Raw genomic sequence first — 41,123 nt, 5'->3', positions numbered from 1 at the left:
CGCGGACGCCGAGGCCGATGCGGTCGGGGACGCCGAAGGTGACGCGGTGGCGGACTCGGAGGCGGAATCGGAGGCGGCGGAAGGCTCCGAGGAGGGAGAGGCCGCGGTCGGCGCGGCGCCAGCCGGTGGGCGGCGGCGGGGCCGCGGGCTCGGCTGGGGCCGCCTCGGCGGGCGCGGTCTCCACGGCCGGGGCCGCCGCCGGGGCCGGGACGGCCGGTTTCGGGGCGGTGCGGTCCTCCACCGGGGCGCGCAGCATCTCGGGGATCTCGATGCCGCCGACGAAGCCGCCGATCTGGCCGTCCGGCCAGTACAGCCGCGGGGGCTTCGGCTGCTCCGTCCAGTCCTCGGCGTCCTCCTCCGGGACGCCGGCCCGTGCCGCGGGGGCCGGCTCCTGGGCCGGCTCGGGCTCCGGGGCGGGCGGCCGGTCCTTCGGCTTGCGGAAGGAGAAGCGCGTCGGTTTGTCCGGCCGCGGCGCGGCCGGTGCCGCCGGGGCGGGCTCGGGCGCCGGGACCGCGGGGGCGGCCGGTGCCGTGCCGCCCGCCGCGTTCGCGACGACGTCCTCCGGGCGGCCCAGCTGCCGCAGGATGCGCTTGATGTCGGACCGGCTCTCCTCGCCGTCGACCCGGGATCGCTGCTGACCGATCTCCGTGCGCAACCGCCCCACCAGCGCCGCCCGTTCGGCCGCCGACATGCTGGTGGTGTGGGCCAGGTCGCCCACCTTGCTCAGATAGTCGAGTACCAGCTGTTCGCCTTCGATCCCCACGGGCCCGATGGTAGCCGCAGCACCCATGGCTTCGCCGCTGTTCATCAAGGGTTCACCCGACACCCCGCAACCGGCTACCCACGCCTCGTTACATGTGAACCATGGCGACAGGTCTTGCGACACCCCTTACCCCCCACGGCGGGCGCCGTCCCACCGAGGGTGCCCCCGTCGTGTTCGAACTCGGCGGGGTGAACGTGTCGTACGGGACGCACCGCGCCGTACGGGATGTCTCCCTGGACATCCACGAACGCGAGATCACCGCGCTCATAGGCCCCTCGGGCTGCGGCAAGTCCACCGTGCTGCGCTGCCTGAACCGGATGAACGACCTGGTGCCCGGGGCGAGCGTCAGCGGCAAGGTCGCCTACCGGGGCACGGATCTCTACGGTGCGGACGTCGACTCCATCGAGGTGCGGCGGCGGATCGGGATGGTGTTCCAGAAGCCCAACCCGTTCCCCAAGTCCATCTACGACAACGTCGCGTACGGGCTGCGGTTCGGCCCCGACCGGCTCAGCCGCTCGGACCTGGACGACCGGGTCGAGGCCGCGCTCACCAGCGCCGCCCTGTGGGACGAGGTCAAGGACAAGCTGAACAGCAGCGGCCACGCGCTCTCCGGCGGCCAGCAGCAGCGCCTGTGCATCGCGCGGGCGGTCGCCGTGCGGCCGGATGTGGTGCTGATGGACGAGCCCTGCTCGGCGCTCGATCCCATCGCCACGGCGAAGATCGAGGACCTGATGCAGAAACTCGCGGACGAATTCACGCTGGTGATCGTCACGCACAATATGCAGCAGGCCGCCCGGGTTTCCGACCGCACCGCGTTCTTCACTGCCGACACCGACAGCGAGGGGGTACGCCATGGGCGCCTGGTTGAGTACGACGCGACCGAGACAATCTTCAACCGGCCCGCTGACCAGCGTACCGAGGATTACATCTCCGGACGCTTCGGATAATCCGCAGCCACAGGAAGCGGACCACTTTCCCGGAATAGCGGTCGGTGTCAATCCGCTGGTGCTGCTCGCGGACGCGGACGAACGCATCCGGCAGGGACTCACCGCCCAGCTGGCGAAATACCAGGTGTCCGTCGTGCAGTGCGGGGACGGCGCCACCGCCCTGCTGGAAGCCGGGCTGCGCCGGCCCGACGTCCTGCTGCTCTCCGCCGGGCTGCCGCTGCTGGACGGCGCCACCGTCACCCGCATGGTGCGCCGCCGGCTGTCCATCCCGGTGGTCCTCGGGGTCAGCCCCGAGGACGGCGACCAGGTGGGACCCGCCCTCGCGGCCGGGGCCAGCGCCTGCGTGGCGCGGCCCTACCGGCCGCGCGAGGTGGCCCGGTTGCTCAGCCTGTCCGACCGCGGGCAGCGCGGCGGCTGGGACCAGCCGCTGGTGTGCGGGCCGCTCACCCTGGACCCGGGCACGTACGAGGTGCGGATGCACGGGGTGGTCACCGCCCGGCTGCCGCTGCGCGAGTTCCAGTTGCTGCACCTGCTGATGCTGCACGCGGAAAAGGTCATCACCCGCGACCGTATCCGCGCCGAACTGTGGGGCGACGGCGCCAGCCGCTCGAATACCATCACCGTTCACATTCGGCGGCTGCGGGAACGGCTCGGCGACGACCCGCACCACCCGGAGATCATCCAGACGGTGCGCGGCGTCGGTTACCGGCTGGTGCCGCCGGCCCCGTACTCCTAGCCCGTCCGCTTTCGCAGGTGACGTCTTTCTTAACGATTTCAGCTCTCTTTGTGAAACTGCCGGTTCCGCCGAACCTATCTTTCTGTTCACCTTCCGGACCGTCCGCCTTCGCCACACGCTCCTACGTTCTCCCCGAGACATTCGAAGTCAAAGGAGCAAAGGCCATGCGCAACTGGCGCGCCAAGACCGCGGCGGTCGTCGCGGTGTCCGCCCTGGCCCTGACCGCGTGCGGCGGCGGCGACGGCAACGGTGACAACGGCGGTGACAGCACGACGAACGAAGGCGGTTCCTCGCTGTCCGGCACCGTGACCGGTGCCGGCGCCTCCTTCCCCGCCACCGTCTTCCAGGACTGGATAGCCGCCTACCAGGGCGACAAGTCCGGTGTCACCGTCAACTACCAGAGCGTCGGATCCGGCACCGGCGTCGAGCAGTTCATCGGGCAGTCCATCGACTTCGGCTCCTCCGAGGAGTACCTGAGCGACGAGGCGCTGGCCGAGGCCGAGGCCGCCCGCGGCTGCCCGGCCGTGCAGTTCCCGGTCGTCTTCGGCTCGGTCGCGATCGCGTTCAACGACGCCTCGCTGGACGGCCTCGTGCTGAGCCCCGAGGTCATCGCGGGCATCTACTCCCGCGACATCACCAACTACAACGACCCGGCGATCGCCGAGCTGAACCCGGACTTCGACCTGCCGGACCAGGACATCCTGCCGGTCCACCGGTCCGACTCCTCCGGCACCACCTTCGTCTTCTCCCACTACCTCAACACCGAGGTCCCCGCCTGGGCCGACGCCTACGGCGAGGGCAAGGAGATCGAGTGGTCCGGTGACACCATCGGCGGCGAGGGCAACGAGGGCGTCTCGCAGCAGATCTCGCAGAACCCCGGCGGCCTCGGCTACGTGAACCAGTCCTACGCGCTGGAACTCGGCCTGCCCACCGCCCAGGTCGTCAACGCCGACGGCAACCCCGTCGCGCCGACCCTGGAGGCCACCACGGCCGCCTCGGAGGAGGCGGAGATCCCCGACACCTTCCAGTTCACCATCAACGGTGTGGGCGGTGACGGCTACCCGATCGCCGGCACCAACTTCATCCTCGCCTACACCTGCGGCTACGACGACGCCACGGCCGACATCATCAAGGACTTCTGGTCCTGGACGCTGACCGAGGACGCCGACGCGCTGGCCCTGGAGCTGGGCTACGCCCCGCTGGGCGCGGACCTCAAGGAGCGGGTGCAGGCGCAGATCGACCTGATCAACAGCGAGGCCTGAGCGCTCTGAACCGCGCAGCACCGCAGTCCCCCCGCCGCCCGGGGCGGTAACCACCCCGCCCCGGGCGTTCCCCGTACCCGTTCCGCCCCACGTCCACGTCCCACGTTCCGTCCCCCCGTGGCAGCAGACAGGAGCAGCAGCAACGATGTCGGCCACACTGTCCCGTCAACGAAAGCGGATAGCCGACCCGGCGTTCCGCTGGTTCGTGACGCTCGCCGGCGCCAGCGTCTTCGTCATCCTCGCCGGGATGGTCATCAGAACGACCAACGACGCCTGGCCCATCTTCCAGTACCAGGGCTTCTTCAGCTTTCTGACCGGTGACCAGTGGCTGGCCGGCTCCAGCCGCACCGACAGCGACTTCACCGGGACGTACGGGGCCTGGCCGTTCATCTACGGCACCCTCGTCACCGCGCTGATCGCCATCGTGATCGCGCTGCCGCTCGCGCTGTGCGTCGCCTTCTACATCAACCAGCTCGCGCCGAAGCGGCTGCGCAACCCGCTGTCGTACTCCGTGGAGATGCTGGCCGCCGTGCCCAGCATCATCTTCGGCATGTGGGGCTTCTTCTGGCTGCTGCCGAATGTCCTGCGCCCCTTCCTGGAGTGGCTGGAGTCCTCGCTCGGCTGGATCAGCATCATCGGCTGGAAGCCCTTCGAGGGCCCGGTGTTCGGCTCCAGCTACCTGGCGGCCGGCATCGTGCTGGCCATCATGATCCTGCCGATCATCACCGCGATCGTCCGCGAGGTCATCGCGGTCAACCCCGTCGACCAGCAGCACGCCGCGTACGCGCTGGGCGCCACCCGCTTCGAGGTGATGCGCAAGGTGGTGCTGCCCTCCAGCTTCTCCGGGATCGTGGCCGCCAGCATGCTGGGCCTGGGCCGCGCGGTCGGCGAGACGGTGGCCGTGATGATGCTGATCGGGTCCACCAAGAGCTGGGACGGTTCACTGCTGTCCGCCGGTGACTCGATGGCCGCGCACATCGCGGCGCGGTTCGGCGAGGCGACACCGGAGACCACCAAGGCGCTCATGGCGATCGGCGTGGTGCTCTTCCTCTTCACCATGATCATCAACATCGGGGCCCGACTGCTGGTGTGGCGGATCGGCCGAGTCTCGGGGGACGCCGCCGTATGAGCACCACCGACACCACCGACACCACCGCGAAGACCACGGAGACCGGCCACCGCAGCCTGCTGGTGAAGCAGGGCAACGCCGGTGCGCGCGCGGTGAAGAACCGTATCGCCATCGGCGTGCTGACGGCCGCGATGGCGATCGCCGTCGTCCCGCTGCTCCTCATCATCTGGGAGGTCACCCGGCGCGGCATCGGCGCCGTCCACTGGGACTTCTTCACCACGGACGAGCCCAGCTACCGCCAGGAGGGCGGCTACCGGGCCGGGTTCGTGGGCACCGCGTACGTCATGGGCGGCGCGATCCTGCTGTCCGTGCCGCTGGGCCTGGCCACCGCCGTCTACGTGGTGGAGTACGGCCGCGAGACCCGCGCCGGGCGCCGGCTGTCCGACCTGATCCGGTTCTTCACCGATGTGATGACCGGCATCCCCTCGATCTTCGTGGGTCTGTTCGTGTACGGCTTCCTGGTCTCCTCCACCGGCGGCCTGGGGCAGGGCTTCAACGCCTTCGCGGGCTCGGTCGCCATCGCGATCATCATGCTGCCGATCGTGGCGCGCTCCAGCGAGGAGATGCTGAAGCTGGTGCCGGACGAGTGGCGCAACGCCAGTTACGCGCTGGGCGCCAGCAAGTCCCGCACGGTGCTGACCACCGTCCTGCCGGCCGCCGCGCCGGGGCTCGCCACCGGCTCGATGCTGGCGGTGGCCCGGGGCGCCGGTGAGACCGCGCCGCTGATCATGACCATCCTCGGCTCCCAGTACCTGGTGAGCAGCTACTTCGAGGGCGCGCAGGGCGCCGTGCCGCTGCAGATCTACCGGGGTGCCCGGCAGCAGTTCGAGGCCGGCATCGAGCGGGCGTGGGGCGGCGCGCTGTCGCTGTTCCTGCTGGTGCTGATCCTGGTGGTGCTGGCCCGCTGGCTCGGTTCCAAGGCCAACAAGCTCAAGTGAGAAGGGGGAGGCGGGCAGACATGTCGGTCTTCGACGTCCAGGGTCTCGGCGTGGCCTACGGGGGCTTCACCGCCGTCAAGGACATCAGCCTGGAGATACCGCGCAACAAGGTCACCGCGCTGATCGGCCCCTCGGGCTGCGGCAAGTCCACGGTGCTGCGCTGTCTGAACCGGATGAACGACCTGATGGATGCCACCGTCAGCGGGAAGATCATCTACAACGGCGAGGACATCTACGGTCCCGAGGTGGACGCGGCGGAGGTGCGGCGCCGGATCGGGATGGTGTTCCAGCGGCCGAACCCGTTCCCCAAGTCGATCTACGAGAACGTGGCCTTCGGGCCGCGGCTCAACGGGTTCAAGGGCGACCTCGACCAGCTGGTGGAGGAGTCGCTGCGCGGTGTGGCGCTGTGGGACGAGGTGAAGGACAAGCTGGACGATCCGGGGACGGCGCTGTCGGGCGGTCAGCAGCAGCGGCTGTGCATCGCGCGGGCGATCGCCGTGCAGCCGGATGTGCTGCTGATGGACGAGCCGTGCTCGGCGCTCGACCCGATCGCCACGCTGAAGATCGAGGATCTGATCCGGCAGCTGGAGCGTTCGTACAGCATCGTGATCGTCACCCACAACATGCAGCAGGCGGCGCGGGTGTCGGAGATGACGGCGTTCTTCAGCGTCGACATCGACGACGAGCACGGGATGCGCACGGGTGCGCTGGTGGAGTACGACACCACGGAGAAGATCTTCAACAACCCGGGCAACACCAGGACCGAGGACTACATCAGCGGCCGGTTCGGCTGAGCGGGGCCGGCGGTCCCGCGGGTCCGTGGCCCGCTGGGCAGGACGGGTAAGACGAATCGTTCCTGCTGTGCGACGGCGGCCAGCAGGGCGGCGACCCTGGCCCGGGTGGCGGCCAGCACGGTCTCCGGCCGGTCGCTCTCCCGCAGCAGGACGAGACCGAGCCGGCCGCCGCCGCCCGGAGCGGGGGCGGCGGCCAGTTCCAGGCAGTTCTCGCCACCACCCGAGGAGAAGGAGGACTTCTGCCAGCGAGTGGTCATAGCTCCCGCGCGATGTGATGGATCAGTCCGCGCGACTCGGCGGGGCTGAGCGTGAAGTCGTGGGCGTCGTCGAAGAAGTCCCGGTACTCGCGCAACTGGTCGTCGGCGGTGAGCAGCAGCCCGCCGATCGGGGTGTCCATCTGCACCGTGTCCAGCTGCCGGACCACCCCGTGCGCGTACAGCAGCGGCTGGGTGGCCTCGTAGAAGCGTTCATTGGTGAACGGGATGACCCGCAAGGTGATGTGCGGGCGCTCGGACGCCTTCATCAGATGCTCCAGCTGCGTGCGCACCACCCGCCGCCCGCCGAACCGCATGCGCAGCGCCGCCTCGTGCAGCACCACGTCGAACGGGGCGGGGTCGGTGCGCTCCAGGACGGTCTGCCGGCGCAGCCGGTACTCGACGTACGGTTCGACCTCGCCGGGCGGGCGCATGCCGTTGACGGCGCGGATGTACTCCTCCGTCTGGAGCAGGCCGGGCACGTTGACGGTGTGCAGGATGCGCATCCGGGTGCTGTGGTGCTCCAGTTCGGCCAGGTCGAGGAAGCGGGGCGGCAGGACGCCGCGGTAGGAGTCCCACCAGTACTGGCCGCGGTGCTCGCGGGCGATCGCGCTCAGGGCCTCCAGCAGCGGCGTGTCGGTGCAGCCGTAGTAGGCGGCGAGTCTGCGGATGCGCTCCTCGCTGACGCCGATCCGGCCCGACTCGATGTGGCTGATCTTGCCCTGGTCGGTGCCGAGCATGGCGGCGGTCTCGCGTGCGGTGCGGCCGGCCTGTTCGCGCAGCTTGCGCAGTTCTGCTCCCAGGCGGGCTTGCCGGGCGGTGGGGCGCTCCCTCGGCGGCATGGTGGTTCTCCGGTCCTGTTGATCGCTGGCTCCTGAGTTTGCCGCCCCATTACTCCCCGAGTCCACTTGCATGCGCAGGGGTACAGGTACCCCGGGGGGCTATGGGAGGTTCTGCGGCGGTTTCCTGTTCTGGCGGAGGTGCTACCGGTACCGTTGCTGGGATGACCACTGAGCAGCGTCCGCGCGGTCCGCGCACCCTGGCCGAGGAACTGCGCTCCCGCGGCGACGAGGAGCTTGCCGCCCTGCTGCGGGCCCGAGCCGACCTGCTCTCCCCGCTGCCCGGCGACGTCTCCCAGCTGGCCACCCGGGCCGGCACCCGCGCCTCGGTGACCCGCGCGCTCGAACGCCTCGACACCTTCACACTCCAGGTGGCGGAGGCCCTGGCCGTCGCCCCGCAGCCCTGCCCCTACGACACGCTGGCCGCCCTGCTGCCCGGCGGGGAGCGGGAGCTGCCCGGCGCGCTGGCGCGGCTGCGCCGGCGCGCCCTGCTCTGGGGCGCCGAGCACGAGCCACGGCTGGTGCGCACCGCGCAGGAGGTGCTGGCGCCCACCGCCGCCCGGCCGGGCAGCACCGGGCTCGGGCCGACCGTCGCCGAGGCGTGCGCGGGCATCTCACCGCGCCGGGTGCAGGAACTGCTGACCGGCGCCGGACTCCCGGCCACCGGCGACCCGGTCAGCGCGGTGACCGCGCTGACCGGGCTGTTCGCCGACGAGGAACGGTTCGCCCGGCTGCTGGCGGCGGCCCCGCCCGGCGCCCGCGAGGCGCTGGACCGGCTGGCCTGGGGGCCGCCGTACGGCGAGGTGTCGGCCCGCCCGGGGCCGCAGCTGCGCTGGCTGCTGGACCGGGGCCTGCTGCTGCCGACTCAGCCCGGCACCGTGGTGCTGCCGCGCGAGGTGGCGCTGCGGCTGCGCGGCGGGCGCGCGCACCGCGACCTGCGCCCCCGGCCGCCGGAGGTGACCGCGCGCGCGGCGTACGCGCCCGATGTGGCCGACGCGGCGGGCGCGGGCGCCGCACAGGGCGCGCTGGGCCTGATCGAGGAACTGCTGACCCACTGGGCGGCCGAGCCGCCCCCGGTGCTGCGCACCGGCGGGGTCGGCGTGCGCGAGCTGAAGCGCACGGCGGTGGCCCTGGACGTACCGGAGCCGCAGGCCGCCTTCTGGGCCGAACTGGCGTACGCCGCCGGGCTGGTGGCGGGCGACGGCGAGGCGGACGAGCGGTACGCGCCCACCCCGGCGTACGACGCCTGGGCGGCCGAGCCGGGAGAGCGCCGCTGGGCGTGGCTGGCCCGGGTCTGGCTCACCGGCACCCGGGTCCCCGGCCTGGTCGGCGGCCGGGACGGCAAGGGCCGCCCGCTGATGGCGCTGGGCCCCGGCCTGGACCGCGGCCCGGCCGCCGAACTGCGCCGCCGCGTCCTCGGCCTGCTGGCCGCCCTCCCCGAGGGCACCGCCCCCGAGCCGCGGACCGTGCACGAGCGCATCGGCTGGGAACTGCCGCGCCGGATGACGCCCGAGGCCCGCGACGCGCTGTGCGCGGCGGTGCTGTCCGAGGCGGACCTGCTGGGCGTGACCGGGCGCGGCGCCCTCACCTCGTACGCCCGCGCGCTGCTGGACGACGGCGGGGCGGCGGAGGCGGCGGGCGACCGTCCGGCGGACCCGGCGGCGGGGGACACCACGGCGGCGGACTCCGCGGCGGACCGCGAGGCCGCGGCCGCCCGCCTGCTGGCCCCGCTCCTCCCCGAGGAACTGGACCACTTCCTCCTCCAGGCCGACCTGACCGCCGTCGCCCCGGGACCACTGCGCCGCGAACCCGCCCGGGCCATGGCGCTGATCGCCGACATCGAGTCCAAGGGCGGCGCCACCGTCTACCGGTTCACCCCCGGCTCGGTACGCCGCGCCCTCGACGCCGGCTGGACCCCCGACGCGCTGCACGGCTTCCTCGCCGAACACTCCCGCACCCCCGTGCCGCAGCCGCTCACCTACCTCGTCGACGACGTGGCCCGCCGGCACGGCCGGCTGCGGGTCGGGGTGGCCGCCGGCTATCTGCGCTGCGAGGACGAGGCCCTGCTCACCCAGGTCCTCGCCGACCGGCGCGCCGAACAGCTGCGGCTGCGCCGTATCGCGCCCACCGTCCTCATCTCCGGCGCACCCCCCGAGATCCTGCTGGCCCGGCTGCGCGACATGGGCCTGGCCCCGGCCGCCGAATCCGCCGAGGGCGCCGTGGTGACCCTGGCGGCCACCCGCCACCGCACCCCGCCGCGCACCGCGCCCGAACCGGTCCCGGACGGCCCGCCCGCCGCCGACGACCGGCTGCTCGCGGCGGCCGTCCGGGCCATCCGGGCCGGCGACCGCACCGAGGAACGCACCGACGAGGCGGCGACGGCCGCCGCCGCCAGAACCGGCGGCCGGGCGGTCCCCCCGCCCCCCGCCGGCACGCTGCCGCGCACCCCCGCCGCCGACACCCTCGCCACCCTCCAGGCGGCGGCGCTCTCCGGCGACCTGGTACGGATCGGCTACGTCGGCGCCGACGGCGTCGCCGCCCAGCACATCCTGGCCCCGGTCCGGGTGGAGGGCGGCTTCGTCACGGCGTTCGACCACACGGCGGAAGAAGTCCGCACCTACCCGCTGCACCGCATCACCGGCACCGTCGAACTCCCCGCCGACTAGGCCGCCCACCCCCGCCCGTTCTGTCCTTTCCCGACCGGCCCGCTGACCGCTTGCTGCCAGCCGCCCGGCGCGTAACGCGCGCCCGCACCGGGGAAGTCCGCTGCGACCCCACACGGACCGACCTCGGGAGGACCCCGGTGCGTTCCCTCCGCATCGCCCTGCTCGCGCTCGGGGCGCTCGTCGCCTCCATGCTGCTGCCCGGCACCGCCACCGGGGCCACCGCCGCCCCGGCCGCCGCACCGCTCTTCAAAGCCCCGTTCGGCTGCGGCCAGACCTGGACGTACAGCCACCACTCCGCCGAGGTACGGCGCGCGCTGGACTTCGTCCGCACCGACGGCGGGGCCACCGCCGGAGCCCCCGTGCTCGCCTCCGCCGCCGGGACCGCCACCCGGCACAGCCAGGCCGGCGGCGCCGGCAACTACATCGTCATCGACCACGGCGGCGGCTGGCGCACCTACTACTTCCACCTCGCCGCGTACTCCGTGCCCAGCGGCGCCCACGTCGCCCAGGGCCAGCAGATCGGCACCACCGGCTCCACCGGCAACTCCTCCGGCGCGCACATCCACTACGAGCAGCTGCTGAACGGCGTCGGCCAGGACATCCGCATCAACGGCACCGCACTCCCGTACCCCGGCTCGTACCACCAGCGGTACCTCACCAGCGACAACGGCTGCGGCGGGGGAGGGGGCCGCTACTGGGTGGACACCTTCGCGCAGACCGAGGGCTACGCCGCGCCGAACACCGCCTCCCCGCAGGGCGTGCTGCTCCAGGGCACCCACTACGTCTACTGCAAGGTCTGGGGCGCCCGCTACGAGGGCGTGTACGGCCACAACCACTGGTGGCTGCGCACCGACCTCGACCGCACCTACCCCGGCGGCAACGGGCGCGGCGCGTACGTGCCGGCCTACTTCCTCTCCCGCTGGGGCAACGACGAGGCCCGGGACAACAGCGGAAACGTCATACCCGACTGCTGACCCCCGGCCCTAGGGTGGCGGCATGAGCGCACCGATCGCGGTACCGGACGGGCTGGCAGCCAACTACGCGGCGTACCACGGCGCCCCGGGCGCCGCGTGGATCGCCGGCCTGCCCCGCCTCGCCGCCACCCTGCTGGAGCGCTGGGACCTGCGCCCGGACGGCCCGGCGGCGCACGGCGTGTGCGCGCTGGTCCTCCCGGTCATCCGCACCACCGACGGCACGCCCGGCGCGCTGAAGCTCCAGATGGTGGACGAGGAGACGGCGGACGAGCCCCGCGCCCTCGCCGCCTGGGCGGGGCGCGGCGCCGTACGGCTGCTGGCCCACGACGCGGAGAGCGGCGCCATGCTGCTGGAACGGCTCGCCCCGCGCTCCCTGGCGGACGTGCCGGACGACCTGGCGGCCCTGGAGGTGCTGTCCGGGCTGCTGGCCCGGCTGGTCACCGTCCCCGCCCCGCCGGGGCTGCGCACCCTGGCCGGTATCGGCGCCCGGATGCTGGAGCGCACCCCGGTGCTCGCCGCCTACCACGACCCGGCCGACCGGGCGCTGTACGCCGACTGCGCCGCCGCCCTGCGCGCGGTGCTGCCCGAGCCGGGCGGGGCGCTGCTCCACTGGGACCTGCACTACGCGAACGTGCTGGCCGGCGAGCGCGAGCCCTGGCTGGCGATCGACCCCAAACCGCTGGCCGGCGACCCCTGCTTCGACCTCCTGCCCGCCCTGCACAACCGCTTCGCCGAGATCACCGCCGCCCCCGACCCGCGGCGCGCCGTGCGCCGCCGCTTCGACCTGATGACGGCCACCGCCGCCCTGGACCGCGACCGCGCGGTGGCCTGGACGCTGGCCCGGATCCTCCAGAACGGCCTGTGGGCAGCCGAATCCGGCGCCACCGCCGCACCCCCCGCCCACACCCTGATCCACGCGGCACTGCGCTCGCCCTGACCGGCCGCACACCCCGGCCGACCGGGTCCCGGCGCCCCGTGGGGGCGATGCTGCACACTGGAAGCTTGGCCGGAACCTGACCAGTACGGAGGTAGGCGCGTGTCGGGACCGCTCATCGTCCAGAGTGACAAGACGCTGCTGCTCGAAGTCGATCACGAGCAGGCCGAGGCGTGCCGGCGGGCCATCGCTCCGTTCGCCGAGTTGGAGCGGGCGCCCGAGCACATCCACACCTACCGGGTGACCCCGCTCGGGCTGTGGAACGCCCGCGCCGCCGGGCACGACGCCGAGCAGGTCGTCGACGCCCTCGTCACCCACTCCCGCTACCCGGTGCCGCAGGCGCTGCTCGTGGATGTGGCCGAGACCATGGCCCGCTACGGGCGGCTGTCCCTCGTCAAGCACCCCGTGCACGGGCTCGTCCTCCAGACCACCGACCGGCCCGTGCTGGAGGAGGTGCTGCGCTCCAAGCGGATCAAGCCGCTGGTCGGGGCCAGGATCGACGCCGACCAGGTGGCCGTGCACCCCTCCGAGCGCGGCCAGATCAAGCAGGCGCTGCTGCGGCTCGGCTGGCCGGCCGAGGACCTGGCCGGGTATGTGGACGGCGAGGCGCACCCGATCGAGCTGGCCGAGGACGGCTGGGCGCTGCGCCCGTACCAGCGGCAGGCGGTCGAGGGGTTCTGGCACGGCGGGTCCGGGGTGGTCGTGCTGCCCTGCGGCGCCGGGAAGACGCTGGTGGGCGCCGGGGCGATGGCCACCGCCAAGTCGACGACGCTGATTCTGGTGACGAACACCGTCTCGGCCCGGCAGTGGAAGGCGGAGCTGGTGCGCCGCACCTCGCTGACCGAGGACGAGATCGGCGAGTACAGCGGCACCCGCAAGGAGATCCGCCCGGTCACCATCGCCACCTACCAGGTGCTCACCGTGAAGCGGAAGGGCGTCTATCCGCATCTGGAGCTGTTCGACTCCCGGGACTGGGGCCTGGTCGTCTACGACGAGGTGCATCTGCTGCCGGCGCCGGTGTTCAAGTTCACCGCCGACCTCCAGGCGCGGCGGCGGCTGGGGCTGACGGCGACGCTGGTGCGCGAGGACGGCCGCGAGTCGGACGTGTTCTCGCTGATCGGTCCGAAGCGCTTCGACGCCCCGTGGAAGGAGATCGAGGCGCAGGGCTACATCGCCCCGGCCGACTGTGTGGAGGTACGGGTCGATCTGACCGAGTCGGAGCGGCTGGCGTACGCGATGGCGGAGGCGGAGGAGAAGTACCGTTTCTGTGCGACCACCGACTCCAAGCGGCGGGTGACCGAGGAACTGGTGCGGCGGCACGCGGGGCAGCAGATCCTGGTGATCGGCCAGTACATCGACCAGCTGGACGAGCTGGGCGAGGCGCTGGGCGCCCCCGTCATCAAGGGCGACACCAGCAATACGCAGCGCGAGCGGCTGTTCGGCGCGTTCCGCGAGGGCGAGGTGAGCGTCCTCGTGGTGTCCAAGGTGGCGAACTTCTCCATCGACCTGCCGGAGGCGACGGTCGCCATCCAGGTGTCGGGCACGTTCGGCTCCCGGCAGGAGGAGGCGCAGCGGCTCGGCCGGGTGCTGCGGCCCAAGGCGGACGGGCACGAGGCCCGCTTCTACTCGGTCGTCGCCCGGGACACCATCGACCAGGACTTCGCCGCCCACCGGCAGCGGTTCCTCGCCGAGCAGGGCTACGCCTACCGGATCATGGACGCGTCCGAGCTGCGGGAGACCCCGGACGGCGTCTGACGGCGACCCCGTCCTCCACGTCGGCGCGGCCCAGGACGACCACCTCGAACGCCGCGACCAGCCAGACCCGGCCGGCGCGCAGCGCGTCCCCCAGCCGGTGCCGGGGGTGCGGGAGGAGCCCGGTGGCGGAGGCTCCGTGAACGGTCGTGGTACTCATGCCTCCACCGTGCCTCGCCGGGCCCGCGCCGGGCATCGGTCCAGGGTCGGAAAGCCGGATCCGTCCCCCTTAGGGAGAACCCCGAGCCGGGATAAGCGTTTGCGTTCGCGGCGGGCCGGGCCTAGGGTGCTGCGTCTGCCTCCCTCCCGGTCGGGAGTGGAGCCGGCCGCACGGTAACCGGCCGGCATCTTCCGTACCTCTCGCGCTCTCTTCCGCGCACGATTTCTCCCGGAGGCTTCGCCATGCCAGCGGACCGGACGGATCTTCCCGTGTCCTCCCCCTCCCCCCTGGACACCGAGCGGGCCCACCTCGCCGCCTCCCGCGCCGCGCTGCGCACCATGCGGGCCGAGGCGGAGGGCCTGGACATCAGCGATGTCACCGCGAACTGGGTCAACGCCGAGGTGCTCGCCTCCGAGCTGGCCCAGCGCATCAAGTCGCTCGCCGACCTGGCGGACACCCCGCTGTTCTTCGGCCGCGTCGACTACGAGCACGACCTGGGCGAGCAGGGCGACGAGACGGGCCGCCGGTTCTACATCGGGCGCCGCCACGTCCACGACGCGCACGGCGACCCGATGGTCATCGACTGGCGCGCCCCCGCCTCGCAGCCGTTCTACCGCGCGTCCAAAACCGATCCGCAGGATGTCGGGCTGCGCCGCCGCTTCGGGTACGACGGCGGCGAGCTGACCGCGTACGAGGACGAGCACCTGACCGATCCGGAGGAGGCGGAGCGTTCCTCCGCCCTCCTCCAGCGCGAGATCGAGAAGCCCCGCGTGGGCCCGATGCGCGACATCGTGGCCACCATCCAGCCCGAGCAGGACGAGATCGTGCGCGCCGGTCTGTCCGGCTCGGTGTGCGTGCAGGGCGCGCCGGGCACCGGGAAGACGGCGGTGGGCCTGCACCGGGTGGCGTATCTGCTGTACGCGTACCGCGAGCGGCTGGCCCGCAGCGGCACCCTGGTGATCGGGCCGAACCGCTCCTTCCTGCGCTACATCGAGCAGGTCCTGCCGGCGCTGGGCGAGCTGGAGGTCAAGCAGGCGACGGTGGACGATCTGGTGTCGGCCGGTCTGGAGATCCGCGGCACGGACTCCCCGGCCACGGCCCGGCTCAAGGGCGACGCGCGGATGGCGACGGTGCTGCGCCGGGCGGTGCGCGACGGGGTGCGGACGGTGCCGGCCGAGGGGGTGGTCGTGGTGCGCGGCTCGCGCCGCTGGCGGGTGCCGGCGGAGGAGATCACCGGAATCGTGACGGAGCTGCTGGCGCGCGACATCCGGTACGCGGCGGCGCGGGAGGCGCTGCCGCAGCGGATCGCGCACTCCGTGCTGGTGCGGATGGAGGCGGCGGGCGAGGCGCCCGACGACCGGGTGCAGAACGCGGTGGCCCGCACCCCGGCCGTCAAGGCGGTGGTGAAGGCGCTGTGGCCGCAGGTCGATCCGGAGAAGCTGGTGCTGCGGCTGCTGTCGGACGCGGAGTTCCTGGCCCGGGTGGCCGACGGGGTGCTGGACGAGGAGGAGCGGAAGCATCTGCTGTGGGAACGCCCGGCGCGTTCGGTGAAGTCGGCGCGCTGGTCGCCGGCCGACGCGGTGCTGATCGACGAGGCGCGGGATCTGATCGAGCGGACCGGGTCGCTGGGCCATGTGGTGCTGGACGAGGCGCAGGATCTGTCGCCGATGCAGTACCGGGCGGTGGGGCGCCGGTGCAGTACGGGGTCGGTGACGGTGCTGGGCGACATCGCGCAGGGCACCACGCCGTGGGCGACGTCGGGCTGGTCGGAGGCGCTGGCGCATCTGGGCAAGCCGGACGCGGTGGTGGAGGAGCTGACGCAGGGGTTCCGGGTGCCGCGCAAGGTGATCGCGTACGCGTCGCGGCTGCTGCCGGCGATCGCGCCCGAGCTGTCGGAGGCGACCTCGATCCGGGACTCGGCGGGCTCGCTGGTGATCCGGGAGGTGCCGGTGGGGGAGCTGGACGCGGCGGCGGTGGCGGCGTGCGCGGAGGCGCTGGAGCGGGAGGGTTCGGTGGGGCTGATCGCGGCGGACGCCCGGGTGCCGGTGCTGGCGTCGGCCCTGGCGGCGGCGGGTCTGGCGTATCTGACGCCGGGGGAGGAGACCTCGGCGGAGGCGCGGCTGACGCTGGTCCCGGCGTCGCTGGCGAAGGGTCTGGAGTACGACTACGTGGTGCTGGACGAGCCGGCGGCGGTGGTGGACGGCGAGCCGGACGAGCGGACCGGGCTGCGCCGGCTGTACGTGGCGCTCACCCGTGCGGTGTCCGGGCTGACGGTGACGCACGCGGCGCCGCTGCCGGACCGGCTGGCGGCCGGGTAGCGGGCTGAGGAGCTTCGGAACGGGAAGCCGGCGCTGAGCCGGCGGAGGGTCGGAGAGCGCCTGGGCCCGGACGGCCTCGCCCGCGTCCGGCGTCCCGTCCGCGCGGTCTGCGAAGTCCTCGGCCGGCTCGCGCCCGACCCGGTCCCCCGTTCACGGCGGCGGCCGGTGCGCCTGGGCGCGGTCACCGCCCGTCGCCGTGATCCTTACCGCCACGGTCGGCGGCGAGGTGTCAGGACGCTGACATGCCGGCGTCGATCTTGTGCTCCGCGCCGGTGATGTAGGAGGACTCGTCGGATGCCAGGAACAGCACCAGCGAGGACACCTCGTCCGCCTCCGCGAGCCGGCCCAGGAAGATCTGTGCCAGTGCGTCGCCGCCTTGCTCGTCGGTCGCCTCGACCATCATCGGCGTGTTGATGAAGCCGGGGTGCACGGAGTTCACGCGGATGTTGTCGCGCCCGTACTCCTGGGCGGTCGCCTTCGTCATGCCCCGGGTCGCGAACTTGCTGGCCACGTAGGCGAGGCTCGGGAAACCGTAGTTGGCCCGCAGACCGGCCAGGGACGAGATGTTCACGATCGACCCGATGCCCGCGCGCTGCATCGACGGGATGACCGCCTTCATCCCCAGGAACTGGGAGTGCTGGTTGACGGCACAGACGGTGAGGTAGTCGTCCTCGTCGAGGTCCGCCGTCTTGGCGATCGGCCCCAGGATGCCCGCGTTGTTCACGAGTACGGTGACGTCACCGAACGCCGTCTCGGTCTCCTCCACGACGCGCCGCCAGTCGTCGGCCTTCGTGACGTCCTGCACCGTGTACCGGGCGTTGTCCCCGAGTTCTTCGGCGAGCTCACGGACGGCGGCCTCGTTGACGTCGGTGAGAGTGACCTTCGCCCCCTCCTGTACGAAGCGGCGGGCGTGCGAGGCACCCATCCCCCGGCCCGCTCCGGTGATGATCGCGACCTTGTTGTCCAGACGGGCCATGGCGGGGACTCCTTCGTCCTAGGGGGGCACCCGAATTTCGGGACCTGGTCCCAAAATACACCGGGAGGGTGCGCTCCGGATCAGGACAGGTCCCTTCCGTTGAGCAGCGTCTGGAAGGCGTCGGTGACGGGACGCAGCGCGTCGTCCAGCTCGCCGAAGTCGACCGGCTCGTCCCTGCTGGTCCAGCGCCTGAGCACCGCGACGTAGGCGGCCTGCACGGCGCCGCCGATCGCGGCCGGGACGGGAGCGCCCGCGTCGAGTCCGGTGCGCTCCGCCGTGTAGTGGCTCACCGTCTCGGCCCATGCGCGCCAGTGCGCGGCGGTCTCCGCGGCGAGCGCGGGGTCCCGGTCCAGTACGCGGAAGCGGTCGAGCCACGATTCCGGCGCCGCCGCCTGGGACAGGCGTGTCGACCGGACGACCGCCGATCGCACGGCCGTCATGACGGGTACGTCGTCGGCGTCCCGCAGGGCCGACCGCAGCCGCTCGACGGCGCGGTCGAACTCGCCCCACACGATGCCCGCCTTGGAGCCGAAGTAGCGGAACAGCGTCGAGCGGCCGACGCCGCCCGCGGTCATGATGGCCTGAAGCGTCGTGGCCTCGTAGCCGTCGCGGAGCAACAGCTCGAAGGCGATCTCCTCAAGGGCTTCGCGGGTCGAGGCCGGCGGTCGTCCGCGGCGCGCACGGGGGCTGGTCATCGTCCGAGCGTAGAGGAGTATTTTTGGTACCTGGTATCAGTAATGAGTCAGGAGCAGACGATGCGTGCATGGCAGTTCACGGAAGTCGGGAAACCCCTCATCTTGAGCGAGGTGCCGGCACCGGCACCAGCCGCCGGCGAGCTCGTCGTCCACGTCCGCGCCGCGGGACTCTGTCACAGCGACGTCGGATTCCTGGACGGCACGCTGACACCGCTGCTGCCGTTCCGGCCCATCACACTGGGTCACGAGATCGCGGGCACCGTGTCCGCCGTGGGATCTGATGTGACCGAGTTCTCCGTAGGACAGAAGGTCGTCGTCCCGGCAGCCATCGAAGGGCCGGGAACATCGCTGAACGGCGGGTTCGCGGACGAGGTCGTCGTCCCGGAACGACTCGTCGTCGCGCTGCCCGATGGCGTGCCGTTCGATCAGGCGGCGGCCGCCACCGACGCGGGGCTGACCTCGTACCACGCGGTCTCCGTGCAGGGGCGCGTCTCCCCCGGCGCGCGCGTGGGCATCATCGGCCTCGGCGGGCTCGGTTCGCTCGGCGCGCAGACCGCGCTCGCGCTCGGTGCCAGGCTTTTCGTCGCCGAGAAGAACGAGCGCGTGCACGACTTCGCCCGCTCGCTCGGTGCCGAGAGCGTCGCGAGCGACATCACCGACTTCGCCGGCGAGGAACTCGACGTGGTCATCGACTTCGCCGGGTTCGGGACGACCACCGACGGCGCGATCCATTCCGTCCGCCGCGGCGGACGGATCGTCCAGGTCGGCCTCGGTCGCGCGCGCGGCGAGATCGACCTCCAGGCGCTCACGCTCAACGAGGTGGAACTCGTCGGCTCGCAGGCCGGGACGAAGGAGGACTGCGTCGCGGTGCTGGATCTCGTGGCCGAAGGCAGGTTGACCTCGCGCATCACCGAGATCGGGTTCGAGGAGATCGCGGACGGAATCGGCCGCCTTGAGCGAGGAGAGGTGATCGGACGGCTGGTCGCCGTGTTCGGGTGACGGGCTCCGCGCGGGACGGTCACCCCGAGGACCGCCCGGGAACGGCGGGAGCCCTCGTGCCGGCGGACGCGAGCGGGCCGGTGGCTTCGCCCGGGTGGCGGCCCGGGCCCGGCCCGGCGGGGTGGCGGAACCCGCGGGGGCGGTGGTGCGTCCGAGGGGGGAGGCCACGGACGGGAGCGTCATGGACGGGCACGCGGGAGGGACGGCGCGTCGGCGCGCGATGCTGGCCAATCCGGTGACGGCGGTGCTGGCGGGGGTGATGGTGCTGGCGTGGCTGCCGCTGCTGGGGCGGGACGGGAGCACCTCGATGGCCCCGGGGGTGATGCTGCTGGCGCTGTCCCTGCCGTCCCTGATGGTGACCACCGGCCTGGGGCATCTGATCTGGGTGGACGGGCTGCCCGGCTGGTACGTCGTGCCGTCGATCCTGGCCGCCCAGGCGCTGAACGTCCTGTGGGCGGGCGCGCTGTTCGGCGCGGCCCGGCAGCGGATGGCGCGCCGGGCGCGGGCCGGGTCAGGGGACGCCGAGCAGCCGCAGGACGGCGGTGGTGCCGGCCGCCGCGACGACGACCGCGAGCAGCGGGGCCCGGCGGAGCGCGAGGGCGCCGCCGACCAGTACCCCGGCGGGGCGTGACCAGCCGGCCGCGCCCTGCCCCTCGGTGAGCGCGGCGGTGGCGACCAGGGCGACGAGCAGCACGGTGGCGGCGTCGGCCAGCAGCGCGCGGGTGCGCTCTCCCGGGGCCAGCCGGTGGTGGAGCAGCGGCCCGGCGAGCCGGAAGGCGAGGGTGCCGGCGGCGAGGACGGCGATGGCGGTCAGCGGCAGCATCAGGCGGTCTTTCCGGCCCGTGGGCCGAGCAGGGTGAGGGGCAGCGCGGCCAGGGCGAGCAGGACCGGCAGCCCGGGCGGCAGCAGCGGGGTGGCGGCCACGGCGAGCGCCGCGCCGGCCAGGGCGGCGCGGCGGCGGGCGCGGGCGGGGGCGTCGCCGGTGGTGAGGGCGGGCAGGACGAGGGCGAGCAGGATGGCGGGAAGGGCGGCGTCCAGGCCGAGCGCGTCGGTGTCGGCGACCCGGTCGCCGAGGACGGCGCCGAGGGCGACCCCGGCGTTCCAGGTGAGGAAGACGGCGATGCCGCCGGCCCAGAACGCGGCCCGGCGGCGGGCGGGGTCGCGGTGCGGGAGGACGAAGCCGACCGAGGCGTCGGTGAGGATGTGGGCGCCGGTGAGCCGGCTCCACCAGCGCGAGCCGAAGGAGTCGGCGAGGGCGAAGCCGAACGGCAGCAGCCGGGCGTTGAGCACCAGTCCGGCCAGGACGGCGGCGACCGGGCCGCCGCCCGCGAACACGACGCCGACGGTGGCGAACTGGGACGCCCCGGCGAACACGGTCAGGGACATGACGATCGGCACCCACAGGGGGAGCCCGCCGGAGACGGCGAGGGCGCCGAAGGAGGCGGCGATGAGGGAGTAGGCGAGGGAGACCAGCACGATGGCGCGACGGGTTTCGCCGTCCAGCGTTCGCCATATCGAAGGCATGTCCATTAGAGTGAACGCACGGGGCGTTGTTCGTCAAGGCGAACGATCGGTAGTGCAGAACGAACAGCGGTGGCCGGGCACCGGGGCAGGGAGTCGTCAGTGGACCTCATCGGCACGATCGCGGCCTCCATCCGCCGCGAACGCACCCGCACCGGCCTGTCCCTGACCGAGCTGGCCAAGCGGGCCGGCATCGCCAAATCCACCCTCTCCCAGCTGGAGAACGGCTCCGGCAACCCCAGCGTCGAGACCCTGTGGGCCCTGGGCGCGGCGCTCGGCGTCCCCTTCAGCCACCTGGTGGACCCGCCCCGCCCCGCCACCCGCGTCATCCGGGCCGGCGAGGGCCCGGCCACCCACGCCGAACGCGCCGACTACACCGCCGTCGTCCTCGCCACCTGTCCGCCCGGCGCCCGCCGCGACATCTACCGGATCATCGTCCAGCCCGGCGAACCCCGGCTCTCCGACCCCCACATGCCCGGCACGGTCGAACACGCCGTGCTGGCCACCGGACACGCCCTGATCGGCCCGGCCGACGACCCGGTGGAACTGCGCCCCGGCGACTACCTCTCCTACCCCGGCGACGCCCCGCACAGCTTCCGCGCCCTGGCCCCGGACACCTCGGCGGTGATGGTGATGGAGCACATCTGACGCCGGGGGTGGGTGGCGCGGGCGCGATCTACAGTCCGCGGTAGACGTCGCGGCGATTGCCCACCTTGATAACGAGAACGACCAGTTCCCCGTCGTCGACGGTATAGGCCACGCGGTACGCACCAACCCGGAGCCGGTAGAGGTCCTCGTGGCCGCTCAGCTTCTTGATGTCCGCGTCCTTGCGGTACGGGTCGTCCCCGAGCGCGGTCAGGGCGGCCAGGATGCGCATCGCCGTCGGCTGGTCGACGGCCCGCAGCTGGCGCTGCGCCGCCGTGGTGAAGCGGAAGGCGTACTTCATGCGGCGGCTGTTCCCCCACCGTTCCGCTCCGCGAACAGGTCGGCCAGCAATTCGCTCATGCCGACCGTGTCGTCCCCCCGGTGGGCTTCCGCCTCCCGGGCCAGCAGTTCGTCCGCCGCGTCCTCCAGCGCTTGGTGCTCGTGGATGGGGACGAGCGCTGCAACGGGGACGCCGTTCCTGGTGATCACCGTCGCGTCGCCGGCTTCCGCGCGGTGGATGAGCGTGGCGAACTGCGCCCGCGCCTCGCGGATGCTGAAGGAATCCGTCATGGGGTCCAGTGTACGCACGAATGTGTACACGTAGGTGGGGGCCGACGTACGAGAATGCTCCGCGGACGCCGCCCGCCCCGGCGGGCGGCCGGGTCAGCCGTTCAGCAGGACCAGTGCCCCCACCGCCATCACGGCGACCGCGATGCCGCCCTGCTTGATCCTCGCGCCGCGGGCGTGGTCGCCGCGCAGCGTGCTGAGCAGCAGCAGGGCGCCGCCGCCCACCAGGCCCCAGGCGGCGATCAGTTCGAGTGTCGACATGCGGTGAGTGTAGGCGGGCGCCCCGGCGGCGGTACATCGCCGCCCCCACCGGGGCGCGCGTCAGGAAGCGGGCACCCCGGCCGCCGGTACGTCGTCCAGCGCCCGCCGCCAGGACCGTACCGCCGCCGCCGTCACCGGGGCGGACCAGGAGCCGCCGGTGCGCGCCGCGGACCCGATGTGGAAGGCGTCCACCCCGGCCGCGCGCAGCGCCGCCAACTGCGTGTGCCGCAGCCCGCCGCCCGCCATCAGCCGGAGCCCCGGCCGTTGGCCCGGGACCGCCCCGCCCGCCTCCTCGCGCAGCACCGGCAGGCCGTCCGCCACCCCGCCCGGCGCCCCGGCGGTCAGCAGCGTGTCCAGACCCGGCAGCCCCTGGAGCACCCGCCGGGCCGCCGCCCGGTCGGCGCTGTGGTCGAGCGCCCGGTGGAACGTCCACGGCGCGCCCTCCAGCGACTCCACGACCGTCCGCACCGCCGCCACGTCCACCCGGCCCGCCGGGTCGAGGAAGCCCAGCACGAACTCCCGCGCCCCGGCCGCCCGCAGCTCCCGGGCCGCCGCGCACAGCCGCACCACCCCGTCCGTCCCGCCCGCGCCGAACCCGGCCGACGCGCGCAGCATCACCCGTACCGGCAAGGTGGTGGCGGCCCGTACGGCGGCGACCGTGCGCGGGCTGGGGGTGAGACCGTCCTGGTCCATGCCCGTCACCAGTTCGAGGCGGTCGGCACCGCCCTGCTGGGCGGCGACGGCGTCCTGGGAGGTGAGGGCGATGACTTCGAGCAAGGGGCGCGGCATGGCTGAGCCCTTCCCCGGTTGCCGGGCCGGGATGCGGAAAGCCGCCCGGGTGTTCCGCGCGGGGGGCGCGCTTCCCGGGGCACAATGCGCGGATGAGTGGTGACCACGACAGCGCGCTGATCGCACGCTTCCCCGGCCCGCCCGCGCTCGCCCGGGAACTGCTGGACCGCTGGCACGAGCCGCAGCGCAGGTACCACACCGCCGCCCATCTGCGGGCGGTGCTCGACCGCCTGGACGAACTGGGGGCCGCGGAGTACGCCGCCGATCCGGTGGCCGTCGCGCTGGCGGCCTGGTTCCACGACGCCGTGTACGACCCCCGGGACCCGGACGGCAACGAGGAGGCCGCCGCCGAACTCGCCGAGGACCGGCTGCCGCCCGGCGAGCGCACCGGCGAGGTGGTCCGCCTGGTGCGGCTCACCACCACCCACGACCCGGCGCCCGGCGACACCAACGGCGCCGCGCTGTGCGACGCCGACCTCGGCGTCCTGGCCTCGCCGCCCGCCGCGTACGCCGTCTACGCGGCCGAGGTGCGCCAGGAGTACGGCTTCGTGCCGGACGCCGCCTTCCGCGCCGGGCGCGCCGGGGTGCTGGAGCGGCTGCTGGCGCTGCCCCGGCTGTTCCACACCCCGTACGGCGCCGCGCACTGGGAGGCCACCGCCCGCTACAACGTGACGGCGGAACTCTCCCTGCTCACCGGCTGACCGGCGGCGATCACCCGGGAGCGGTGGGCGGACAGCCGGGACTGGGCGTACGCGAGGCCCAGCCCGATCAGGGCGATCAGCGCGCCCACCCAGGCGGTCCACACGTAGCCGAGGCCCGCGTTGATGACCAGGCCGCCGACCCACGGGCCGAGCGTGTTCCCGGTGTTGAACGAGGAGGTGGCGCTGGCGCCCGCCAGGGTCGGGGCGCCCTCGGCCACATTGAAGATCCGGGCGTTGAGCGCGGGCGCGACCAGGAACGAGGCGAGGCCCAGCAGCCCGGACAGCAGCACCGCCGCCACCGCGAACCGCGCGGTCAGCGCCAGGGTGGCCAGCACGGCCGCCGCCCCGCCAAGACCGGTGTACAGCGTGCCGAACATGTGCGCGTCCGCCACCCGGCCGCCGATCATCGTCCCGGCCAGCGCGCCCGCCCCGTACAGCGCGAGCACGGCCGGCACCCAGGACTCGCTCAGCCCGCTGACGTCCGTCAGCAGCGGCGCCAGATAGGAGAAGAGGCAGAAGGTGCCGGCGGCGAACGCCACGACCGTCGCCATCGCCAGCAGCACCGCGCCGTCCTTGAAGACCCGCAGTTCGTCGGCGAGCCGCAGCCGGGCGCCGCCCGCGCCCGCGCCGTCCTGCGCACCGCTGTCCCGGGGGACGAAGAGCACCACGCCCACCAGCGCGACGGCCGTCATCAGGGTCACCGCCCAGAACGAGGACCGCCAGCCCAGGTGCTGGCCGAGGAACGCCCCGCCCGGCACCCCGGCGATGTTGGCGATGGACAGACCGCCGATCATCACCGCCATGGCGCGGGCCCGGGCGTGCACCGGCACCAGCGAGATCGCCACCGCCGCGCCGACCGCCCAGAACCCGGCGCAGGCCAGCGCGCTCACCACCCGGGAGGCGAACAGCAGCGCGTACCCGGAGGACAGCGCGCCGACGACATGGCCGACGCCGAACGCCGCCAGCAGCCCGATCAGCGTCACCCGGCGCGGCAGCCGCTGGGTGGCCACCGCGAGCACCGGCGCGCCGACCACCATGCCGATCGCGAACGCCGAGATCAGCAGCCCGGCACTCGGGATGGAGACGCCGAGATCGTCGGCCACCTCCGGCAGCAGCCCGGACAGCATGAACTCCGAGGTGCCGAGCGCGAACACGGCGACCCCGAGGACGATGACGGCGGTGGGCAGCCGGGTGGGGCCGGCCGCTTCCGGGCCGGCGGCGGACGAGGGGGACGCGGACGAGGGGACGGGGCCGGCGGGCGGGGCGGGTTCGGGGGATTCAGGCACGCGAGGGCCAACAGCGGCCGCCGCCGTGCGCATTCCTGCGGTCACCGTGACGCGGGCCACTTCGCCGCGCGCCGCCGCCCTGCACACTGGGGCCATGGCACTGACCGTTGGATTCGACCTCGACATGACGCTCATCGACTCCCGGCCCGGCATCCGCGCCACTTACGAGGCACTGGCGGCGGAGACCGGCGTCGCGATCGACGCCGCGCTCGCCGTCACCCGGCTCGGGCCGCCGCTGGAGGTGGAACTGGCGCACTGGTTCCCCGCCGAGCACATCGACGAGGCCGCCGACCGCTACCGCACCATGTACGAGGAGTACGCCATCGGCCCCACCTCCGCCATGCCGGGCGCCGCCGAGGCCATCGCCGCCGTGCACGCGCACGGCGGCCGGGCCGTCGTGGTCACCGCGAAGTACGAGCCCAACGCGCTGCTCCACCTGGACGCCCTCGGGCTGCGGGCCGACGCCGTGATCGGCTCGCTGTGGGCCGAGCAGAAGGCCGTCGCGCTGCGCGAGCACGCCGCGGCCGTGTACGTGGGCGACCACGTGGGCGATGTCAGGGGCGCGGCGGCCGCCGGGGCGCACGCGGTGGCGGTGGCCACCGGGCCCTGCGACGCCGCCGAACTGTCGGCGGCCGGGGCCGGCACCGTCCTGCCGGACCTGACGCACTTCCCCGGCTGGCTCCGGGGCTACGGGGCCGCGGACGCCGACTGAGCGGCCCGGTCCCGGCGGCGCTGCTGGGCCATCGAGCGCAGCAGCCCGGCGCCGGCGATGGCGAACCCTACCCCCATCAGCATGGAGACCGCGTACGCCGCGGTGGGGAAGGGTTCCGTTCCGGCGAACAGGGGAATGAAGGTGATCAGGGTCGCTACCGCGCCCACGGCGAAAACCACGCCGCCGATCCGTACCAGCAGATCCCCACGATCGAGGGTGTTGTCATCGGTGCCGCTCACCCCTCCAGGGTGAAGTGTCCACCGGCCTTCTGGCAAGAAAAGCCATTCACCTTGATCGCAAAGGGTGCGAGCATGGACACGATGGCACGGCGCGGTGCCCGTCGGGGGACGTGCGCCGATGGCCTCTTGCCAGGGGCGCACGGGCGATTAGCCTTGGAGCAGCGGGTCCTTGGGGGCCCGCCGTATTGCTGTATCGCGCGGTATTGCTTCTGGTGATGTTCGTAGTGGACGAGTGCGAGGACGAGGACACGTGCCTACCGGCAAGGTGAAGTGGTTCAACAGCGAGAAGGGCTTCGGCTTCCTCTCCCGCGACGACGGCGCTGACGTCTTCGTCCATTCCTCCGCCCTGCCCAGTGGCGTCGACAGCCTCAAGCCCGGGCAGCGCGTCGAGTTCGGCGTGGTCGCCGGGCAGCGGGGCGACCAGGCGCTGTCCGTGGTCGTCCTGGACCCGGTGCCGTCGGTCGCCGCGCAGCAGCGCCGCAAGCCCGACGAGCTGGCCTCGATCGTGCAGGACCTGACGACCCTGCTGGAGAACGTCACCCAGCAGCTGGAGCGCGGCCGGTACCCCGAGAAGGAGCACGGCCGCAAGATCGCCGGCATGCTGCGCGCGGTCGCCGATCAGCTGGACGTCTGAGCCCGGCCGGCGGCTTCCACCGGCAGCAGCAGTTCCTCCGCCACCGGCGGTACGAGCCCCTGCCCGGCCGCCCGGGTCAGCAGCTCCCGTACCGCCGCGTGGCCGGCCGTGCCCAGGTCGGCCGTGAAGTCGTTGACGTACAGCGCGATGTGCTGGTCCGCCACCGCCGGGTCCATCTCCTGGGCGTGCGCCAGCACGTACTCCCGGGAGGCGGCCGGGTCCTGCCACGCCCGCCGCACCGAGGCGCGGATGGCGTCGGCGACGGCCGTCAGCCGCTCCGCGCCGAGGGAGCGCTTGCCGATGATGGCGCCGAGCGGGATCGGGTGCCCGGTGGTGCTCTCCCAGAACTCGCCCAGGTCCGCCAGCCGGTGCAGCCCGTACCCCTGGTACGTGAACCGGGCCTCGTGGATGACCAGGCCCGCGTCCACCACCCCGTCCCGTACGGCCGGCATGATCTCGTGGAACGGCAGCACCCGGATCTCGCCGATGCCCGGCGCCGGGACGCTCGCCGCCGCCCACAGCCGGAACAGCAGATAGGCGGTGGACCGCTCACTGGGCACCGCCACCGTCCGGCCCACCAGGGAGGTGCCGGGCTCGCGGGTGAGCACCAGCGGGCCGCAGCCGCGGCCCAGCGCCCCGCCGCAGGACAGCAGCGCGTACTCCTCCAGCACCCACGGCAGGACCGCGTACGACACCTTCAGCAGCTCGCCCTCGCCGCGCTCGGCGAGGCCGTTGGTGATGTCGATGTCGGCGAAGTCCACCGTGACCGGCGGCGCGCCGGGCAGCAACCCGTGCGACCAGGCGTGGAAGACGAAGGTGTCGTTGGGACAGGGGGAGTGCCGCAGGGTCAGGGTGTCCGTCATGGTGCGGTGCTCCGTTCTCCCGGCCGGGCGGTCAGGACCGGCTCCATCCTGGCAAACGCCCGGGTGAGCGCGGCCAGCGCCTCCCCGATCCGCCAGGCGGCGCGGTCACGAGGCCCCACCGCGTTGGAGACGGTACGGATCTCCAGCACCGGTACGCCCGCCCGCGCGGCGGCCTCGGCCACCCCGAAGCCCTCCATCGCCTCGGCGGCGGCGCCCGGGTGGCGGCGGGTCAGCTCGGCGGCGCGCGCGGCGGTGCCGGTCGCGGTGGAGACGGTGAGCACCGGGGCGTGCACCGCGCCCAGCTCCGCGGCGACGGCGGCGGACAGCGCCGCGTCCGGCGCGTGGGCGGACACCCCGAAGCCCAGGTCGCCCAGGCCGGTGAAGCCGTCCGCCTCGCCCGGCGTCTGCGCGCCCAGGTCGGCGGCGACGATCCGGGAGGCCACCACGGTGTCGACCGGCCCCGCGTGCGGGGCGAAGCCGCCGCCGATACCGGCGGAGATCACCAGGTCGTAGGGCCGCTCGGCGGCGTCCGCCAGCGCGAACGCCGTCGCGGCGGCGGCAGCGGCCGGGCCCGCCCCGGCGGCCAGGACGGTACGGCGGTCACCGGCGGCACCCGCCGCCCGTACCACCGCGTCCCGCTCGGCCGCCACGGCGGTCACCACGAGGACGCGCGGAGCCGGCACCGGCGGGCTCAGTCCTCGTCCGCCGGGGACAGCTGCGCGTTCCACACGCCCTTGACGCTGTCGTACAGGGCGGCCTGCACCGCCTGCTGGCCCTCGGTCTGCGCGATCTCCGTCAGCTTGTCCAGGCTGAAGTCCTCGGTCACCTCGGCGACCGAGATCCGCAGCGTGCCGTCGCCGGACTGCTGCACCGCGTTCTGCGACAGCGACCACAGCAGGTCGCCGGAGAGCGTGCGGTAGGTGCTGGTGAAGCGCTGGTACTCCAGCGGGCTGTCGTTGACGAACAGCAGCCAGCCGGAGTCGGCGACCTTCGGGTCCACCCCGATCCGGAACTCGTCACCGGTCCGGTAGTCGAAGACCGGTACGTCGGTGGCCGCCGTCAGGCACTGCTCCGCCTGCTCCGCGCCCAGCGTCTCCCCGTGCCCGTAGCAGTCGCCCGCCGCCTCGGGGGAGGTGGTCGAGCTGCCGAGCGTGAAGTGCGCGTTGGGCGTGGGCTTCTCACAGGCCGACAGGACGACGAGGCCCAGCGACACGGCGCCGACGGTGGCAGCGGTACGAATGGCCCGTCGGCCCCGGCTCGTGGAGATCGCAGTCATGCGGGCAGATTACCGGGCAGCCCCGGTCACCTGACGCGCGGGTGCGGGGAGCCGCGCCGGGCGGTGGCCAGCAGGCTGCCCATCGTGGGGATCATCCCGGCCACCACGACGGCCGCCGCGACGGCCATCCCCAGGGTGCCGTTGAGCGGCAGCGCCATCGCGATGGCCCCGCCGACCACCCAGGCCATCTGCACCACCGTCTCGGACCGGGCGAACGTGGAGGTACGCACCACTTCCGGGACATCGCGCTGAATGATCGCATCCAGCGACAGTTTGCCCATCGCCTGGCAGATTCCTGCCACCGCGCTCACCGCCGTGACCGTCGCCGCCCCGTACGCCACCACGGCCGCCACCGAGGAGGCCAGCGCCAGCACCATCATCATCACCAGGATCGCCTCGGGCGCCCGGTCCCGCAGCCACGAGCCCAGCAGATTGCCCAGCGCGTTGCCCGCCCCGGCCGCCAGACCCACCATGGCCAGCGAGAACGCCGGGGAGAGCCCCGACAGCCCGTGCTCGCGCAGCAGGAACGCCAGGAAGAACAGCAGGAAACCGGTGAGCACCCGCAGCGAGGAGTTCGCGATCAGCGCCTTCAGCACCGGGGTGTCCATCCCCACGGCCATCAGCTTCCGGCGCCGGCTGTGCTCCTTCGTGCGCTCCGCCCGCTCCGCGCGGGAGCGGGCCAGCTCCTCGATGTGGACGGTGCGCTCGCCGCGCGCCAGGTCCACCTGGTGCGGCAGCCGGAACGACATCACCGCGCCCGCCACCGTGATCACGAACGCCGCGTACAGCGGATAGCGCTCGCCCAGCGCGTTCAGCCCGAGACCCAGCGGCGCCGCAGCCCCGGCCGAGATCAGCCCGGTGAGCGTGATCCTGGCGTTCGCCTTCACCAGCGAGATCTGGCCCGGCAAGAGGCGTGGCACCACCGCGGCCCGCACGATGTTGTACGCCTTCGACGCCACCATCACGCCCAGCGCCGCCGGATACAGCTCCAGACTCGCCCCCGAGGCGATGGCGCCCGCGATCACCAGCGCCAGGCACCCGCGGGCCAGCAGCGCCGCCGCCATCGCCGCGCGCCGCCCGTGCGGCACCCGGTCGAGCAGCGGGCCGATCACCGGCGCCAGCAGCACGAACGGGGCCATGGTGACCGCCAGGTACAGCGCCACCCGGCCCCGGGCCTCACCGGTGGGGACGGAGAAGAAAATCGTGGAGGCCAGGGCCATCGTGATGAGCATGTCGCCGGCCGAGTGCACGGCGTGCAGTTCGATGAGCTTGCCGAGCCCCGACTCGCCCGCGCCCTGCGCGTGGGTGGCCCGCCGCACGCGCCGCGCCAGGGCCGCCGGCGGACGGCGCAGGGCACGCACCGTCGCCCGGCCCGCTCGGGCGACACGACCGGGGCCGGATCCGGTCGTGCTCTTGGCCTCCGAGGTGCTGGCACCCACCACGATCAGCAGCCTACGGCCTGAGCCGCCCCGTGCACCCCGGCTCGCGGCCCACGCGCCCGGGGTGTAACCCGTGCGGTAGCGTGGTCAGACGGTGCGCCTAGTCTCGAACAGTACGACGTCGCAGCGGCCGGCCATTCGTTCCGGGCCCGCTCCGTCAGCTCCGTCCGCCTTCAGGCGCCCGCACCGATCAACGGCGTAGGAGGGTCGATTCTTGTGAGTGCCGGGATGCGAAGCCGTACCCCCGACCGGCTGTGCGCGGAGGCCGTGGAACTGGCCCGCGACGCGGCGGTGGAAGCGGCCCGTCCGCAGCCGATCGGAGCCTATCTGGGGGCGGTGGCCGAAGGCGACCGCCTGGTCACCCATCTCTTCGAGAGCCAGGACCCCGGATACCGGGGCTGGCGCTGGTCGGTGACGGTGGCCCGCGCCTCGCGGGCGAAGAACGTCACGGTGGACGAGGTCGCCCTCACCCCCGGGCCCTCCTCGCTGCTGGCGCCCGACTGGGTGCCGTGGAGCGAGCGGCTGCGCCCGGGCGACCTGGGCCCCGGCGACCTGCTGCCGTCCGAGCCCGACGACCCGCGCCTGGAGCCCGGCTACGTGCCGGACGCCGTCGAGGAGGAGGCCACCGGGCCGATCGCCGCCCCGGCGGACACGGCAGGACCGGCCGCCGACGAGGCGGGCCCGGAGGCCGCGGCCGTGACCGGTGCGGACGCCGCCGGTGCCGTGCCGGCCCGCGCCACCATCGCCGCGGTCGCCGGGGAGCTGGGCCTGACCCGCCCCCGGGTGCTCTCCCGGCTCGGCCTGAGCGAGGCCGCCGAACGCTGGGAGGAGCAGTACGGGCCGCGCACCCCCATGGCGCAGGCCGCGCCCGCCTCCTGCGTCACCTGCGGCTTCCTGGTGCCGGTCGCCGGTTCGCTGCGCCGCTCGTTCGGCGTGTGCGGCAACGAGTTCTCCCCGGCGGACGGCCATGTGGTGGCCCTGGACTACGGCTGCGGCGCCCACTCCGAGGCGGCCCGGGTCCCCACCCCGCCGCCCCCGCCGCAGCCGGTGATCGACCACGTGAGCCCCGACCCGCTGTAACGCGCGGGCCGGTTCAGCCGGCGGCGGGCCCGTCCGCCGCCGGCCACCCGGCGGGCGCCGGGTCCTCGCCCGCCGCCGCGAGATCGCGCTTGCCGCGCAGCACGCACAGCTCGTTCCCCTCCGGGTCGGCCAGCACCCGCCAGCCGGTACCGTCCGGGTTCCGCCGGTCGGCGACCTCGGTGGCGCCCAGGGCCAGCAGCCGCTCCGTCTCCTCCTCCCGGGAGGTCTCCGGGCGCAGACACAGATGCAGCCGGTTCTTGACGGTCTTGGGCTCCGGCACCTGGTTGAAGTGCAGGACCGGACCCTGGGGGAGCAGCACCCGCACCTCCGGATCGCCCGGCCGGTCCCGCGGGTGCAGTGGCTGCCCGGTGACCTCGCTCCAGAAGCGGGCCAGGGCGTGGGCGTCGGCGCAGTCGACCGCGATGTTGACGATGTGGGATGTCATGCCCCCATCCTCGGACGGGGCCCGGGCCGGTGACCACGGGTTTACCCGCTGCGCCCCGGACTGGGCCCCGGCGTGTCGGCGCTGCCCGGTACTGTCACCCCCGTGACCAACCACGAGGACCCGTTCGAGACCGAGCGGCTGCGGCGCGCCGTACTGAGTGCCTGGAGTACGTCCCCGGCGCGGTTCCGGGAGGACGCCAACGCCGAGGAGGACCTGGCCCGGGGCGGCTACCGCGACCGGGTGGTGGTCGAGCTGGCCCAGAACGCCGCCGACGCCGCCGCCCGTTCCGGCGGGCCCGGCCGGCTGCGGCTCGCCCTGCGGGACGGCGTGCTGGTCGCCGCCAACACCGGCGACCCGCTGGACGCCGCCGGGGTGGCCTCGCTGTCCACTCTGCGCGCCTCCGCCAAGCGGGAGAGCGGCAGCGCCGCCACCGTGGGCCGGTTCGGCGTCGGGTTCGCCGCCGTGCTGGCGGTGAGCGACGCCCCCGCCATCGTGAGCGGCACCGGCGGGGTGCGCTGGTCGCTCGCCGACGCCACCGCGCTCGCCGGGGAGACCGCGGCCGACCACCCCGAGCTGACCGCCGAACTGGAGCAGCGGGCCGGCGGCCGGCACGCCGTGCCGCTGCTGCGGCTGCCCTTCCCGCTGCCCGCCGGCGACCCCCTCGCGCGGCTGCCCGAGGGGTACGACACCGCCGTGGTGCTGCCGCTGCGCGACGCCGCCGCCGAGGACCTAGTCACCCGGCTGCTCGACGCCGTGGACGACACGCTGCTGCTGGCGCTGCCCGCCCTCACCGAGGTGACGGTCGAGACGCCCGGCGGCACCCGTACTCTCCGCCACCGCCTGTTCGGCCCGTACACCCAGATCACCGAGGAGCCGGGACCGGCCGGGTCCGCCGTGCGTTCCACCCGCTGGCGGGTGGCCACCGCCGAGGGCGAGGCCGCCCCCGAACTCCTCGCCGACCGGCCCCTGGAGGAACGGCACCGGCCGCGCTGGGCGGTCACCTGGGCCGTGCCGGTGGACGCCGAGGGCGCCCCGGTGCCCCCGGCCAGCCCGCCGGTGCTGCACGCGCCGACCCCCACCGACGAGACGCTGGGGCTGCCCGCGCTGCTCATCGCCACCTTCCCGCTCGAACCCACCCGCCGCCATGTCGCGCCGGGGCCGCTGACCGACCATCTGCTGCACCGCGCCGCCGACCTGTACGCCACCCTGCTGGCGGACTGGCGCCCGGTCACCCCCGGCATCCTCGATCTCGTCCCCGGCCCGCTGGCCCGCGGCGAGCTGGACGGCGCGCTGCGCGAACTGCTGCTGGAGCGGCTGCCGTCCACCGCGTTCTTGCCGACGGCCGCCGGTGGCGCGGAGGACGAGGATGCCCCGCAGGCGCTCCGTCCCGAGCAGGCCGAGCTGCTGGAGCGGGCGGGCGCGGACACGGTGGCCGTCCTCGCCGAACTGTTCCCCACCCTGCTGCCGGCCGGTCTCGAACGCCGGGCCGAGCTGCGCATCCTGGAGGTGAGCCGGGTCCCGCTGGGCGAGATGATCGACCGGCTGGCCGGGGTGGAGCGCCCGCCGTCGTGGTGGTGGCGGCTGTACGACTCGCTGTCCGGCGTGGACCCCGAGCTGCTGTCCGGGCTGCCGGTGCCGCTGGCGGACGGCCGCACCACGATGGGCCCGCGCCGCGTCCTGCTGCCGGTGCCGGGCACGGAGGCGGCCGGGCTCGGCCGCCTCGGCCTGCGCATCACCCACCCGGACGCGGCGCATCCGCTGCTGGAGAAGCTCGGCGCCAACCCGGCCACGCCGCGCGCCGTGCTGGCCACCCCGCAGGTGCGCGGCGCGGTCGCCGACTCCTTCGACCAGGAGGTGTGGCACGACGACGCGCTCAGCCCCGTCGAGCTGGCCGACCTGGTGCTGTCCCTGGTGCGCGACGCGGAGCTGGCGCCCGGCGAGGAGCCGTGGCTGGCGGCGCTGGCGCTGCGTGACGAGCACGACGCCCCGGCCCCGGCGGGCGAGCTGGTGTACCCGGGCAGTGTGTTCGCGCAGCTGATCCGGCCGGGCGAACTGGCCGCCTGCCACCCCGAGCTGGTCGCGCGCTGGGGCGAGCAGCCGCTGACGGCGGTCGGCGTCCAGGCGGACCTGGTGCTGGTGCGGGCCACCGATGTGGTGCTCGACCCGGACGAACTGGATCCGCGCGACACCGACTACCCCGAGCCGGACGACGTGGGGGTGCTGGACGCGATCGACGTGTGGTGCGAGGACGTCCTGGACGGGCTGCCGCCCACCGATCTGCCGCCGGTCGCCCTGGAGCTGACCGGGGTCCGCGACCTGGAGCTGATCGACGAGGAGCGCTGGCCGCAGGCGCTGTCGCTGCTGGCCCGGCAGCCGTGGCGGCAGGCGCTGACCGCGCCCGTGCAGATCCGGATGCCGGACGGCACCGTCACCACCGCCCGCCCGTACACCGCCTGGTGGCTGCGCGGCGCCCCGGTGCTGGAGGGCCGTCGCCCGGCGGGCCTGCGGGCGGCCGACGCCGACCCGCTGCTGGCCGGCCTCTACGAGGAGGCGCGGGTCGCGGACGTCGACGAGGAGGTGCTGCGGGCGCTCGGGGTGCGCACCACGGCGCGGGCACTGCTCGCCGAGCCGGGCGGGGCAGCCGAACTGCTGGCCCGGCTCGCCGACCCGGAACGCGAGGTGACGGCCGCCCGGCTGGTGCGGCTCTACGCCCTGCTGGCGGAGCTGGATCCGGACGAGGTGACCCTGCCTGACGCGCTGCGCGCGGTGGTGGACGGTACCCCCCGGGTGGTGCCCGCCGAGTCCGCGGCGGTCGCGGACGCGCCCGATCTGCTGCCGCTCGCGGCGGGGCGCGCGCTGCTGCCGGTCCCGCCGGACGGGGCCGCCGCGCTGGCGGCCGTGCTGGACGTGCCCGCGTTGAGCGCGGTGCTGACCGCCGCCGTACCGGAGGGCGGCGCCGAGCGGGAGGTCCCGGACGTGGCGCGATCGCTGCTGGGGCCCGGGACACCGCGCACCTACGTGGAACACAATGAACTGGTGATCGACGGCACGGACGTGACGTGGCGCTACCCGGCCGGGGACGGGGACGGGGCGGACGCCCGCGTCCACGCGGCCACGGTCGAGGGCCTGGCGGCGGGGCTCGCCTGGGCCACCGGCCAGTGGCAGCGCCGCTTTGAACTGGCGGCCCTGCTGGAGGATCCGTCCCGTTCCGAGGAATTGGCAACCGCGAGGTGGTTCGACTGATGCGCCGCTGGATGACCCGTACCCCCCGCACCGTGCTGGCCGCGTCCACGGCCGCGCTGCTGACGCTGGGCGCCTGCTCGTCGGCGACCGCGACCGAGGACCGCCGCACGGCGACGCCGGACGCGACGCCCGGGGCGGAGGCGGAGGCGGAGCCGCGGGCCGCGTTCTGGACGCCCGAGCCGGGCACCGACTGGCAGTGGCAGCTGATCGGCACCGTGGACACCTCGGTGGACGTCCCGGTGTACGACATCGACGGGTTCGACAACTCCGCCTCGGTCGTCTCCGGGCTGCACGCGCAGGGCCGCAAGGTGATCTGCTACATCAGCGTCGGTTCCTTCGAGGACTGGCGCCCGGACGCCGGGGACTTCCCTGCGGAGGTGCTGGGCGCGCCGCTGGATGAGTGGGAGGGCGAGCAGTGGCTGGACATCCGCGCCCTGGACGTCCTGGAGCCGCTGATGGCGGCCCGCTTCGACATGTGCGCGGAGAAGGGCTTCGACGCGATCGAGCCGGACAACATGGACGGCTACATCAATGACTCCGGCTTCCCGCTGACCAAGGACGACCAGCTCGCCTACAACCGGATGATCGCGGACCTGGCGCACGAGCGGGGCCTGTCGGTCGGCCTGAAGAACGGGGTGGACCAGGTCACGGAGCTGGTCGACGTCTTCGACTTCACGGTCAACGAGGAGTGCGCGTACTACAACGAGTGCCACAAGGTCGCCCCGTTCATCGAGGCGGGCAAGGCGGTCTTCCACGTCGAGTACGAGATGACGACGGACGAGTTCTGCCCGGTCACCCAGCCGCTGAACTTCAGCTCGATGCTGAAGAACTGGGACCTGGACGCCTGGCGCGAGACCTGCTGAACCGGACGCCCGCCGCCCCCGGGGCCCCGCCGTTCCCTCCGGCTCACAGGCTCATGCCATGTCCGGGCCCGAACTGGCTTCCACCGGGGAGACCGTCTCCCCCTTCGGGCCGGCCGGACTCAAGCCCGCACTGGTGACGGGCCGCGCCCCGGCCGAACCGGTCCGGCTGCCCTGGCACCACTGAGGCCGGTACGCGACGGGCCCCCACCGGTGGGTACCGGCGGGGGCCCGGGGCGCGGGGGCGGGGTCAGGCCGGCTGTCCGGTCCGCTCCCGCTGTTCCTCCCGTACCGACTTGGGCAGGTCGGGGACCTTCTTCGGGGCGATCCTCGCCGCGATCTCCATGATGACGCCCGCCGCCACGGCCATGCCGATGGCCGTCAGCGGCATTTGCGTGCCCACGAGTTCGAGTTCGAAGAAGTCCTGGGTGAAGGGGATGCTGATCGCCAGCACGAAGCCGGTGAACATCGTCGCGATCAGGCCGACCCGCCACCAGGACAGCGGGCGGGCGATGATCGTCAGGACCCACAGGGCGATCAGGAACAGCGTCAGGGTCGCCGCCGTCGTCTCCGCCTCGCGGGTGGCCTCCGTCGCGCCGTAGTGCGCCCGCGCCAGCAGATACGTGGTGAAGGTGGCCGCGCCCGCCAGGAGGCCGAACGGGATGGCCAGTCGCAGCACCCTGCGGACGAAGTACGGGCGCGCGCGCTCCTTGTTCGGGGCGAGCGCCAGGAAGAACGCCGGGGTGCCGATCGTCAGCGCCGACAGCAGCGTGGAGTGGCGCGGCAGGAACGGGTACGGCACCTGGGTGGCGATCACGGCGAAGGCCAGGAACACCGAGTAGACGGTCTTGGTGAGGAAGAGGTTGGCGACCCGCTCGATGTTGCCGATCACCCGGCGGCCCTCGGCCACCACGTCCGGCAGCGTCGCGAAGCTGTTGTTCAGCAGCACGATCTGTGCCACCGCCCGGGTGGCCTCCGAGCCGGAGCCCATCGAGACGCCGATGTCCGCGTCCTTCAGGGCCAGGACGTCGTTGACGCCGTCGCCCGTCATGGCCACGTTGTGGCCCTTGGACTGGAGCGCGCCGACCATCTCCCGCTTCTGCTGCGGGGAGACCCGGCCGAAGACCGCGCCGTCCTCGACGGCCTCGGCCATCCGCTGCTGGTCCTGCGGCAGTTCGCGGGCGTCCACCGGGGACTCGGCGCCGCGCAGGCCGAGCTTGCCGGCCACCGCGCCCACCGACACCGCGTTGTCGCCGGAGATGACCTTGGCGTCCACGCCCTGCTCGGCGAAGTACCGCAGGGTGTCGGGCGCCTCGGGGCGCAGCCGCTGCTCCAGGATGACCAGCGCGGCCGGGGTCAGCGCCTCCGGCGCCGCCGAGGAACGCACGGTCTCCAGCGGGCCGTCCGCGCGGGCCAGCAGCAGGACCCGCAGGCCCTGGGTGTTCAGCTCGTCGACGGCGCCCAGCTGGGCGTGGCCCGGGGGCAGCAGCACGTCGGGGGCGCCCAGCAGCCAGGTGCGGCGGGTGCCGTCCGGCTCGGTCAGCTCCGCGCCGCTGTACTTGCGGGCGGAGGAGAACGGCAGCGTCTCGCCGTGCCGCCAGCCCTCGGCGCTGTCGGCCGGGTAGGCGTCGATGATGGCGGCCAGGCTGGCGTTGGGCCGTGGATCGCTGGAGCCGAGCGCGGCGAGGACCTGCCGGACGTACGGTTCGCGGGACCCGCTGTCCAGGACGCGCAGGTCGGTGACGTCCATGCCGCCCTCGGTGAGGGTGCCGGTCTTGTCCAGGCAGACGACGTCCACCCGGGCCAGGCCCTCGATCGCGGGCAGCTCCTGCACCAGGCACTGCTTGCGGCCGAGCCGGATCACACCGATCGCGAAGGCGACGGAGGTGATCAGCACCAGGCCCTCGGGGACCATCACGACGATGCCGGCGACGGTGCGGCGGATGGCCTCGAAGGTGTCGGCGCGCTGCACCAGCAGCTGGCTGAGGACAAGACCGATGGAGGCCGGGATCATCAGCGCGATGCAGAACTTGAGGATCTTGGCGATGCCGTTGCGCAGTTCGGAGTTGACCAGCGTGAAGCGGGACGCCTCCTCGGCGAGCTGCGCCGCGTACGCCTGCCGCCCGACCTTGGTGGCGGTGAAGGCGCCGCCGCCGGCCACCACGAAGCTGCCGGACATGACGGTGTCGCCCGGCTGCTTGACCACCGGGTCGGCCTCGCCGGTCAGCAGGGACTCGTCGATCTCCAGGCCGTCGGACTCGGTGACCACACCGTCGACCACGACCTTGTCGCCGGGGCCGAGTTCGATGAGGTCGCCCAGCACGATGTCGCCGGTGGCCACTTCGTGGGCCTGCCCGTCGCGCCGCACGGTGGGCCTGGACTCGCCGATGACGGCGAGGCTGTCGAGTGTCTTCTTGGCGCGCAGTTCCTGGATGATGCCGATCAGCGCGTTGAAGAGGACGACGAACCCGAACAGGCCGTCCTTGAGCGGGCCGACCACCAGGATGACGGCGAACAGCACGCCCATGATGGCGTTGAAGAGAGTGAATACATTGCCGCGGATGATTTCGCCGACGGATCGTGACGCCCGTACCGGTACGTCGTTGACCTCGCCGCGCGCGACCCGCTCGGCGACCTCGGCGGCGGTGAGGCCGGTGTGCCGGCCGTCGCCCCCGTTCGCGCCCCCCGGCTGCTCCTCCGCGATACGCGTGACGGGAGTACGGCCCCCGCCTGACCCTTGACTCATGGCTTCCGTCCCTTAAGGGGCGGGCTGCTCACTGGGCCCGCCGTCGGCGGACGGTCCGTGCGCGTCCCGGCCGCTGTTCCGGGCAGCGTACAGGGCGGCCTCGCGCCGCCGTACGATCCACAGACCCAGCAGTCCGAGACCGGCTCCGGCCAGGCAGGTCCACAGCCACCACGTGTGGCCGTGGTCGCTGAACCAGCTGTAGAAGGGGAGCTGGACCACGAAGAGGGCACTCCAGATGAGGGTGCCGACCGCGACGGTCGCCACCACGTTGCCCTCCAACGGCTCGGGTGCCACCCGTTTGCCGTCGGTCCAGTTGCCCAGCCGCATGCCGCTGCCTTTCCCGTCCGATCCCCGTCCCCGAGGTAGCGCTTCTCAGCGTAACCGGGGCCGGTGGCGGCCCGGGATGAGGAGCCCCGCTAGGAACCGTGCGGTGGACCCCAGGCGGCGAGTGCGGCGGAGCGCTGGACGGCCTCCCGCAGCCGTTCGTCGAAGTCCTCGCGCGCCAGCAGGCGCAGCACGTAGTCCTGGAGCGGCAGTCCGCGGCGGGCGGCGTGCGCGGTGAGCTGGGACAGCAGGACGTCCGGTATGCGGAGGGTGAGGACGGAGGAGGGGGCTCCGGGCGCGGGGGTGGGGGAGGTCATGGGGATACGGTCCCGGCCCCCCGGGGGCGCGCAAGAGTTTTCGGAGTGCGCTCACTCGAAAGGGTGATCTTGGGGGGTATTCCGGGTGCGGAACGGCGTGCCGTGGGCGTATATTTCGTTAGGCAAGCTAATGAGCTATGGTGGTGTACATGCCCAACGTGACGCCGGCCGCCCACGCCGACGATGCCGAGACGGTCAACACCCTCCGCATCGCCGTGCTCCGGCTCTCCCGCCGCCTGCGCCATCTGCGGGTGGACCGTACGCTCAGCCTCGCCGAGATGTCCGCCCTGGGCACCCTCGCCCGCTGCGGGGCCATGACCCCGGGCGAGCTGGCCCGCAAGGAACACGTCCAGCCGCCGTCCATGACCCGCATCATCGCCCTGCTCGTGGACCGCGGACTGGTCCGCCTGGAGCCGCACCCCGAGGACCGGCGGCAGAAGCTCGTCGCCGCCACCGACGAAGCCGAGGCGGTGCTGGAAGCGAGCCGCGGCCAGCGCAACGCCTGGCTGACCCAGCTCGCCGACGAGCTGGACGAAGAGGAATGGGCCGCCCTGCGCGAGGCGGCCCCCGTCCTGCACAAACTCGCGCACCTGTGACCACCCGGCCCCGTACTCCGGTACGGGGCCTCCGCACTGACCGCACCATGCGCTGTACCGCACAAAGGAGTGTTCTCTTGAGTTCGGGACCCGGAGCAGACTCCGCACCCGCACCGACCGATCACCACGACGCACCCCTCACCACCTTCAGCTCCCTCGCCGTCCGCAACTACCGGCTGTTCTTCATCGGGGGCTCGATATCGAACATCGGCACCTGGATGCAGCGCATCGCCCAGGACTGGCTGGTACACGAGCTGACCGGGTCCGCCACCGCCGTCGGGATCACCACGGCGCTCCAGTTCCTGCCGATGCTGATGTTCGGCCTCTACGGGGGCGTCCTCGCCGACCGCTTCGACAAGCGCCGGCTGCTCTTCATCACCCAGGCGTCCCTCGGGATCACCGGCCTGCTGCTCGGCCTGCTCACCATCAGCGGCCACGTGAACGTCTACCACGTGTACGCGCTCGCCTTCGTCGTCGGCCTCGTCACCGTGGTCGACAACCCCACCCGGCAGACCTTCGTGGCCGACATGGTCGGGCCCCGGCTGCTGCCCAACGCCGTCTCCCTGAACTCCGCCAACTTCCACTCCGCCCGGCTGATCGGCCCCGCCGTCGCCGGTGTGCTCATCACGGCGGTCGGCGGCGGCTGGGCCTTCATCGTCAACGGGCTCTCCTTCTCCGCGCCCATCGTCGGCCTGCTGCTCATGCGCAGCGGCGAACTGTCCCGGCCCCGGCGCGCCGCCCGCAAGAAGGGGCAGCTGCGGGAGGGACTGCGCTACGTGGGCAGCCGCCCCGACCTGCTGTGGCCGATCGTGCTGGTCGGCTTCATCGGCACCTTCGGGTTCAACTTCCCGGTGTGGGCCATCGCCTTCACCGACGGCGTCTTCGACGCCGGGGCGGGCAGCTACGGCCTGCTGAACTCGCTGATGGGCGGCGGCTCGGTGGCCGGGGCGCTGCTGGCCGCGCGGCGCGGCAGCCGGCGGATGCGCTTCACCTTCGCCGCGGCGGCGCTGTTCTCCGCCGTGCTCATGGTGGCCTCGGCCGCGCCGTTCTTCTGGGTGTACGCCCTGCTCATGGTGCCGCTGGGGCTGACGGCGATGACCTTCCAGGTCACCGCGAACGCCGGTATCCAGCTGGCCAGCGACCCCGAGATGCGGGGCCGGGTGATCAGCCTCTTCATGATGGTCTTCATGGGCGGCACCCCGATCGGCGCCCCGGTGGTCGGCTGGGTCACCGACCACTTCGGCCCCCGGGTCGGGATGCTCTCCGGCGGCGCGGTCTGCCTGCTGGCCACGGCGGCGCTCGCCATGGTGCTCGCCCGGATCGGCGGCCTGCGGCTGCGCATCGACCTGCGGGCCGGCCGCCGCGCGGTGGCCCTGGTGCCGCGCGACCCGCAGCCGCTCACCACGACCGCCTGAGCCGGTTCCGCGTCCGCCCGGTCAGACC

General features: G+C 73.4%; 44 protein-coding genes and 1 pseudogene. 23 read left to right on the top strand and 22 right to left on the bottom strand.

Going from position 1 to position 41,123, the window contains the following annotated elements; all coding sequences use genetic code 11:
- A pseudogene (locus ACFV5N_RS02535) lies at positions 1-763 on the bottom strand (hypothetical protein); the annotation flags it as partial.
- Positions 764-933: 170 nt separating this feature from the next.
- Between ACFV5N_RS02535 and pstB (ACFV5N_RS02530) the strand changes: the two are divergent.
- The 6 genes from pstB (ACFV5N_RS02530) (at position 934) to pstB (ACFV5N_RS02505) (ending at position 6,569) form a co-directional block, all read left to right on the top strand.
- The gene (gene pstB / locus ACFV5N_RS02530; RefSeq protein WP_385592985.1) at positions 934-1,710 is read left to right on the top strand and encodes a phosphate ABC transporter ATP-binding protein PstB; all 777 of its coding nucleotides are present in this window, start codon (positions 934-936) and stop codon (positions 1,708-1,710) included.
- Positions 1,711-1,768: 58 nt separating this feature from the next.
- On the top strand, positions 1,769-2,446 hold the full coding sequence (locus tag ACFV5N_RS02525; protein ID WP_385592983.1) for a response regulator transcription factor: 678 nt from the start codon (positions 1,769-1,771) through the stop codon (positions 2,444-2,446).
- A 164-nt stretch (positions 2,447-2,610) separates the two neighbouring features.
- Entirely contained in the window at positions 2,611-3,708 is a 1,098-nt protein-coding gene (gene pstS, locus ACFV5N_RS02520) for a phosphate ABC transporter substrate-binding protein PstS (RefSeq protein WP_385592980.1), read from the top strand.
- A gap of 145 nt (positions 3,709-3,853) precedes the next feature.
- On the top strand, positions 3,854-4,837 hold the full coding sequence (pstC, locus tag ACFV5N_RS02515) for a phosphate ABC transporter permease subunit PstC (RefSeq protein ID WP_385592977.1): 984 nt from the start codon (positions 3,854-3,856) through the stop codon (positions 4,835-4,837).
- A complete protein-coding gene (gene pstA, locus ACFV5N_RS02510; protein ID WP_385592974.1) occupies positions 4,834-5,775 on the top strand; it encodes a phosphate ABC transporter permease PstA in 942 nt (313 codons plus the stop codon). Before pstC ends, pstA begins: the two co-directional genes overlap by 4 nt.
- 20 nt (positions 5,776-5,795) lie before the next feature.
- Complete coding sequence (gene pstB / locus ACFV5N_RS02505; protein ID WP_385592971.1) at positions 5,796-6,569, top strand: phosphate ABC transporter ATP-binding protein PstB; 774 nt, start codon at positions 5,796-5,798, stop codon at positions 6,567-6,569.
- Here the strand turns inward: pstB (ACFV5N_RS02505) and ACFV5N_RS02500 are convergent.
- Together ACFV5N_RS02500 and ACFV5N_RS02495 are read right to left on the bottom strand one after the other, a co-directional pair.
- On the bottom strand, positions 6,545-6,826 hold the full coding sequence (locus ACFV5N_RS02500) for a DUF397 domain-containing protein (protein ID WP_385592968.1): 282 nt from the start codon (positions 6,824-6,826) through the stop codon (positions 6,545-6,547). The two genes, pstB (ACFV5N_RS02505) and ACFV5N_RS02500, sit on opposite strands and share 25 nt — an antisense overlap.
- On the bottom strand, positions 6,823-7,665 hold the full coding sequence (locus ACFV5N_RS02495) for a helix-turn-helix domain-containing protein (RefSeq protein WP_385592965.1): 843 nt from the start codon (positions 7,663-7,665) through the stop codon (positions 6,823-6,825). Before ACFV5N_RS02495 ends, ACFV5N_RS02500 begins: the two co-directional genes overlap by 4 nt.
- 161 nt (positions 7,666-7,826) lie before the next feature.
- Here ACFV5N_RS02495 and ACFV5N_RS02490 point away from each other — a divergent pair, with 161 nt between their 5' ends.
- The 4 genes from ACFV5N_RS02490 (at position 7,827) to ACFV5N_RS02475 (ending at position 13,991) form a co-directional block, all read left to right on the top strand.
- Positions 7,827-10,328: a helicase-associated domain-containing protein gene (locus tag ACFV5N_RS02490; protein WP_385592962.1), complete on the top strand. Its 2,502-nt coding sequence runs from the start codon at positions 7,827-7,829 to the stop codon at positions 10,326-10,328.
- Between the two features lie 137 nt (positions 10,329-10,465).
- On the top strand, positions 10,466-11,302 hold the full coding sequence (locus tag ACFV5N_RS02485) for a M23 family metallopeptidase (protein WP_385592959.1): 837 nt from the start codon (positions 10,466-10,468) through the stop codon (positions 11,300-11,302).
- Positions 11,303-11,324: 22 nt separating this feature from the next.
- A complete protein-coding gene (locus ACFV5N_RS02480; RefSeq protein ID WP_385592956.1) occupies positions 11,325-12,239 on the top strand; it encodes an aminoglycoside phosphotransferase family protein in 915 nt (304 codons plus the stop codon).
- A gap of 99 nt (positions 12,240-12,338) precedes the next feature.
- Entirely contained in the window at positions 12,339-13,991 is a 1,653-nt protein-coding gene (locus ACFV5N_RS02475; RefSeq protein WP_385592953.1) for a DNA repair helicase XPB, read from the top strand.
- Here the strand turns inward: ACFV5N_RS02475 and ACFV5N_RS02470 are convergent.
- Positions 13,948-14,148: a hypothetical protein gene (locus ACFV5N_RS02470; RefSeq protein ID WP_385592950.1), complete on the bottom strand. Its 201-nt coding sequence runs from the start codon at positions 14,146-14,148 to the stop codon at positions 13,948-13,950. The genes ACFV5N_RS02475 and ACFV5N_RS02470 overlap by 44 nt on opposite strands.
- 242 nt (positions 14,149-14,390) lie before the next feature.
- Between ACFV5N_RS02470 and ACFV5N_RS02465 the strand changes: the two genes are divergently transcribed.
- The gene (locus ACFV5N_RS02465; RefSeq protein WP_385592948.1) at positions 14,391-16,466 is read left to right on the top strand and encodes a HelD family protein; all 2,076 of its coding nucleotides are present in this window, start codon (positions 14,391-14,393) and stop codon (positions 16,464-16,466) included.
- A gap of 229 nt (positions 16,467-16,695) precedes the next feature.
- Here ACFV5N_RS02465 and ACFV5N_RS02460 read toward each other — a convergent pair whose 3' ends face one another.
- Together ACFV5N_RS02460 and ACFV5N_RS02455 are read right to left on the bottom strand one after the other, a co-directional pair.
- Positions 16,696-17,442: an SDR family NAD(P)-dependent oxidoreductase gene (locus ACFV5N_RS02460; protein WP_385592945.1), complete on the bottom strand. Its 747-nt coding sequence runs from the start codon at positions 17,440-17,442 to the stop codon at positions 16,696-16,698.
- Between the two features lie 80 nt (positions 17,443-17,522).
- Positions 17,523-18,137: a TetR family transcriptional regulator gene (locus ACFV5N_RS02455; protein WP_385592942.1), complete on the bottom strand. Its 615-nt coding sequence runs from the start codon at positions 18,135-18,137 to the stop codon at positions 17,523-17,525.
- Positions 18,138-18,179: 42 nt separating this feature from the next.
- Between ACFV5N_RS02455 and ACFV5N_RS02450 the strand changes: the two genes are divergently transcribed.
- Together ACFV5N_RS02450 and ACFV5N_RS02445 are read left to right on the top strand one after the other, a co-directional pair.
- Positions 18,180-19,136 (top strand): zinc-binding dehydrogenase, encoded by a 957-nt coding sequence (locus ACFV5N_RS02450; RefSeq protein WP_385592940.1) that lies wholly within the window; start codon positions 18,180-18,182, stop codon positions 19,134-19,136.
- Positions 19,137-19,317: 181 nt separating this feature from the next.
- Positions 19,318-19,767 (top strand): hypothetical protein, encoded by a 450-nt coding sequence (locus ACFV5N_RS02445; protein ID WP_385592937.1) that lies wholly within the window; start codon positions 19,318-19,320, stop codon positions 19,765-19,767.
- Here the strand turns inward: ACFV5N_RS02445 and ACFV5N_RS02440 are convergent.
- Positions 19,648-19,959, bottom strand: a complete 312-nt coding sequence (locus tag ACFV5N_RS02440; RefSeq protein WP_385592935.1) for an AzlD domain-containing protein — start codon at positions 19,957-19,959, stop codon at positions 19,648-19,650. The two genes, ACFV5N_RS02445 and ACFV5N_RS02440, sit on opposite strands and share 120 nt — an antisense overlap.
- Positions 19,959-20,660, bottom strand: a complete 702-nt coding sequence (locus tag ACFV5N_RS02435; protein WP_385592933.1) for an AzlC family ABC transporter permease — start codon at positions 20,658-20,660, stop codon at positions 19,959-19,961. The genes ACFV5N_RS02440 and ACFV5N_RS02435 overlap by 1 nt, the downstream gene beginning before the upstream one ends.
- A gap of 108 nt (positions 20,661-20,768) precedes the next feature.
- On the opposite strand from ACFV5N_RS02435, the gene ACFV5N_RS02430 reads away from it, so the two are divergent.
- Positions 20,769-21,305, top strand: a complete 537-nt coding sequence (locus ACFV5N_RS02430; protein WP_385592996.1) for a helix-turn-helix domain-containing protein — start codon at positions 20,769-20,771, stop codon at positions 21,303-21,305.
- Between the two features lie 28 nt (positions 21,306-21,333).
- Here the strand turns inward: ACFV5N_RS02430 and ACFV5N_RS02425 are convergent, their stop codons facing one another.
- From ACFV5N_RS02425 to ACFV5N_RS02410, 4 genes are all read right to left on the bottom strand, one after another.
- The gene (locus tag ACFV5N_RS02425; protein ID WP_093841868.1) at positions 21,334-21,603 is read right to left on the bottom strand and encodes a type II toxin-antitoxin system RelE/ParE family toxin; all 270 of its coding nucleotides are present in this window, start codon (positions 21,601-21,603) and stop codon (positions 21,334-21,336) included.
- Positions 21,600-21,872: a type II toxin-antitoxin system Phd/YefM family antitoxin gene (locus ACFV5N_RS02420; protein ID WP_019431705.1), complete on the bottom strand. Its 273-nt coding sequence runs from the start codon at positions 21,870-21,872 to the stop codon at positions 21,600-21,602. The genes ACFV5N_RS02425 and ACFV5N_RS02420 overlap by 4 nt, the downstream gene beginning before the upstream one ends.
- A gap of 93 nt (positions 21,873-21,965) precedes the next feature.
- Complete coding sequence (locus ACFV5N_RS02415; RefSeq protein WP_385592929.1) at positions 21,966-22,130, bottom strand: hypothetical protein; 165 nt, start codon at positions 22,128-22,130, stop codon at positions 21,966-21,968.
- A 60-nt stretch (positions 22,131-22,190) separates the two neighbouring features.
- Positions 22,191-22,919 (bottom strand): copper homeostasis protein CutC, encoded by a 729-nt coding sequence (locus tag ACFV5N_RS02410; protein ID WP_385592926.1) that lies wholly within the window; start codon positions 22,917-22,919, stop codon positions 22,191-22,193.
- Positions 22,920-23,011: 92 nt separating this feature from the next.
- Between ACFV5N_RS02410 and ACFV5N_RS02405 the strand changes: the two genes are divergently transcribed.
- Positions 23,012-23,620, top strand: coding sequence for a metal-dependent phosphohydrolase (locus tag ACFV5N_RS02405; protein ID WP_385592924.1), 609 nt, complete (start codon positions 23,012-23,014; stop codon positions 23,618-23,620).
- Here the strand turns inward: ACFV5N_RS02405 and ACFV5N_RS02400 are convergent.
- The gene (locus ACFV5N_RS02400) at positions 23,581-24,807 is read right to left on the bottom strand and encodes a Cmx/CmrA family chloramphenicol efflux MFS transporter (protein ID WP_385592993.1); all 1,227 of its coding nucleotides are present in this window, start codon (positions 24,805-24,807) and stop codon (positions 23,581-23,583) included. The genes ACFV5N_RS02405 and ACFV5N_RS02400 overlap by 40 nt on opposite strands.
- A gap of 193 nt (positions 24,808-25,000) precedes the next feature.
- Between ACFV5N_RS02400 and ACFV5N_RS02395 the strand changes: the two genes are divergently transcribed.
- Positions 25,001-25,618, top strand: coding sequence for an HAD family hydrolase (locus tag ACFV5N_RS02395; protein WP_385592921.1), 618 nt, complete (start codon positions 25,001-25,003; stop codon positions 25,616-25,618).
- On the opposite strand, the gene ACFV5N_RS02390 is transcribed toward ACFV5N_RS02395, so the two are convergent.
- Positions 25,594-25,857, bottom strand: coding sequence for a hypothetical protein (locus ACFV5N_RS02390; protein ID WP_385592918.1), 264 nt, complete (start codon positions 25,855-25,857; stop codon positions 25,594-25,596). The two genes, ACFV5N_RS02395 and ACFV5N_RS02390, sit on opposite strands and share 25 nt — an antisense overlap.
- Positions 25,858-26,107: 250 nt before the next feature.
- Here ACFV5N_RS02390 and ACFV5N_RS02385 point away from each other — a divergent pair, with 250 nt between their 5' ends.
- Complete coding sequence (locus ACFV5N_RS02385) at positions 26,108-26,491, top strand: cold-shock protein (protein ID WP_385592916.1); 384 nt, start codon at positions 26,108-26,110, stop codon at positions 26,489-26,491.
- On the opposite strand, the gene ACFV5N_RS02380 is transcribed toward ACFV5N_RS02385, so the two are convergent.
- From ACFV5N_RS02380 to ACFV5N_RS02365, 4 genes are read right to left on the bottom strand one after another with little or no spacing between them, the layout of a single operon-like run.
- A complete protein-coding gene (locus ACFV5N_RS02380) occupies positions 26,476-27,354 on the bottom strand; it encodes a 1,4-dihydroxy-6-naphthoate synthase (RefSeq protein WP_385592913.1) in 879 nt (292 codons plus the stop codon). The two genes, ACFV5N_RS02385 and ACFV5N_RS02380, sit on opposite strands and share 16 nt — an antisense overlap.
- Complete coding sequence (locus tag ACFV5N_RS02375; RefSeq protein ID WP_385592911.1) at positions 27,351-28,037, bottom strand: futalosine hydrolase; 687 nt, start codon at positions 28,035-28,037, stop codon at positions 27,351-27,353. The genes ACFV5N_RS02380 and ACFV5N_RS02375 overlap by 4 nt, the downstream gene beginning before the upstream one ends.
- 8 nt (positions 28,038-28,045) lie before the next feature.
- Positions 28,046-28,630, bottom strand: coding sequence for a hypothetical protein (locus ACFV5N_RS02370; protein ID WP_385592908.1), 585 nt, complete (start codon positions 28,628-28,630; stop codon positions 28,046-28,048).
- 26 nt (positions 28,631-28,656) lie between these two features.
- Positions 28,657-30,069, bottom strand: coding sequence for an MFS transporter (locus ACFV5N_RS02365; RefSeq protein ID WP_385592991.1), 1,413 nt, complete (start codon positions 30,067-30,069; stop codon positions 28,657-28,659).
- 228 nt (positions 30,070-30,297) lie between these two features.
- On the opposite strand from ACFV5N_RS02365, the gene ACFV5N_RS02360 reads away from it, so the two are divergent.
- Entirely contained in the window at positions 30,298-31,149 is an 852-nt protein-coding gene (locus tag ACFV5N_RS02360) for a DUF3027 domain-containing protein (protein WP_385592905.1), read from the top strand.
- Positions 31,150-31,162: 13 nt separating this feature from the next.
- Here ACFV5N_RS02360 and ACFV5N_RS02355 read toward each other — a convergent pair whose 3' ends face one another.
- A complete protein-coding gene (locus tag ACFV5N_RS02355) occupies positions 31,163-31,594 on the bottom strand; it encodes a VOC family protein (RefSeq protein WP_385592902.1) in 432 nt (143 codons plus the stop codon).
- 81 nt (positions 31,595-31,675) lie between these two features.
- Between ACFV5N_RS02355 and ACFV5N_RS02350 the strand changes: the two genes are divergently transcribed.
- The 3 genes from ACFV5N_RS02350 to ACFV5N_RS02340 are packed head-to-tail and all read left to right on the top strand — an operon-like array spanning position 31,676 to position 35,884.
- A complete protein-coding gene (locus ACFV5N_RS02350; RefSeq protein ID WP_385592988.1) occupies positions 31,676-34,837 on the top strand; it encodes a sacsin N-terminal ATP-binding-like domain-containing protein in 3,162 nt (1,053 codons plus the stop codon).
- Positions 34,837-35,700: an endo alpha-1,4 polygalactosaminidase gene (locus tag ACFV5N_RS02345; protein WP_385592900.1), complete on the top strand. Its 864-nt coding sequence runs from the start codon at positions 34,837-34,839 to the stop codon at positions 35,698-35,700. The genes ACFV5N_RS02350 and ACFV5N_RS02345 overlap by 1 nt, the downstream gene beginning before the upstream one ends.
- Before the next feature lie 58 nt (positions 35,701-35,758).
- Positions 35,759-35,884 carry a hypothetical protein gene (locus ACFV5N_RS02340; protein WP_385592897.1) on the top strand — a complete coding sequence of 42 codons (126 nt, stop codon included), beginning with the start codon at positions 35,759-35,761 and terminating at the stop codon, positions 35,882-35,884.
- Between the two features lie 63 nt (positions 35,885-35,947).
- Here the strand turns inward: ACFV5N_RS02340 and ACFV5N_RS02335 are convergent, their stop codons facing one another.
- The 3 genes from ACFV5N_RS02335 to ACFV5N_RS02325 all read right to left on the bottom strand — a co-directional run bounded on the left by ACFV5N_RS02335 (position 35,948) and on the right by ACFV5N_RS02325 (position 39,084).
- Positions 35,948-38,443, bottom strand: coding sequence for an HAD-IC family P-type ATPase (locus ACFV5N_RS02335; protein WP_385592895.1), 2,496 nt, complete (start codon positions 38,441-38,443; stop codon positions 35,948-35,950).
- Between the two features lie 12 nt (positions 38,444-38,455).
- A complete protein-coding gene (locus ACFV5N_RS02330; protein WP_385592892.1) occupies positions 38,456-38,770 on the bottom strand; it encodes a DUF2530 domain-containing protein in 315 nt (104 codons plus the stop codon).
- An 89-nt stretch (positions 38,771-38,859) separates the two neighbouring features.
- Positions 38,860-39,084 carry a hypothetical protein gene (locus ACFV5N_RS02325; protein ID WP_385592889.1) on the bottom strand — a complete coding sequence of 75 codons (225 nt, stop codon included), beginning with the start codon at positions 39,082-39,084 and terminating at the stop codon, positions 38,860-38,862.
- A 149-nt stretch (positions 39,085-39,233) separates the two neighbouring features.
- On the opposite strand from ACFV5N_RS02325, the gene ACFV5N_RS02320 reads away from it, so the two are divergent.
- Both ACFV5N_RS02320 and ACFV5N_RS02315 read left to right on the top strand, forming a co-directional pair.
- Complete coding sequence (locus ACFV5N_RS02320; RefSeq protein WP_026047068.1) at positions 39,234-39,680, top strand: MarR family transcriptional regulator; 447 nt, start codon at positions 39,234-39,236, stop codon at positions 39,678-39,680.
- 77 nt (positions 39,681-39,757) lie between these two features.
- A complete protein-coding gene (locus tag ACFV5N_RS02315) occupies positions 39,758-41,095 on the top strand; it encodes an MFS transporter (RefSeq protein ID WP_385592886.1) in 1,338 nt (445 codons plus the stop codon).
- Positions 41,096-41,123 lie beyond the last annotated feature (28 nt).

This window comes from Streptomyces sp. NPDC059853 (genome assembly GCF_042731495.1).
Lineage (GTDB): Bacteria > Actinomycetota > Actinomycetes > Streptomycetales > Streptomycetaceae > Streptomyces.
Note: the sequence above shows the minus strand (reverse complement) of the source record. Positions and strands in the feature narration are given on the sequence as shown.

Excerpts from the sequence above, each read along its gene's own strand:
- pstS (WP_385592980.1), top strand. The coding sequence starts at position 2,611 with ATGCGCAACTGGCGCGCCAAGACCGCGGCGGTCGTCGCGGTGTCCGCC.
- pstC (WP_385592977.1), top strand. The coding sequence starts at position 3,854 with ATGTCGGCCACACTGTCCCGTCAACGAAAGCGGATAGCCGACCCGGCG.
- pstA (WP_385592974.1), top strand. The coding sequence starts at position 4,834 with ATGAGCACCACCGACACCACCGACACCACCGCGAAGACCACGGAGACC.
- pstB (WP_385592971.1), top strand. The coding sequence starts at position 5,796 with ATGTCGGTCTTCGACGTCCAGGGTCTCGGCGTGGCCTACGGGGGCTTC.
- ACFV5N_RS02500 (WP_385592968.1), bottom strand. The coding sequence starts at position 6,826 with ATGACCACTCGCTGGCAGAAGTCCTCCTTCTCCTCGGGTGGTGGCGAG.
- ACFV5N_RS02495 (WP_385592965.1), bottom strand. The coding sequence starts at position 7,665 with ATGCCGCCGAGGGAGCGCCCCACCGCCCGGCAAGCCCGCCTGGGAGCA.
- ACFV5N_RS02490 (WP_385592962.1), top strand. The coding sequence starts at position 7,827 with ATGACCACTGAGCAGCGTCCGCGCGGTCCGCGCACCCTGGCCGAGGAA.
- ACFV5N_RS02480 (WP_385592956.1), top strand. The coding sequence starts at position 11,325 with ATGAGCGCACCGATCGCGGTACCGGACGGGCTGGCAGCCAACTACGCG.
- ACFV5N_RS02470 (WP_385592950.1), bottom strand. The coding sequence starts at position 14,148 with ATGAGTACCACGACCGTTCACGGAGCCTCCGCCACCGGGCTCCTCCCG.
- ACFV5N_RS02465 (WP_385592948.1), top strand. The coding sequence starts at position 14,391 with ATGCCAGCGGACCGGACGGATCTTCCCGTGTCCTCCCCCTCCCCCCTG.
- ACFV5N_RS02460 (WP_385592945.1), bottom strand. The coding sequence starts at position 17,442 with ATGGCCCGTCTGGACAACAAGGTCGCGATCATCACCGGAGCGGGCCGG.
- ACFV5N_RS02455 (WP_385592942.1), bottom strand. The coding sequence starts at position 18,137 with ATGACCAGCCCCCGTGCGCGCCGCGGACGACCGCCGGCCTCGACCCGC.
- ACFV5N_RS02450 (WP_385592940.1), top strand. The coding sequence starts at position 18,180 with ATGAGTCAGGAGCAGACGATGCGTGCATGGCAGTTCACGGAAGTCGGG.
- ACFV5N_RS02445 (WP_385592937.1), top strand. The coding sequence starts at position 19,318 with ATGGACGGGCACGCGGGAGGGACGGCGCGTCGGCGCGCGATGCTGGCC.
- ACFV5N_RS02440 (WP_385592935.1), bottom strand. The coding sequence starts at position 19,959 with ATGCTGCCGCTGACCGCCATCGCCGTCCTCGCCGCCGGCACCCTCGCC.
- ACFV5N_RS02435 (WP_385592933.1), bottom strand. The coding sequence starts at position 20,660 with ATGCCTTCGATATGGCGAACGCTGGACGGCGAAACCCGTCGCGCCATC.
- ACFV5N_RS02425 (WP_093841868.1), bottom strand. The coding sequence starts at position 21,603 with ATGAAGTACGCCTTCCGCTTCACCACGGCGGCGCAGCGCCAGCTGCGG.
- ACFV5N_RS02420 (WP_019431705.1), bottom strand. The coding sequence starts at position 21,872 with ATGACGGATTCCTTCAGCATCCGCGAGGCGCGGGCGCAGTTCGCCACG.
- ACFV5N_RS02415 (WP_385592929.1), bottom strand. The coding sequence starts at position 22,130 with ATGTCGACACTCGAACTGATCGCCGCCTGGGGCCTGGTGGGCGGCGGC.
- ACFV5N_RS02410 (WP_385592926.1), bottom strand. The coding sequence starts at position 22,919 with ATGCCGCGCCCCTTGCTCGAAGTCATCGCCCTCACCTCCCAGGACGCC.
- ACFV5N_RS02405 (WP_385592924.1), top strand. The coding sequence starts at position 23,012 with ATGAGTGGTGACCACGACAGCGCGCTGATCGCACGCTTCCCCGGCCCG.
- ACFV5N_RS02395 (WP_385592921.1), top strand. The coding sequence starts at position 25,001 with ATGGCACTGACCGTTGGATTCGACCTCGACATGACGCTCATCGACTCC.
- ACFV5N_RS02380 (WP_385592913.1), bottom strand. The coding sequence starts at position 27,354 with ATGACGGACACCCTGACCCTGCGGCACTCCCCCTGTCCCAACGACACC.
- ACFV5N_RS02370 (WP_385592908.1), bottom strand. The coding sequence starts at position 28,630 with ATGACTGCGATCTCCACGAGCCGGGGCCGACGGGCCATTCGTACCGCT.
- ACFV5N_RS02360 (WP_385592905.1), top strand. The coding sequence starts at position 30,298 with ATGCGAAGCCGTACCCCCGACCGGCTGTGCGCGGAGGCCGTGGAACTG.
- ACFV5N_RS02355 (WP_385592902.1), bottom strand. The coding sequence starts at position 31,594 with ATGACATCCCACATCGTCAACATCGCGGTCGACTGCGCCGACGCCCAC.
- ACFV5N_RS02345 (WP_385592900.1), top strand. The coding sequence starts at position 34,837 with ATGCGCCGCTGGATGACCCGTACCCCCCGCACCGTGCTGGCCGCGTCC.
- ACFV5N_RS02340 (WP_385592897.1), top strand. The coding sequence starts at position 35,759 with ATGTCCGGGCCCGAACTGGCTTCCACCGGGGAGACCGTCTCCCCCTTC.
- ACFV5N_RS02335 (WP_385592895.1), bottom strand. The coding sequence starts at position 38,443 with ATGAGTCAAGGGTCAGGCGGGGGCCGTACTCCCGTCACGCGTATCGCG.
- ACFV5N_RS02330 (WP_385592892.1), bottom strand. The coding sequence starts at position 38,770 with ATGCGGCTGGGCAACTGGACCGACGGCAAACGGGTGGCACCCGAGCCG.
- ACFV5N_RS02325 (WP_385592889.1), bottom strand. The coding sequence starts at position 39,084 with ATGACCTCCCCCACCCCCGCGCCCGGAGCCCCCTCCTCCGTCCTCACC.
- ACFV5N_RS02320 (WP_026047068.1), top strand. The coding sequence starts at position 39,234 with ATGCCCAACGTGACGCCGGCCGCCCACGCCGACGATGCCGAGACGGTC.